The organism is Pantoea sp. AS-PWVM4 (assembly GCF_000468095.1).
GTDB classification, from domain to species: Bacteria; Pseudomonadota; Gammaproteobacteria; order Enterobacterales; family Enterobacteriaceae; genus Pantoea; species Pantoea phytobeneficialis.
The window spans coordinates 57,672-115,342 of sequence record NZ_ASZC01000009.1 but is presented as its reverse complement, the minus strand read 5'-3'; the positions used below and the strand labels follow the sequence as shown (position 1 = coordinate 115,342).

General features: G+C 55.0%; 56 protein-coding genes and 1 tRNA gene (2 of these 57 cut by a window edge). 25 read left to right on the top strand and 32 right to left on the bottom strand.

The features are described 5' to 3' along the window. Nucleotides 1–338 carry the 3' portion of a sulfite reductase subunit alpha gene (locus tag L579_RS10520; protein WP_021184233.1) on the top strand. It extends 1,420 nt beyond the left edge of the window, so 338 of the gene's 1,758 nt are visible here — the last part of the coding sequence; the start codon falls outside the window, past its left edge; its stop codon occupies nt 336–338. A gap of 38 nt (nt 339–376) precedes the next feature. On the opposite strand, the gene sspB is transcribed toward L579_RS10520, so the two are convergent. From sspB to zapE, 6 genes are all read right to left on the bottom strand, one after another. Next, nucleotides 377–862, bottom strand: a complete 486-nt coding sequence (sspB, locus tag L579_RS10515) for a ClpXP protease specificity-enhancing factor (RefSeq protein ID WP_013507647.1) — start codon at nt 860–862, stop codon at nt 377–379. 3 nt (nt 863–865) lie between these two features. After that, nucleotides 866–1,507, bottom strand: coding sequence for a stringent starvation protein SspA (sspA, locus tag L579_RS10510; protein ID WP_021184232.1), 642 nt, complete (start codon nt 1,505–1,507; stop codon nt 866–868). Nucleotides 1,508–1,675: 168 nt separating this feature from the next. Further along, nucleotides 1,676–1,810: a hypothetical protein gene (locus L579_RS24280; protein ID WP_021184231.1), complete on the bottom strand. Its 135-nt coding sequence runs from the start codon at nt 1,808–1,810 to the stop codon at nt 1,676–1,678. A gap of 24 nt (nt 1,811–1,834) precedes the next feature. Beyond that, complete coding sequence (gene rpsI, locus L579_RS10505) at nt 1,835–2,227, bottom strand: 30S ribosomal protein S9 (protein ID WP_013507645.1); 393 nt, start codon at nt 2,225–2,227, stop codon at nt 1,835–1,837. Between the two features lie 15 nt (nt 2,228–2,242). Further along, a complete protein-coding gene (rplM, locus tag L579_RS10500; protein WP_013507644.1) occupies nt 2,243–2,671 on the bottom strand; it encodes a 50S ribosomal protein L13 in 429 nt (142 codons plus the stop codon). 235 nt (nt 2,672–2,906) lie between these two features. Further along, on the bottom strand, nt 2,907–4,034 hold the full coding sequence (gene zapE, locus L579_RS10495; RefSeq protein ID WP_021184230.1) for a cell division protein ZapE: 1,128 nt from the start codon (nt 4,032–4,034) through the stop codon (nt 2,907–2,909). A 184-nt stretch (nt 4,035–4,218) separates the two neighbouring features. On the opposite strand from zapE, the gene zapG reads away from it, so the two are divergent. The 3 genes from zapG (at nt 4,219) to degS (ending at nt 7,248) form a co-directional block, all read left to right on the top strand. Beyond that, complete coding sequence (gene zapG, locus L579_RS10490; RefSeq protein WP_021184229.1) at nt 4,219–4,623, top strand: Z-ring associated protein ZapG; 405 nt, start codon at nt 4,219–4,221, stop codon at nt 4,621–4,623. A 106-nt stretch (nt 4,624–4,729) separates the two neighbouring features. After that, entirely contained in the window at nt 4,730–6,100 is a 1,371-nt protein-coding gene (degQ, locus tag L579_RS10485) for a serine endoprotease DegQ (RefSeq protein ID WP_036626367.1), read from the top strand. An 86-nt stretch (nt 6,101–6,186) separates the two neighbouring features. Continuing rightward, the gene (gene degS, locus L579_RS10480; protein ID WP_021184227.1) at nt 6,187–7,248 is read left to right on the top strand and encodes an outer membrane-stress sensor serine endopeptidase DegS; all 1,062 of its coding nucleotides are present in this window, start codon (nt 6,187–6,189) and stop codon (nt 7,246–7,248) included. Between the two features lie 86 nt (nt 7,249–7,334). On the opposite strand, the gene epmA is transcribed toward degS, so the two are convergent. From epmA to efp, 4 genes are all read right to left on the bottom strand, one after another. Beyond that, nucleotides 7,335–8,312, bottom strand: a complete 978-nt coding sequence (gene epmA, locus L579_RS10475) for an elongation factor P--(R)-beta-lysine ligase (protein ID WP_021184226.1) — start codon at nt 8,310–8,312, stop codon at nt 7,335–7,337. Nucleotides 8,313–8,511: 199 nt separating this feature from the next. Further along, complete coding sequence (locus L579_RS10470; protein WP_021184225.1) at nt 8,512–8,646, bottom strand: entericidin A/B family lipoprotein; 135 nt, start codon at nt 8,644–8,646, stop codon at nt 8,512–8,514. Between the two features lie 102 nt (nt 8,647–8,748). Continuing rightward, nucleotides 8,749–8,880 carry an entericidin A/B family lipoprotein gene (locus L579_RS10465; RefSeq protein ID WP_013507637.1) on the bottom strand — a complete coding sequence of 44 codons (132 nt, stop codon included), beginning with the start codon at nt 8,878–8,880 and terminating at the stop codon, nt 8,749–8,751. A 55-nt stretch (nt 8,881–8,935) separates the two neighbouring features. After that, nucleotides 8,936–9,502: an elongation factor P gene (gene efp, locus L579_RS10460; RefSeq protein WP_021184224.1), complete on the bottom strand. Its 567-nt coding sequence runs from the start codon at nt 9,500–9,502 to the stop codon at nt 8,936–8,938. A 41-nt stretch (nt 9,503–9,543) separates the two neighbouring features. Between efp and epmB the strand changes: the two genes are divergently transcribed. Next, nucleotides 9,544–10,572, top strand: a complete 1,029-nt coding sequence (epmB, locus tag L579_RS10455) for an EF-P beta-lysylation protein EpmB (RefSeq protein ID WP_021184223.1) — start codon at nt 9,544–9,546, stop codon at nt 10,570–10,572. Between the two features lie 100 nt (nt 10,573–10,672). On the opposite strand, the gene L579_RS10450 is transcribed toward epmB, so the two are convergent. The 4 genes from L579_RS10450 to L579_RS10435 all read right to left on the bottom strand — a co-directional run bounded on the left by L579_RS10450 (nt 10,673) and on the right by L579_RS10435 (nt 13,855). Then, nucleotides 10,673–11,020, bottom strand: a complete 348-nt coding sequence (locus L579_RS10450; RefSeq protein ID WP_021184222.1) for a DUF4156 domain-containing protein — start codon at nt 11,018–11,020, stop codon at nt 10,673–10,675. Between the two features lie 194 nt (nt 11,021–11,214). Then, nucleotides 11,215–12,864, bottom strand: a complete 1,650-nt coding sequence (gene groL / locus L579_RS10445) for a chaperonin GroEL (RefSeq protein WP_021184221.1) — start codon at nt 12,862–12,864, stop codon at nt 11,215–11,217. Between the two features lie 48 nt (nt 12,865–12,912). Next, nucleotides 12,913–13,206, bottom strand: coding sequence for a co-chaperone GroES (locus tag L579_RS10440; protein WP_021184220.1), 294 nt, complete (start codon nt 13,204–13,206; stop codon nt 12,913–12,915). A gap of 196 nt (nt 13,207–13,402) precedes the next feature. Further along, nucleotides 13,403–13,855: an FxsA family protein gene (locus L579_RS10435; RefSeq protein ID WP_021184219.1), complete on the bottom strand. Its 453-nt coding sequence runs from the start codon at nt 13,853–13,855 to the stop codon at nt 13,403–13,405. A gap of 385 nt (nt 13,856–14,240) precedes the next feature. Here L579_RS10435 and aspA point away from each other — a divergent pair, with 385 nt between their 5' ends. From aspA to L579_RS23295, 7 genes are all read left to right on the top strand, one after another. Then, nucleotides 14,241–15,677 carry an aspartate ammonia-lyase gene (aspA, locus tag L579_RS10430; RefSeq protein WP_021184217.1) on the top strand — a complete coding sequence of 479 codons (1,437 nt, stop codon included), beginning with the start codon at nt 14,241–14,243 and terminating at the stop codon, nt 15,675–15,677. A gap of 103 nt (nt 15,678–15,780) precedes the next feature. Beyond that, the gene (locus L579_RS10425; RefSeq protein WP_021184216.1) at nt 15,781–17,082 is read left to right on the top strand and encodes an anaerobic C4-dicarboxylate transporter; all 1,302 of its coding nucleotides are present in this window, start codon (nt 15,781–15,783) and stop codon (nt 17,080–17,082) included. A 74-nt stretch (nt 17,083–17,156) separates the two neighbouring features. Beyond that, nucleotides 17,157–17,480 (top strand): divalent cation tolerance protein CutA, encoded by a 324-nt coding sequence (gene cutA, locus L579_RS10420; RefSeq protein WP_021184215.1) that lies wholly within the window; start codon nt 17,157–17,159, stop codon nt 17,478–17,480. Next, complete coding sequence (locus tag L579_RS10415; protein ID WP_021184214.1) at nt 17,456–19,156, top strand: protein-disulfide reductase DsbD; 1,701 nt, start codon at nt 17,456–17,458, stop codon at nt 19,154–19,156. The genes cutA and L579_RS10415 overlap by 25 nt, the downstream gene beginning before the upstream one ends. A 65-nt stretch (nt 19,157–19,221) precedes the next feature. Continuing rightward, complete coding sequence (locus L579_RS10410) at nt 19,222–19,800, top strand: division control transcriptional repressor DicD (RefSeq protein WP_021184213.1); 579 nt, start codon at nt 19,222–19,224, stop codon at nt 19,798–19,800. 108 nt (nt 19,801–19,908) lie between these two features. Continuing rightward, nucleotides 19,909–19,984 (top strand) — tRNA-Phe (locus L579_RS10405). A 377-nt stretch (nt 19,985–20,361) separates the two neighbouring features. Then, nucleotides 20,362–20,535 carry a YlcI/YnfO family protein gene (locus tag L579_RS23295; protein WP_021184212.1) on the top strand — a complete coding sequence of 58 codons (174 nt, stop codon included), beginning with the start codon at nt 20,362–20,364 and terminating at the stop codon, nt 20,533–20,535. A 168-nt stretch (nt 20,536–20,703) separates the two neighbouring features. Here L579_RS23295 and cydC read toward each other — a convergent pair whose 3' ends face one another. The 6 genes from cydC to kup form a co-directional block, all read right to left on the bottom strand. Further along, nucleotides 20,704–22,347: a thiol reductant ABC exporter subunit CydC gene (cydC, locus tag L579_RS10400; protein WP_021184211.1), complete on the bottom strand. Its 1,644-nt coding sequence runs from the start codon at nt 22,345–22,347 to the stop codon at nt 20,704–20,706. Beyond that, the gene (gene cydD / locus L579_RS10395; RefSeq protein WP_021184210.1) at nt 22,344–24,104 is read right to left on the bottom strand and encodes a thiol reductant ABC exporter subunit CydD; all 1,761 of its coding nucleotides are present in this window, start codon (nt 24,102–24,104) and stop codon (nt 22,344–22,346) included. Before cydD ends, cydC begins: the two co-directional genes overlap by 4 nt. A gap of 7 nt (nt 24,105–24,111) precedes the next feature. Beyond that, entirely contained in the window at nt 24,112–25,158 is a 1,047-nt protein-coding gene (locus tag L579_RS10390) for a cytochrome d ubiquinol oxidase subunit II (RefSeq protein WP_021184209.1), read from the bottom strand. Nucleotides 25,159–25,174: 16 nt separating this feature from the next. After that, nucleotides 25,175–26,617: a cytochrome ubiquinol oxidase subunit I gene (locus L579_RS10385; RefSeq protein WP_021184208.1), complete on the bottom strand. Its 1,443-nt coding sequence runs from the start codon at nt 26,615–26,617 to the stop codon at nt 25,175–25,177. 1,398 nt (nt 26,618–28,015) lie between these two features. Further along, a complete protein-coding gene (locus L579_RS10380; protein WP_021184207.1) occupies nt 28,016–28,627 on the bottom strand; it encodes a DUF2913 family protein in 612 nt (203 codons plus the stop codon). A gap of 184 nt (nt 28,628–28,811) precedes the next feature. Then, nucleotides 28,812–30,677 carry a low affinity potassium transporter Kup gene (gene kup / locus L579_RS10375; RefSeq protein ID WP_021184206.1) on the bottom strand — a complete coding sequence of 622 codons (1,866 nt, stop codon included), beginning with the start codon at nt 30,675–30,677 and terminating at the stop codon, nt 28,812–28,814. A 212-nt stretch (nt 30,678–30,889) separates the two neighbouring features. Between kup and L579_RS10370 the strand changes: the two genes are divergently transcribed. After that, nucleotides 30,890–32,317: an alpha,alpha-trehalose-phosphate synthase (UDP-forming) gene (locus tag L579_RS10370; protein ID WP_021184205.1), complete on the top strand. Its 1,428-nt coding sequence runs from the start codon at nt 30,890–30,892 to the stop codon at nt 32,315–32,317. Nucleotides 32,318–32,402: 85 nt separating this feature from the next. Here L579_RS10370 and L579_RS10365 read toward each other — a convergent pair whose 3' ends face one another. The 9 genes from L579_RS10365 to L579_RS10325 form a co-directional block, all read right to left on the bottom strand. After that, entirely contained in the window at nt 32,403–33,680 is a 1,278-nt protein-coding gene (locus L579_RS10365) for a TonB-dependent receptor (RefSeq protein WP_021184204.1), read from the bottom strand. A gap of 101 nt (nt 33,681–33,781) precedes the next feature. After that, a complete protein-coding gene (locus L579_RS10360; RefSeq protein WP_021184203.1) occupies nt 33,782–35,173 on the bottom strand; it encodes an FAD-binding oxidoreductase in 1,392 nt (463 codons plus the stop codon). 23 nt (nt 35,174–35,196) lie between these two features. Beyond that, the gene (locus L579_RS10355) at nt 35,197–35,997 is read right to left on the bottom strand and encodes an ABC transporter permease (RefSeq protein WP_021184202.1); all 801 of its coding nucleotides are present in this window, start codon (nt 35,995–35,997) and stop codon (nt 35,197–35,199) included. Continuing rightward, nucleotides 35,997–36,830, bottom strand: a complete 834-nt coding sequence (locus tag L579_RS10350) for an ABC transporter ATP-binding protein (protein ID WP_021184201.1) — start codon at nt 36,828–36,830, stop codon at nt 35,997–35,999. Before L579_RS10350 ends, L579_RS10355 begins: the two co-directional genes overlap by 1 nt. Continuing rightward, nucleotides 36,827–37,798, bottom strand: a complete 972-nt coding sequence (locus tag L579_RS10345) for an ABC transporter substrate-binding protein (protein WP_021184200.1) — start codon at nt 37,796–37,798, stop codon at nt 36,827–36,829. The genes L579_RS10350 and L579_RS10345 overlap by 4 nt, the downstream gene beginning before the upstream one ends. Before the next feature lie 14 nt (nt 37,799–37,812). Beyond that, nucleotides 37,813–38,691, bottom strand: a complete 879-nt coding sequence (locus L579_RS10340) for a creatininase family protein (RefSeq protein ID WP_021184199.1) — start codon at nt 38,689–38,691, stop codon at nt 37,813–37,815. Between the two features lie 14 nt (nt 38,692–38,705). Then, a complete protein-coding gene (locus L579_RS10335) occupies nt 38,706–39,161 on the bottom strand; it encodes a RidA family protein (RefSeq protein ID WP_021184198.1) in 456 nt (151 codons plus the stop codon). After that, nucleotides 39,151–40,356 (bottom strand): amidohydrolase family protein, encoded by a 1,206-nt coding sequence (locus L579_RS10330; protein ID WP_036626362.1) that lies wholly within the window; start codon nt 40,354–40,356, stop codon nt 39,151–39,153. Before L579_RS10330 ends, L579_RS10335 begins: the two co-directional genes overlap by 11 nt. Then, nucleotides 40,353–41,309, bottom strand: coding sequence for a PDR/VanB family oxidoreductase (locus tag L579_RS10325; protein ID WP_021184196.1), 957 nt, complete (start codon nt 41,307–41,309; stop codon nt 40,353–40,355). The genes L579_RS10330 and L579_RS10325 overlap by 4 nt, the downstream gene beginning before the upstream one ends. 147 nt (nt 41,310–41,456) lie before the next feature. Here L579_RS10325 and L579_RS10320 point away from each other — a divergent pair, with 147 nt between their 5' ends. The 3 genes from L579_RS10320 (at nt 41,457) to L579_RS10310 (ending at nt 45,901) form a co-directional block, all read left to right on the top strand. Continuing rightward, the gene (locus L579_RS10320; RefSeq protein WP_021184195.1) at nt 41,457–42,407 is read left to right on the top strand and encodes a LysR family transcriptional regulator; all 951 of its coding nucleotides are present in this window, start codon (nt 41,457–41,459) and stop codon (nt 42,405–42,407) included. A 218-nt stretch (nt 42,408–42,625) separates the two neighbouring features. Next, nucleotides 42,626–44,491, top strand: coding sequence for a PTS beta-glucoside transporter subunit IIABC (bglF, locus tag L579_RS10315; protein ID WP_021184194.1), 1,866 nt, complete (start codon nt 42,626–42,628; stop codon nt 44,489–44,491). Between the two features lie 15 nt (nt 44,492–44,506). Next, on the top strand, nt 44,507–45,901 hold the full coding sequence (locus L579_RS10310; protein ID WP_021184193.1) for a glycoside hydrolase family 1 protein: 1,395 nt from the start codon (nt 44,507–44,509) through the stop codon (nt 45,899–45,901). Nucleotides 45,902–45,970: 69 nt separating this feature from the next. On the opposite strand, the gene licT is transcribed toward L579_RS10310, so the two are convergent. Then, nucleotides 45,971–46,834, bottom strand: a complete 864-nt coding sequence (gene licT, locus L579_RS10305) for a BglG family transcription antiterminator LicT (RefSeq protein WP_021184192.1) — start codon at nt 46,832–46,834, stop codon at nt 45,971–45,973. A 409-nt stretch (nt 46,835–47,243) separates the two neighbouring features. Between licT and L579_RS10300 the strand changes: the two genes are divergently transcribed. Both L579_RS10300 and L579_RS10295 read left to right on the top strand, forming a co-directional pair. Next, nucleotides 47,244–48,755 carry a sialate:H+ symport family MFS transporter gene (locus tag L579_RS10300; protein WP_021184191.1) on the top strand — a complete coding sequence of 504 codons (1,512 nt, stop codon included), beginning with the start codon at nt 47,244–47,246 and terminating at the stop codon, nt 48,753–48,755. An 11-nt stretch (nt 48,756–48,766) separates the two neighbouring features. Beyond that, entirely contained in the window at nt 48,767–49,462 is a 696-nt protein-coding gene (locus tag L579_RS10295; RefSeq protein ID WP_021184190.1) for an RraA family protein, read from the top strand. Between the two features lie 32 nt (nt 49,463–49,494). Here L579_RS10295 and L579_RS10290 read toward each other — a convergent pair whose 3' ends face one another. Further along, entirely contained in the window at nt 49,495–50,391 is an 897-nt protein-coding gene (locus L579_RS10290) for a DMT family transporter (RefSeq protein ID WP_021184189.1), read from the bottom strand. 247 nt (nt 50,392–50,638) lie between these two features. Between L579_RS10290 and L579_RS10285 the strand changes: the two genes are divergently transcribed. From L579_RS10285 to L579_RS10270, 4 genes are read left to right on the top strand one after another with little or no spacing between them, the layout of a single operon-like run. After that, on the top strand, nt 50,639–51,478 hold the full coding sequence (locus L579_RS10285) for a transporter substrate-binding domain-containing protein (RefSeq protein ID WP_021184188.1): 840 nt from the start codon (nt 50,639–50,641) through the stop codon (nt 51,476–51,478). Nucleotides 51,479–51,489: 11 nt separating this feature from the next. Continuing rightward, a complete protein-coding gene (gene pxpB / locus L579_RS10280; protein ID WP_369758290.1) occupies nt 51,490–52,191 on the top strand; it encodes a 5-oxoprolinase subunit PxpB in 702 nt (233 codons plus the stop codon). Then, a complete protein-coding gene (locus L579_RS10275) occupies nt 52,188–53,174 on the top strand; it encodes a 5-oxoprolinase subunit C family protein (RefSeq protein WP_021184186.1) in 987 nt (328 codons plus the stop codon). Before pxpB ends, L579_RS10275 begins: the two co-directional genes overlap by 4 nt. 21 nt (nt 53,175–53,195) lie before the next feature. After that, nucleotides 53,196–53,963, top strand: a complete 768-nt coding sequence (locus L579_RS10270) for a 5-oxoprolinase subunit PxpA (protein WP_021184185.1) — start codon at nt 53,196–53,198, stop codon at nt 53,961–53,963. Nucleotides 53,964–54,120: 157 nt separating this feature from the next. On the opposite strand, the gene L579_RS10265 is transcribed toward L579_RS10270, so the two are convergent. Continuing rightward, nucleotides 54,121–55,323, bottom strand: a complete 1,203-nt coding sequence (locus L579_RS10265) for a pyridoxal phosphate-dependent aminotransferase (RefSeq protein WP_021184184.1) — start codon at nt 55,321–55,323, stop codon at nt 54,121–54,123. Nucleotides 55,324–55,816: 493 nt separating this feature from the next. On the opposite strand from L579_RS10265, the gene nac reads away from it, so the two are divergent. The 3 genes from nac to L579_RS10245 all read left to right on the top strand — a co-directional run. After that, the gene (gene nac, locus L579_RS10255) at nt 55,817–56,740 is read left to right on the top strand and encodes a nitrogen assimilation transcriptional regulator NAC (protein ID WP_013507594.1); all 924 of its coding nucleotides are present in this window, start codon (nt 55,817–55,819) and stop codon (nt 56,738–56,740) included. A 109-nt stretch (nt 56,741–56,849) separates the two neighbouring features. Beyond that, a complete protein-coding gene (locus L579_RS10250; RefSeq protein ID WP_021184182.1) occupies nt 56,850–57,266 on the top strand; it encodes an acetyl-CoA carboxylase biotin carboxyl carrier protein in 417 nt (138 codons plus the stop codon). Nucleotides 57,267–57,396: 130 nt separating this feature from the next. Next, nucleotides 57,397–57,671: the 5' end (the start) of an SDR family oxidoreductase gene (locus tag L579_RS10245; protein ID WP_013507592.1), read on the top strand. It continues 478 nt past the right edge of the window; only the first 275 of its 753 coding nucleotides appear in the window; the start codon lies at nt 57,397–57,399; the stop codon falls past the right edge of the window.

Below are 57,671 nucleotides of genomic sequence, written 5' to 3'. Positions count from 1 at the left end.
GTGACCAGCATCAGGAACACGATTACATCTACCAGGATGAGCTGAACGAGTGGCAACAAAGCGGTCTGCTGACTCACCTTGATCTGGCGTTCTCGCGCGATCAGGAAGAGAAGATTTACGTGCAGAATCGTATGCTGGAGAAAGGTGCTGAGCTTTATGCCTGGTTGCAGGACGGTGCTTACTTCTACGTGTGTGGTGATGCATCACGCATGGCGAAAGATGTCGATGCGGCGCTGTATGAAGTGGTACGCCAGTTTGGCGGTCTGTCCAGCGAACGTGCGGCAGCTTATGTCGATCAGTTGAAGAAAGATAAACGCTATCTGCGTGACGTCTACTAAGACGCAGGCATAAAAAAACGGGCCATCTGGCCCGTTTTTTATTTCACCACACGCAGTGAAGGTCGACCACCACGCGGCGGCGGCTCATCATCTGGCGGAGTTTCATCGTCAGTCGAATCATCAGGACGATCGCCATCAATCACCGACATCATGGTTTCTTCCTGACCTTCCAGTTCATCCTGCGCAGCCAGTTCATAGGCCGGTTCTGGTTCGAACATGGTGCCAGCGCCGTTTTCACGGGCGTAGATAGCCAGAATCGCCGCCATCGGTACTGAGACCTGACGCGGCACGCCACCGAAGCGGGCGTTGAACTGGACATGATCGTTGCCCAGCTCCAGGTTACCTACCGCACGCGGAGCGATGTTCAGCACAATCTGACCATCACGCGCGTACTCCAGCGGCACCTGCACGCCAGGCAGATTAATGTCGACCACCAAATGCGGCGTTAACTGGTTATCAAGCAACCAGTCATAGAACGCACGCAGCAGGTAGGGACGACGGGCCGTTAGTTGCGACATTTCCATAGATTAGCCCCGGGCTTGAAGGCGCATTTCACGTTCTGCTTCGGTCAGTGAAGCGAGGAAAGAGTCACGTTCAAATACGCGGGTCATGTAGCCTTTCAGCTCTTTAGAACCTGCGCCAGCCAGCTCAACACCCATAGACGGCAAACGCCACAGCAGCGGCGCCAGATAGCAATCAACCAGGCTGAACTCTTCGCTCATAAAGAACGGCGTACGTGAGAACAGCGGTGCAATCGCCAGCAGCTCTTCACGCAGTTGTTTACGCGCGGCATCGGCTTCTGCACCGGTGCGGGTTTCAATGATACGCATCAGGCTGTACCAATCCTGCTCAATGCGGTGCATCATCAGGCGGCTTTCACCACGGGCAACCGGATAGACAGGCATCAGCGGCGGATGCGGGAAACGCTCATCAAGGTATTCCATGATGATGCGAGATTCATACAGCGTCAGTTCACGATCTACCAGCGTTGGTACTGTGCGGTACGGGTTGAGGTCAATCAGATCCTGCGGCAGGTTATCCGTTTCAACCTGCTCGATCTCCACGCTGACGCCCTTCTCAGCCAGTACAATACGTACCTGATGGCTGAAAATGTCAGTCGGACCAGAAAACAGCGTCATTACCGAACGTTTGTTGGCAGCGACAGCCATGAAAACCTCCAAGTTTGTTCACAAAAAAATACTGCGAATAGCCAACCACACGGCGACTCACCTGCTTATCAGATTCGCACACAGCCAGCGTTTGCGGCATTTTTCGCCCATCCTGGCGGAAAAAACATCCACAACGCTCCGGCTCGCGGGCGCAAAGTGACAGTCAGTTTACCAGATTTTAAGCAGCTTGTGGGGCGTGGAAAGTGATTTGCAGGCAAAATGCGGGCAAAGCTCGCGTTTTTGTGGCGGCAATTCCTGTCCGGAAAAAGCAAAAAACCCGCCGAAGCGGGTTTTTTGTGCCAACTGACACTGCCGAAGCAGCAACAATTAACGTTTGGAGAACTGCGGACGACGGCGTGCTTTACGCAGACCGACTTTCTTACGTTCAACCTGACGCGCATCACGGGTAACGAAGCCCGCTTTACGCAGTTCAGAACGCAGAGACTCGTCGTACTCCATCAGAGCGCGGGTGATACCGTGACGGATCGCACCTGCCTGACCAGAGATACCACCACCTTTAACGGTGATGTACAGGTCCAGTTTACCAACCAGATCAACCAGCTCCAGCGGCTGACGCACGACCATGCGTGCAGTCTCGCGACCGAAGTACTGCTCCAGAGAGCGCTGGTTAATTACGATGTTACCGCTACCCGGCTTGATAAAGACGCGAGCGGATGAGCTTTTGCGGCGACCAGTGCCGTAGTTTTGAGTTTCAGCCATTGCCTGTAATCCCGATTAAATGTCAAGAACTTGCGGTTGCTGCGCCGCATGGTTGTGCTCGTTGCCTGCGTAAACTTTCAGTTTACGGTACATAGCACGACCCAGCGGGCCTTTCGGCAGCATGCCTTTAACCGCGATTTCAATCACACGCTCAGGACGGCGGGCAATCATCTCTTCGAAGGTCGCCTGCTTGATACCACCGATGTGACCAGTGTGGTGATAGTAAATCTTGTCGTTACGCTTGTTGCCAGTTACAGCAACTTTTTCTGCGTTCAGAACGATGATGTAATCACCGGTATCAACGTGCGGAGTGTATTCCGCTTTGTGCTTACCACGCAGACGGCGCGCCAGTTCAGTCGCCAGGCGACCCAAGGTTTTGCCAGTTGCGTCAACAACATACCAGTCACGTTGGACGGTTTCTGGTTTAGCTGTAAAAGTTTTCATTGAAAAGCTTACCCAAATAAAGTTACACGTTGGTGAAATCCCAAACGCCAAGTTAACGATTGAGGCTCACACGACCATTTCGCCCAGCAAGCCCACCCCCTCAGGTAGAGTTACCGGATCACAAAGGTTCCTGGGAAGAAAAACCTTTGCCGTAACGTGGGGTCGCAAGATTATAGAGAAGTCGACCACAAAGATCGAACCTTTTTACGCCCCACGTCAGGTTTTTTGCGTTGCATCAGGGTAAATGCGGCAGGCGCAGGTATTCTTCGCTCTGCATCTCCTGCAAACGCGACAGGCAGCGTTGATATTCAAACTTCAAACGCGTGCCCTGATAAATCTCAAACAACGAGGTTTCAGCCGCCACCACCAGTTTCACATGACGTTCGTAGAACTCATCCACCAACGCGAGGAAGCGGCGTGCCTGGTCTTCCGTCTTGTAAATCATCACCGGCACATCATACAGCAAAACGCTGTGGAAGCGGCGCGACAGCTCGATATAGTCATGCTGGCTGCGTCCTTCGCCACAGAGCGTCAGGAAATCAATCGCCAACACGCCATCCTGTACCCCCAGCGTCGGCATCTGACGATGGTTAATCTCCAGCACTGGCGCGTCACTGCGCGGTTTACCCGACAGGGCACGGAACATGCGCTCCATTTCCGCATGCGTCTCGTCGTTGAGCGGGAAGCTCCACAAATGCGCCGACGTCAGGGTACGCAGACGATAATCGATTCCCGCATCAACGTTCATCACGTCACAATGACGCTTAATTTGCTCAATCGCCGGCAGAAAGCGCGCACGTTGCAAACCGTTGCGGTAGAGATCATCGGGTGGGATGTTCGAGGTAGCGACCAGCGCAATACCCCGTTCAAACAGCGCTTCCATCAAGGTGCCGAGCAGCATGGCGTCGGTGATATCGGAAACAAAAAATTCGTCAAAGCACAGAATGTCGGTTTCAGCCTTGAAGCGATCGGCAACAATCAACAGCGGGTCACTGTGCCCCTGCAATTGCGTCAATTCTTCATGGACACGCAGCATGAAACGGTGAAAGTGCAGGCGTAATTTGCGATCGCCAGGAATAGACTGAAAAAACAGGTCCATCACCCAGGTTTTGCCGCGTCCTACCCCGCCCCACATATACAGGCCGCGCACCGGCGCTTCTTTACTGCTTTTTTCTTTATTCATCAGCTTAGAAAGACGACCAAACAAGCCTTTACTGGCTGGCGGCGTGGTTTGCTGGCGCGCGACCAATCCTTGCTGAATGGCATCTAAGCGGGTAATCGCTTCCCGTTGTACGTCATCCGGGCGAAATTCACCCTGTGACAGCGCTTGCTCATAGCGCGCAAGCGGAGATGAGGTTTGCATGGTTCTCTCAGAGTCCCTGAAAAAGTCCGATTCACAAGTCGGTTGTCGAAAATTAGGCCGCTCTACACTAAGCGATGCCGCTCCAGAGTTCCACTTCCAATCGATTAACGGGTATAGTGGCTGTTATTGAAGTTGAAGCAGAAGCAATGCCCTACGAAGCAACGGAAATTACACGGGAGTCATTATGACCTGGGAATACGGGCTGATTGGTTTAGTGATTGGCATTATTGTCGGCGCAGTCGCAATGCGTTTTGGCAACAAGAAACTGCGCGAACAGCGCACCATGCAGTACGAACTGGAAAAATCCAAAGCAGAGCTGGCGGATTATCGTGAAGAGCTGACCAACCATTTTGCACGCAGTGCAGAATTGCTGGATAACATGGCGCGTGATTACCGCCAGCTGTATCAGCATATGGCGAAAGGTTCTAACGACCTGTTGCCAAATCTGCCGGGCGAGAAAAACCCGTTTGCTTACCAGCTAACGGAAGCCGAAGCGGATAACGATCAGGCACCGGTGCAGATCCCGCGTGATTACTCCGAAGGCGCATCCGGCCTGTTACGTGGCGGCGATCGCGCACCGCGTAATTAATCTTTTGGGGCACAGCAACGCTGTGCCCTTTTTGTTTGTCGAACCCTTACCCCAAACAACTGTCACACTTTTTTAATCCCCTTTTCGCAGCGAGAGCGTTGTAGCAATGAAAAAACAAGCACGACTGTTAAGCGCATTAGCCTTGAGCATTGGGATGAGTCTGGCCGCCACCCCGGCTGCACTGGCGACTCTCCCGGCGCAAATCCAGGGACAGCCACTGCCGAGCCTGGCACCGATGCTGGAAAAAGTGTTGCCTGCCGTGGTCAGCGTCCACGTAGAGGGCACCGAAACCGCGGCTCAGGGTCAGGATTTACCTGAACCGCTGAAACGCTTCTTTGGCCAGATGCCGGGACAAAATCAACCACAGCCTTTTGAAGGCCTGGGTTCGGGTGTCATTATCGACGCCGCGAAAGGCTATATCCTGACCAATAACCATGTCGTCAACGGCGCAGACAAAATCAGCGTTCAACTGAGCGACGGCAGCGAATATGACGCCAAACTGATCGGCCATGACGAGCAGACGGATATTGCGTTGATTCAGGTACAGGGCGCGAAAAACCTGACGCAGGTAAAAATCGCCGATTCCGACACCCTCAAAGTCGGTGATTTCGCGGTCGCCATTGGTAACCCGTTTGGCCTTGGTCAAACCGCCACCTCGGGCATTATTTCAGCGTTGGGCCGTAGCGGCCTGAATCTGGAAGGGTTGGAAAACTTTATTCAGACCGATGCCGCGATTAACCGGGGCAACTCCGGTGGTGCGTTGGTTAACCTGAATGGCGAGCTGATCGGTATCAACACCGCGATTCTGGCCTCCAGCGGCGGCAATATCGGTATCGGCTTTGCCATTCCCAGCAATATGGCGATGAACCTGGCTCAGCAGCTGATTCAGTTTGGCGAAGTCAAACGTGGACAGTTGGGCATTAAAGGCACGGAAATGACCGCCGACATGGCGAAAGCCTTCAATGTTGATGCACAACGCGGCGCATTCGTTTCTGAAGTGCTGCCAAAGTCAGCGGCGGAGAAAGCCGGGATCAAGGCGGGCGATATTATCACTTCCGTGAATGACAAACCGATTACCAGCTTTGCCGAATTGCGGGTAAAAATCGGCACCACGCCACCGGGTCAGCAAGTCAAATTGGGGCTGCTGCGTGACGGTAAGCCAATCAGCGTCAACGTCACGCTGGATCAGAGCGCGCAAACCACCGCCAGCGCTCAGCTTCTCTCCCCGGCCCTCCAGGGCGCCACCCTCAGTGATGGCACCACCAAGACCGGTGATAAAGGCGTGAAAGTCGACACCATCGAAAAAGGCACACCCGCGGAACAGGTTGGTCTGCAAAAAGATGATGTGATCGTTGGCGTGAACCGTAACCGGGTGGAAAGCCTGGCGGAAATGCGCAAAGTGCTGGAGACAAAACCGCCTGTGCTGGCGTTGAATGTAGTGCGCGGCGACGAAAGTATCTACCTGCTCTTGCGATAATCATCTCAACAGACGGACAAGCAGGTGTTTGTCCGTCTTTCTCATGTTATTCTGCCCTGCGATCTTATCCGGCTTAAACTAACACCATGTTTCTTAAACTTTTGCGTTCTGTGGTGATGGGCCTGATCGTTGCGGGCATTTTGCTGGCAGCGATCCCTACACTCCGCATGGGCACCAGTGCCCTGATTGAACATGACAGCAGCAATGATGAAGCACCCTTCAGCTTTAACCAGGGTGTGCGTCGTGCTGTGCCTGCGGTGGTCAACGTCTATAACCGTAGCGCGCATGGCAACAACAATCGCGGTATCACCACGCTGGGTTCCGGCGTGATCATGAACGGAAAAGGCTACATTCTTACCAACAAACACGTCATCAATAACGCTGACCAGATTATCGTCGCGTTACAGGATGGCCGTTTCTTTGAAGCGACGCTGGTCGGTTCCGATGCCATGACCGACCTGGCGGTGCTGAAAATCAGTGCCACCAATCTGCCGGTGATCCCGATTAACGCTAAACGCGTGCCCCACATTGGCGACGTGGTGATGGCTATCGGCAACCCTTACAACCTCGGACAGACCGTGACGCAGGGCATCATTAGCGCCACCGGCCGCGTCGGCCTCAGTTCTTCCGGCCGCCAGAACTTCCTGCAAACCGATGCCTCGATCAACCAGGGCAACTCAGGTGGCGCACTGATCAACTCGCTGGGCGAACTGATGGGGATCAACACCCTGACGTTTGATAAAAGCAACGATGGCGAGACGCCGGAAGGCATTGGTTTTGCCATTCCAACGGCGCTGGCGACTAAAATCATGGATAAACTGATTCGTGATGGTCGGGTGATCCGTGGATATATCGGCATTACCGGGCGTGAACTGCCGCCGTTACATGGTCAGGGCAGCAGCCTGGATCGCGTGCAGGGCATCATTGTCAGCGAAGTGACGCCGGGTGGTCCCGCCGATCGTGCCGGGATTCAGGCTAACGATGTCCTGCTTAGCGTCAATGGTAAACCGGCGGTTTCCGCACAGGAAACTATGGACCAGGTAGCGGAGATTCGCCCCGGATCCGTGATTGATGTGCAGGTGCTGCGCAACGAGCAGAAGATGAGTCTGCCGGTGACTATCGAGGAATTCCCGCAAAGCGGTAATTGATGGTTGTAGCGGTGCGATTTATCGCGCGTTTATTTCGGCGTTGCGCACGACATTACGCGATAAATCGCGCCGCTACGGATCGTCTACTAGCAGCGGTCGACCGGGAAAGCGATCACTTCGCTCAACGAGTTGGCTTTCAGCGCCAGCATAATCAAACGGTCCACGCCCAACGCCACGCCTGAACAGGCCGGCATCCCGTGCTTCAACGCATCCAGCAGGTTGGTATCGATCGGATGCTGTGGCAGTCCACGCGCCGCGCGACGGCGGTTATCCTGCTCAAAACGCTGACGTTGTTCACGGCTGTCGGTTAACTCACGGAAACCGTTCGCCAACTCGACCCCTTTGTAATACACCTCAAAACGCTCCGCGACGCGGTGATCTTCGGTACTGATCTCTGCCAGAGCCGCCTGGCTGGCCGGGAAGTGATAAACGAAGGTTGGCTTATCGATGCCAATCTTAGGTTCAACACCCAGCATAAACAGCAGTTGCAATAAGGTGTCGCGATCGTCTTCATCACGCGCCAGCTCGCCATCGCCCAACTTCTCCGCCGCTTCGCGCAGTTGCGCTTTATCAGCAGATAACGGGTCCAGCTCCAGATGACGAATAAATGCCTGCTGGTACGAAAGGGACTCCGCGCTATCGCACTCCAGCACTTGTTGCAGCAGATCATCAACCTCATTCATCAGCCGGTACATATCGTAATGGGGACGATACCACTCCAGCATGGTGAATTCAGGGTTGTGATGGCGTCCGGCTTCCTCATTGCGGAAGCTCCGGCCCAGCTGATAAATCGGACCGCTGCCCGCTGCCAGCAGGCGTTTCATATGGTATTCCGGGCTGGTCATCAGCCAGAGATCGCGACCTTCGCTAGCACCTGGGCCAACAAAACGCGTCTGGAAAGGCACCAGATGGATGTCAGTGATAGTCGCCTGGCTCATCGCCGGGGTATCGACCTCCAGCACGCCGCGATCGGCAAAGAAACGTCTGATTTCCGCCATGATAGCGGCACGTTTCAACAAATTGGCAATGGGTGCGCTCGGCTGCCAGCTTGCCGTTTCGCTCATGTTGATGACTCCTTATACAGATAAGGGGTGGAAGTCTACCCGTATTGGCGATGACAGACAACGCTGCCACGCTTACAGCCCCAATATCACCATAGGGTCAGGCGGTTTAACAGCAGCAACGACAGGAGAAGGGAATGTTTGGGATAAAGTCGGGATATGAGAAAAGCCGGTACGAAACGTGTTCCGCACCGGTCACACATTACTGCGTGCTGCGTTGAATCGCCTTGCCACCTGCTTCTACATCTTCCCCTACACCACGGGTGGTGTTGCAGGCAGAAAGCAGAGAGGAAAGCACCAGTACCGAGAAAATCGCGACAATACTTTTCTTTAACATAACAATATCCTTTTTGGTTGCAGTAAAAGTACAGCTTTTAAAGCATAGTCCCTAAACGCAACGCTGCGGTGTCGGGCACAGAAAAAGGAGATGTGTAGGCGCTTACTTGGCCGCTCGTGAAATTGCGCCACCCAAATGGGAGACATCTTCACCGAAGCCGTGGAAGGTGTTGCAGGCACTCAATGCCGAGGAGACCAGCAACGCAAAGGCGACGAATTTTGCCAGCTTTTTCATTATTCTGAACTCACTTAGAAAAAAGGCGCATCGAAGGATGCGCCTGATTTGACGATTATTTTACGCGAGAAACGTATTCGCCAGAGCGGGTATCCACTTTTACCACTTCGCCAATCTGCACGAACAACGGCACTTTAACTACGGCGCCAGTTGCCAGCGTAGCCGGCTTACCACCCGTACCTGCGGTATCACCCTTCAGGCCTGGATCGGTTTCGATAACTTCAGCTTCGATGAAGTTCGGCGGCTGAACAGCAATGGCTTTGTTGTTCCACAGGGTAACGATACAATCGGCGTTATCCTGCAACCACTTCTGCACGTCGTCCAGCACCTTAGCTTCAACCTGATACTGCTCGAAGCTTTCCGGGTGCATGAAGTAGAAGAAGTCACCGTCGTTGTATGAGTATTGCAGGGTCATATCAACCACGTCTGCGCCTTCGGCAGAGTCAGTTGATTTGAAGGTTTTCTCAACGCGAGAACCGGTCAGCAGACGACGCATTTTTACGCGTGCAAACGCCTGGCCTTTACCCGGCTTAACGAATTCACTTGATTCGATGGCATACGGTTCGCCTTCGAACATGATTTTAAGACCGGAACGAAAATCGTTGCTAAGATAAGTCGCCATAAAGGCCCTCTGTAAATATTGAACTGGTAATAGCCAAAAAAATGGCACACATTGTAACCCTAAATCCCCCTTCCAGAGAAGATTGGTTGCAGCAACTTGCTGATGTTGTCACCGATCCCGCTGAATTACTGCAACTTTTAGCTCTCGAGCACCATGCCGAATTGGCTGAAGGCACTGAAGCAAGGCGACTTTTTGCCCTGCGCGTGCCGCGAGCGTTCATTCAGCGCATGAAAATCGGTGATGCGCAGGACCCGCTACTGTTGCAAGTGTTAACCAGCCGTCAGGAATTCAATGATGCGCCCGGTTACAGCACCGACCCGCTGGATGAACAAAGCAGCGTGGTGCCGGGTTTACTGCATAAGTATAGAAACCGCGCGCTGTTGTTGGTAAAAGGCGGCTGTGCCGTCAATTGCCGCTACTGCTTCCGTCGTCACTTCCCTTATCAGGACAATCAGGGCAATAAGCGTAACTGGCAGGCCGCCATTGACTACATTGCCGATCACCCCGAACTGGACGAGATTATTTTCTCCGGTGGTGATCCGCTGATGGCGAAAGATCATGAGCTGGCATGGTTGATTGCAGCGCTGGAGAGAATCCCGCATCTGAAACGTCTACGCATTCACAGTCGTCTGCCAGTGGTGATTCCGGCCCGCATCACCGAGGGATTGTGCCAGCTACTGGCGAATACCCGTTTGCAGGTGCTGCTGGTGAGCCATATCAACCATGCGCAGGAGATCGATGAGGAATTGCGCTACGGTATGCAAATGCTGAAGCGAGCAGGTGTCACGCTGCTGAACCAGAGCGTGCTGCTGCGCGGCGTTAACGATAATGCGGAACAGCTGGCCGATCTCAGCAACGCGCTCTTTGATGCTGGCATTCTGCCTTATTACCTGCACGTACTGGATAAGGTGCAAGGCGCAGCGCACTTCTTTGTCCCGGACGATGAAGCGCGTGCGCTGGTGCGCGAATTGCTGACGATGGTGTCGGGATATATGGTGCCGAAGCTGGCACGAGAAATCGGCGGAGAACCGAGTAAAACACCACTCGATTTGCAGTTACGACAGGAATAGATAACAACCAACCATAGCGGCGCGATTTATCGCACAATCTCGTGCGCTTTGCCGGAAAAAACCTGCGCGATAAATCGCGCCGCTACGGGATACTATGCCGTTATGGGCACTTATAAACCTGGCCGGTCATTTTGCTGTCGAGCGGGGCAAACGCAGACAGCAGGTTCTGCGTCGGGCTGGTCGCGCCATAAATGGTGTTGCCGCCCATTTCTGCCGCACGGTTGCGCAGATCGTTGGCCGCGCCGCGCAGTGAACTGCCTTCACCGCCGGAACCACTCAACCAGTTACTCTGTGAACCGGTGACATTTCCCAGAAGCTGACATTCGCTGCCCGGTTGCTGATCGACGAAAGTTACGCGCTCGCCGCCAGCACTCAGTTGATTTGAGCTGCTGCAACCCGCCAGCAGTAAGCTACCGACTGCCAGTCCGAGCAAGAGGTTAATCCGCATTGTATTCCCCATTTATTATCATCAGTGTCGGGCGGCAGCGTAGCAGAAAAGCGCATATTTTTTCTGAACATTCATTGCCCTAACCCGCGAAGCCGAAGTATTGCGCCCTTACTTATACCCTTTCGCCAGCAAAAGAAAAACCCCTGACCGTTGCCGATCAGGGGTTCTCAGATGACTTAAGCAGTCAACGGCGATTACATCATGCCGCCCATACCGCCCATGCCACCCATGCCGCCAGCGCCAGCACCTAAGTCAGGTGCATCGCCTTTCGGCAGGTCAGTGACCATACATTCGGTGGTGATCATCAGGCCAGCCACAGAAGCCGCGTACTGCAAAGCAGAACGGGTTACTTTGGTCGGATCCAGGATACCGAAGTCGATCATGTTGCCGTATTCTTCAGTCTGCGCGTTGTAACCGTAGTTACCGTCGCCCGCTTTCACGTTGTTGGCAACCACAGACGGTTCTTCACCGGCGTTAGATACGATCTGACGCAGCGGTGCTTCCATTGCGCGCAGCGCAACTTTGATACCGACGTTCTGATCTTCGTTCTGGCCTTTCAGCTCAGTCAGTTTCGCAGCAACACGCACCAGCGCCACGCCACCACCAGCAACCACGCCTTCTTCTACCGCAGCACGGGTTGCGTGCAGGGCATCTTCAACGCGGGCTTTCTTCTCTTTCATTTCAACTTCAGTTGCTGCGCCAACTTTCAGTACGGCCACGCCGCCTGCCAGTTTCGCTACGCGCTCCTGCAGTTTTTCTTTGTCGTAGTCAGAGGTCGCTTCTTCGATCTGCTGACGAATCTGGGTCACACGACCAGAGATAGCACCTTCGTCGCCCACACCGTCGATGATGGTGGTGGTGTCTTTGTTGATTACGACGCGTTTTGCCTGGCCCAGGTCTTCCAGAGCTGCTTTTTCCAGCTCCATACCGATCTCTTCAGAGATAACGGTACCGCCAGTCAGGATAGCGATATCCTGAAGCATCGCTTTACGACGGTCGCCGAAGCCCGGTGCTTTAACCGCAGCCACTTTCACGATACCGCGCATGGTGTTAACCACCAGCGTCGCCAGCGCTTCGCCTTCCACGTCTTCTGCGATGATCAGCAGCGGTTTGCCAGCTTTAGCAACGGCTTCCAGCACCGGCAGCATTTCGCGGATGTTAGAGATTTTCTTGTCAGCCAGCAGGATGAACGGGCTTTCCAGCTCAACAGCACCGGTTTCCGGCTTGTTGATGAAGTACGGAGAGAGGTAACCGCGGTCAAACTGCATACCTTCAACTACGTCCAGCTCGTCTTGCAGACCGGTACCTTCTTCAACGGTGATAACGCCTTCTTTACCCACTTTTTCCATCGCCTGAGCGATCAGGGTACCGACGCTTTCATCGGAGTTGGCAGAAATGGTACCAACCTGAGCAATAGCTTTAGAGTCAGAGCACGGAACTGACAGCGCTTTCAGCTGTTCAACAGCGGCGACAACGGCTTTGTCGATACCGCGCTTCAGGTCCATCGGGTTCATGCCAGCCGCAACAGCTTTCAGACCTTCGTTAACGATAGCCTGTGCCAGTACGGTTGCGGTGGTGGTGCCGTCGCCTGCTGCGTCGTTCGCTTTAGAGGCCACTTCTTTCACCATCTGCGCACCCATGTTTTCGAACTTGTCTTCCAGCTCGATTTCACGCGCTACAGAAACACCATCTTTAGTGATGGTCGGTGCACCAAAAGATTTATCCAGAACCACGTTACGGCCTTTCGGGCCCAGGGTAACTTTTACTGCATCTGCCAGTACGTTCACGCCACGCAACATTTTTACGCGTGCGTCATTACCGAATTTTACGTCTTTAGCTGCCATTTCAAATATCCCTTAAATTCGTTTCGTTCAGTGAATTACGCGTAAAAATTACGCTTCGACAATCGCCAGAATGTCGTTTTCAGAGATGATCAGAACTTCTTCGTTGTCGATCTTCTCAGTTTTTGCGCCGTAACCTTCGTTGAAAATCACCACGTCGCCCACTTTAACGTCCAGTGGCAGGATGTTGCCGTTTTCCAGGATACGGCCTTTACCTACTGCAACCACTTCGCCGCGAGTAGATTTGCCTGCCGCAGAACCGGTCAGAACGATGCCGCCAGCTGATTTTGCTTCAACTTCTTTACGCTTGACGATCACGCGATCATGTAACGGACGAATTGACATGTGATAGCTCTCCTTTAGAAAGTCCAATCATTCAGTTTTAGGGGTTGAACGCCGGGCTTCATGGCTTCCGGCCTCGTGGTGGAAGAGATTAGGGCTAATAAGAAGGCTTTCAAGGGGGAAAACAGAAAAAATTTTCGTTTTTGTAACAGACGACGAAAAACCCAGCAAAAAGGCGGCTCACGCCGCCTTGAGAAAATCACTGGTCTTTGTCGTGACCGATACGATCGTTATTTTTGCGCTCGTATTCGCCATCAACGGTAAAGCCACTGTCCGGACCTGCTCCCGGCCCACGCCAGACGCGCAGATGCGGCATCAGCTTCAGCGTCAGGTGCTTTTGCACCGGTGGCAGCAACAACAACAGTCCAAGAAAATCGGTAAAAAAGCCGGGAAGCAGCAGCAAAAAACCGGAGATGATCAGCGAAACGCTTTTGATCATCTCTGCCGCCGGGCTTTCATTACGCGCCATTTTCTCCTGCATCAGCATGAAGTTTCTTACGCCCTGATTTTTCACCAGCGAGACACCAATACATGAGGTGAAAATCACCAGCAGCATGGTGAGCAGAACGCCCAGCACATGCGCGACCTTGATGAAAAGCGTGATTTCAATCCAGGCCAGAACAAAAAAAATCACAAACGGTAACCAGCGCACCGATATCTCCTGTGAGTTGTGGCTGCCTCGCTTCAGGCCAGACAGCAGAATGGGATGGTCAAAGGGACCGTAATGAAAGAGATGGTCATTCCGGGGAGTGATTTCAACCGATCCTGCCAAATTTTTCCGGCTGACTTAAAATTGTGAGAAACATCACATATCGTTATTAGCGTAGCGCCAGCAAAAGCCCGTAAAGTGATCTGTGCACAGGCTTTTCTGTAATGACAGAATATGATCGTGCTCGCCAGACCGAAGATGGATAAAATGTCGGCGCTGGTATTCCACGACAATATAATTGCATCACCTGCATGTGACTCGCCGCCCTCCTCTGATCGCCTCAGAGTGCGTCCGGCAGCCACTCAGCAGCCATAATAAGAAGGTAATCATGGCGAACAACATTCGTATCGAAGAAGACCTGTTAGGCATGCGTGAAGTTCCGGCCGACGCCTACTATGGTGTTCACACTCTGCGTGCGATTGAGAACTTCTATATTAGTAATAGCAAAATCAGCGACATACCTGAATTCGTTCGCGGTATGGTGATGGTGAAGAAAGCAGCCGCCCTGGCAAACAAAGAGCTGCAAACAATTCCCCGCAATATTGCTAACACCATTATTCAGGCCTGTGATGAGGTACTGAACAACGGTAAGTGCATGGATCAATTCCCGGTTGACGTCTATCAGGGCGGCGCGGGTACCTCGGTCAACATGAACACCAACGAAGTGCTGGCTAACATCGGTCTGGAGCTGATGGGTCACCACAAAGGTGAATATCAATACCTCAACCCGAACGACCATGTGAACAAGTGTCAGTCCACCAATGACGCTTATCCCACCGGCTTCCGTATCGCCGTTTATACCTCGATTCTCAAACTGATCGACGCCATCAATCAACTGGGTGAAGGCTTCCAGCGCAAAGCAGTGGAATTCGAGAACATCCTGAAGATGGGCCGCACCCAGTTGCAGGATGCGGTACCAATGACACTTGGTCAGGAATTCCACGCCTTCAACGTGTTGTTGAACGAGGAGACGCGTAGCATTCTGCGCACCGCAGAACTGCTGCTGGAAGTGAACCTCGGTGCGACCGCGATTGGTACGCGTCTCAACACGCCGGACGGCTACCAACATCTGGCGGTACAACGTCTGGCTGAAGTCAGCAACCTGCCGGTGGTCCCGGCCGAAGACCTGATTGAAGCCACTTCCGACTGCGGTGCCTACGTGATGGTGCATTCATCGCTGAAACGCCTGGCGGTGAAACTGTCGAAAATCTGTAACGACCTGCGCCTGCTCTCCTCAGGTCCACGCGCAGGTCTGAACGAGATCAACCTGCCGGAATTGCAGGCAGGTTCTTCCATCATGCCCGCCAAAGTTAACCCGGTGGTGCCGGAAGTGGTGAACCAGGTGTGCTTCAAGGTCATCGGCAACGACACTACGGTGACGATGGCCGCCGAAGCCGGGCAGTTGCAGCTCAACGTGATGGAGCCGGTAATCGGCCAGGCGCTGTTTGAATCCATCAGCATCCTGACTAACGCCTGCTACAACCTGCTGGAGAAATGCGTCAACGGCATCACCGCCAACAAAGCGGTGTGTGAAGCCTACGTGTTCAACTCGATCGGTATCGTCACCTATCTCAACCCGTACATTGGTCACCACAACGGTGACATCGTCGGTAAGATTTGTGCCGAAACCGGCAAGAGCGTACGTGAAGTGGTGTTGGAGCGTGGCCTGCTGACCGAAGCCGAGCTGGACGACATCTTCTCCATTCAGAACCTGATGTTCCCGGCCTACAAAGCCAAACGCTACACCGACGAAAACGAACAATAACCCGTTCTGGATCACGTTGTCGCAAGCACGCCCGTATAGAATGCGGGCGTGTTTTTTTTTGGCGACTACAACTAAGGAATGTCGCGTTTCAGGGAGTGAAAAGATGGTCGTGGTTGAATTAATGATCGTGTTGCTGGCGATCTGGTTGGGTGCCCGTCTGGGCGGCATCGGCATTGGTTTTGCCGGTGGGCTGGGTGTGCTGGTCCTGACGCTATTTTGCGGCATGAAACCGGGCGCGATTCCTTTTGATGTGATTGAAATCATCATGGCGGTGATCGCCGCCATTGCGGCCATGCAAGTGGCGGGCGGTATGGATTATCTCGTCAGTCTCGCTGAACGCTTGCTGCGCCGCCATCCACGTTACGTCACCTTCCTCGCCCCCCTGATCACTTATGTAATGACATTGCTGGCCGGTACTGGCCATACCGCTTTTTCCACTCTGCCGGTGATCGCCGAAGTCGCCAAAGAACAAGGTGTGCGGCCTTCACGCCCGCTCTCCATCGCCGTCGTGGCGTCGCAAATTGCCATCACCGCCTCACCGATCTCCGCTGCGGTGGTGTTTTTTGCCTCGCTGCTGGAACCGCGCGGCGTCAGTTATCTGGCCCTGCTCGGCGTGGCATTACCCTCGACGATGCTGGCGATCTTCTGTGCCGCCATCGTGACCAATTTCCTTGGTAAAGAACTGAAAGACGATGAAATCTACCAGGCGCGGCTGGCAAAAGGCGAAGTGACACTGCGCGGTGCGCAGGTATTTGACCTCAAACCCGGGGCGAAACGCTCGGTGGCGCTGTTCCTCGTCGGCATTGCGGCGGTGGTGTTGTATGCCACCGCGATCAGCGATAGCGTCGGTTTGATCGCCAACCCGGTGTTGCCACGCAACGAAGCCATCGTGGTGTTTATGCTCACCATCGCGACGCTTATCTGCCTGACCTGCAAAATCGATACCGGTGAAATTCTCAGCGCCAGTACCTTCAAGTCCGGCATGAGCGCCTGTATCTGCGTCATGGGTGTGGCCTGGTTAGGGGATACCTTTGTTAAAGCGCATCTTGGCGCGATCCAGACGCTGGCCGGGGATATGCTGCAAAGCTACCCGTGGTTGCTGGCGCTGGTGCTGTTCTTTGCTGCCACCCTGCTCTATTCACAAGCCGCGACCACCAAAGCGCTAATGCCCGCGGCGCTATTGCTGGGCGTATCACCCCATGCGGCAATTGCCTCATTCGCTGCGGTTTCCGCCCTGTTTGTACTGCCTACCTACCCGACGTTGTTGGCGGCGGTAGAGATGGACGACACTGGCTCAACACGCATCGGTAAGTATGTGTTTAATCATTCGTTTATGGTACCCGGCGTGCTGGCGATTGTGCTGTCGGTGCTGTTTGGTTTCCTGCTGGGTGGCCTGATCCTGTAGCCTGGTTACAACCTGTAAACCCTGCGTTTATCTGGTCGTGTTATCATCACCCCTTTCGTCAGCGGAGCCTTCTGATGCACACCCATTCAGCAGTTATTGTGTTGTGCACTGCCCCGGACCAGACTTGTGCCGAGCAACTGGCCGCCAGTGCGCTGGCCGCGAAACTGGCCGCCTGCGTTACGCTACTGCCCGGTGCCACATCGTTTTATGTCTGGGAAGGAAAACTGGAGCAGTCCAGTGAAGTCCAGATGTTACTGAAAAGCGATACACAACATCAGCAGGCGCTAATGGATCTGCTTAAAGCGGCGCATCCTTATGATGTGCCGGAACTACTGGCGTTGCCGGTACAACATGGAGACAGTGAATACTTGTCATGGCTGCACGCATCTCTCGCCTGATCGGCCTCTGCCTGGCGCTGTTTATCAGCCTGTCGGCTCAGGCATCAATCTTTTCGCCCAATAACAACAGCCGCTTCGTACCGGTTGACCAGGCTTTCGGCTTCGATTTTAGCCAGCAAGGCAATCAATTAACGTTGAGCTGGAAAGTGAAATCCGGCTATTACCTTTATCGCCAGAAAATCCAGGTTACGCCGCAAAAAGCGCAAATAGCGCCGCTGGCATTGCCGCCAGGACAAGCGCACGAGGATGAGTTCTACGGTAAAAGTGAAATCTATCCGCAGGATTTACAACTGCCGGTCATCATCCATCAGGCCGATCAAGGGGCCACTCTGACGGTAACCTATCAGGGCTGTGCCGCCGCGGGCTTTTGTTATCCACCCGAAACCCGCGCCGTCCCACTTAACGCCGTCGCCACTAATAACGCCGCGCCCGCGGTAAGCGCTCAACCGGACAACCGCAGCACCCCGCTTCCGTTCTCGCCGTTGTGGGCGTTGCTGATTGGCATTGGTGTTGCCTTTACCCCCTGTGTACTGCCGATGTATCCGCTGATCTCCAGCATTATCCTTGGCGGCCCGCGACGCTTTTCCCTCGGTCGTCTGTTCGCGCTGGCGATGGTCTACGTACAGGGTATGGCGCTGACCTACACCTTGCTTGGCGTGGTGGTTGCGGCTGCGGGGTTACGCTTTCAGGCGGCGTTGCAGCATCCCTATGTATTGATTGGCCTCTCGGTGCTGTTCATCGCTCTGGCGCTGTCGATGTTTGGCCTGTTCACCCTGCAACTGCCCGCCAGTCTGCAAACACGTCTGACGCTGTGGAGTAACCGCCATCAGGGAGGATCGTTGCCAGGCGTATTTGCGATGGGTGCGCTGGCGGGTTTGATCTGCTCCCCCTGCACCACCGCGCCGCTCAGCGCGATCCTGTTGTATATCGCCCAGAGCGGCAATCTGCTGGTCGGTGCGGGTACCCTGTGGCTGTACGCTTTTGGTATGGGTTTGCCACTGATTGCCGTGACGCTGTTCGGCAACAAACTGCTGCCGAAAAGCGGCCCGTGGATGCATAGCGTCAAAGAGGGTTTTGGTTTTGTGATCCTCGCACTGCCGGTTTTCCTGTTGGAACGCGTAATAGGCGATCTTTGGGGCATGCGCCTGTGGAGCCTGCTCGGCGTGGCGTTCTTTGCCTGGGCGTTTCGCCTTAGCCTGGGGCTACAGGGCAAAGGACGTGTGGTACAGGTGGTGATGTTGGTGGCTGCGGTGGTAGCGGCGCGTCCATTGCAGGACTGGGCGTTTGGTGTCGATAACCCGGTGCAAACCGTCGCCCATCTGCCCTTCCAACCCATTGCCAGCAGCCAGCAGCTCGATACGGCGCTGCAACAGGCACAGGGGCGCATGACTATGGTCGACCTGTACGCCGACTGGTGCGTCGCCTGCAAAGAGTTTGAGAAGTACACCTTCAGCGACGCACAGGTGCGCAGCGCCCTGAGCCAGGTGCAACTGTTGCAGGCGAACGTCACCGCCAACAACGCTCAGGATAACGCCCTGTTGCAGCATTTACAGGTACTGGGCCTGCCGACCATTCTGTTCTTCGACGCGCAAGGTAAAGAGATTCCTGACTCGCGCGTGACCGGTTTCCTTAACGCCGACGAATTCCGCGCGCATTTGCACAATCTGCCGCGTTAAACGACACTGGAGCAAGACACACCCCGTCCGATTGCCGGACGGGCCGCATACCAGAGGAGAGTCACTTGCAACGTGAACAGATACTCGAGCATGCGTTGAATGTGCTTGAACAACGCGGCCTCGCCGCCACCACGTCCCTGCAACAACTGGCTGGAGACAGCGAACTGGCACCCCAACAGCTGGAACGCTTCTGGCCGGACCGCGATGCCCTGCTGTATGACGCCCTGCGCTATCACGGCCAGCAGATTGATAGCTGGCGGCGCCAGATTCAACTCAACGAACGTCTGAGCGGCGCAGAGAAGCTGCTGGCGCGCTATGAGGTACTGGCGGAACATGTCAGCAAAGGTCGCTTCCCCGGTTGCCTGTTTATTGCCGCCTGTAGCTTCTATCCGCAGCCGGATCAACCCGTCCATCAACTGGCAGAACAGCAAAAACGCGCCTCCTGGCAATTTACCCACGATATTCTGGTTAATCTTGAGCTGGATAACCCGACAATGGTGGCAGATCAGATGGAATTGATTCTGGAGGGTTGCCTGAGCAAGCTGCTGGTGAAGCGCAACGTGCAGGATGTTGCGATGGCGCGCCGTCTGGCAGAAGATGTGCTTAGCATCGCGCTGTGCCGTAAAAATGGAGCGCTCGCGTAGTCATTTTGGCGGTTCTGCATGAAAAGCAGGCAATCAATCACGTTTCCCGCGGTTTTTTCGCGAAAGCCGTTGACGACCGTGAGCCATTAGGGTTTAATGCGCCCCGTTGCCCGAATAGCTCAGTCGGTAGAGCAGGGGATTGAAAATCCCCGTGTCCCTGGTTCGATTCCGGGTTCGGGCACCAAAATTCAGAGAACCCAGCCAATGGCTGGGTTTTTGCTTTTTGGCTTCCGGTCGTTTTTACATTAACTAACGCTTTGTAAATGAAATGCCCTTCCTTTCAGTACCCATATTCTGAAAATTTTTATAGCATTATTATCGCTTCCGTAATATTCATGACTCAACATCTCGCTGGGAATAATCCCAATATCCGCGCATTGAAATAACTACGGAGTCACCCATTTTCTGGTAATCTGGTATTTCACATCAGGAAAATTATACGGTTCAGAAAAGTATCAAAGTTCACCTGCTGATCGCTTTTCTACAGAAACCGCCTGAGAGAAATATTATTCTACCTTTCAGCCACCTTTATAGATTTTGATAATTTTACAGGGGACAAATATGGACAAAATGACAAATTCCAAAACCCGTCGCAAACACATCCGCTTCTCTCATACGCTGCTCGACCAGATTGAAGAAAGCATGAACAGTGAAAACAGCCAGAACTTCTCGGCCTGGGTCGTGGATGCCTGTCGTCTTAAAGTGCGGGAAATTCAAAAGAATTTTAAAAGATAAAATTATTCTTTAAATATCTCGGGTATTTCACCCACCATGCAACTGACAAAAGAAACAATAAGACATAACGTATTGGCGAGAGATAAAAGAAATTTTCTGCGATATTCGCATGGATAAAAAAAGGTCTGTTATGGAAAATAACCTTCTCATAACAGACCTTCTATTTTATTAACCTTCCAGCACCAGCCGACTGTCTGCCAGAATTAATGGCTGAATTTGGTGTGTCACCAATAACGTCGTTTTTCCTTTCACCAATTCTTTTAGCGCATTCAGTACCATGTCGGTATTGGTGGCATCTAATCCTTCTGTCGGTTCATCTAATAAGATGACGGGAGCATGCGACAGAAAGGCTCTGGCGATGGCGATCCTGCGTGCCTGACCACCGGAAAGCCGGGTACCGAGTTCCCCGACCAACGTATCCAACCCCGCAGGAAAAGCACGAACTTCCTCTGCCAGTGACGCCTGAGTGAGAGCCTGCCATAAGGCTGCATCATCCGCATCAGGGGATACCAGCCGCAGGTTGTCCCGGATGGAGGCATTAAACAGATACGTTTTTTGTCCAACCACCGAGATAATCTGGCGCAGTACCTCATCCGATAAGCTTTTTACCGCATGACCACCAATCAACACCTCGCCTTTATCACAATCCCAAAAACCCTGTATCAGGTTAAGAATCGTGGTTTTACCTGCCCCACTGGGCCCCAGCAACGCCAGGCACTGACCTTGCGCAACCCGAAAGCTGAGTGAGTCCAACACAACGGGTTGTTCTGGTGCATAACGCATGGTGACCGCGGAAAAGGTCAGATCGAAGGTTGCAGGCATTTCACTGCGCTTGGGCAAGACCACGGCCGGGGTAAGTTCCGCCATGGAAAAAATCCGCCGCGCCGCTTCGCGAGTGACGCCCAGCGCGGCAAATGCCGTGGGCAATGCCGCCACCGCTTCCGTGCTGGCAAGTACCGCAAATAACAACATGACGATGTCATTGCCGGCGATACCGCCGGCATGTCCCGCACCGACCAGCAGGATAAAGGCACAAAACATACCCAACTGGCCTGCCAGGGCCGACAATGCGCTACCTGACGCCCCGGTCCACGCCTGCTGACGTTGCGCAGCAATCAACTTTTGTGACAGCAGGGACAAATGTCCGGCCTGTCGGGCAACAGCCCCCGCCACTTGTAACTCGCCAAGGCCGCGAATCAGATCGGTCGACGCAGCCTGAATCGCCGCACGTAATCCCGCGACCGCATGACCACTTGCCCGAGTGCGGGACGCTACCGCCAGCGGCACAATCACCCCCGCGAGCAACAGCATCACGCCATCAATAACGGCGACACCCGGAGAGAACCAAAAAAGCACGCCCAGGATGGCGACCGATGAGATCAGCCCGGCAATCGCCGGAGCCAGAATTCTCAGGTAAAAATTGTCGAGGCTATCAATATCGGCTCTCAGACGCGCCAGCACATCACCGTCACGGAAACCCTGTAAACGGGCGGGAGCCAGCGGCTCAAGACGTTGATAAAACCAGACACGCAGCACTGACAGCAGCCGTAACGTTGCATCGTGCGTCACCAGGCGCTCAAGGTAGCGAGCGAAGGTACGCAACACCGCCAGGCCACGAATAGCGGCAGCCGGTGTGAAGAACTCCAGCGTCAGTGCCCCGACACCGGCCAGCGCCATCGACGCGATAAACCAACCCGACAGCGCCAGCAGCGTGACGTTAGACAGGATGACGACGACAGACAGACCGATACCGAGCGCCATCCGCCACCGCCAGGGACGCGCCAGCCTTAAGAGATGACGTAAGTCGTTCATGCGGTTGCTCCTTTCTGAAGCCGTTCAAGCTCGGCAAACACACCGCCACTTTGCAGCAGATCCCGGGGCTTGCCTGACTCGATCACCCTGCCCTGCGCCAGCACCAAAACCTTGTCGGCCATCGCCGCCACGTCGGTATCGTGAGTAATCACTAACCGAGCTGAATCGGGCAGCGCCTCGGCCAACGCGACCATCATCTGCCGCGCCGTGTGGCTGTCCAGCGCCGCCGTCGGCTCATCGAGGATGAGCACCGGTGGCGCGGTCAGCACGGCTCGCGCCATCGCCACGCGCTGGATTTGACCACCAGAAAGGCCCTGGCCGCCATCGCCAACCTGGGTGGCGTAGCTGGTGGGTAACGCGTCGATAAAGGGCGCAGCCTGAGCCAGTCGCGCAGCCGCATACAGTTCGTTGTTCCCGGCTTCGGGATGTGCGAGGCAAATATTATCGGCTATCGAACCGGCAAACAGCGTAGGCCGCTGTGGCAGCCAGCCGATTTGCTTTTGCCAGGTGGGTAAATCCAACCCGGAGAGATCCTGTCCATCAATCAGAATCCGCCCATTTGCCGGGGTAATAAAGCGCAACAGCAGCCTGGCAAGGGTGGTTTTGCCTGCACCACTCGAGCCAACAATAGCCAGCGTTTCACCCCGGCGCAGCGTAAAGGAGATGTCCTCAATGCCGCCGCCTTCCTGATGCTGATAACTCACCCCTTCAACACGAATCTCCTGCGGCGCACCAACCGGTGTCACCGTGTTGGGTGCCGTTGCAGGCGGCTCGGTATTCAGGATAGCTAACAGCCCTTCGGTCGCGCCCAGCGCATCCATACGGGCGTGATAATGTGCCCCCAGATCGCGCAGAGGACGAAAGAACTCAGGGGCAAGCAGCAGCGCGAACAAACCTGGCAGGAAGGCCAGTTCACCGTAATACAGACGGAAGCCGACATAGACCGCCACCATCGCGGTACTGATGGTGGCAAAAAATTCCAGCACCAGCGAGGACAGAAACGCCACGCGCAGCACCTTCATCGTCGTCTGACGGTAGTTTTCGGAAATCACCGCAATGATCTGCGCCTGTCTGCGGGCCGCATTGGATTGGCGCAGGGTTGTCAGGCCAGAAATCACATCGAAGAAATGCGCACTCATCAGGCTGAGCTTATGCCACTGCCGGAGGTTCATTTTTTCGGCACCCTTGCCGACCAGGATCATAAATAACGGAACCAGGGGGGCCGTTATCAACATAATCAGCCCGGAAACCCAATCGGCGGGGAACAGCGCCACCAGGATCGCCAGAGGCACGATACCGATGATGATTTTTTGCGGAAGAAAGGCGGAGAAATAGGTTTCGATCGCTTCGACACCTTCACCCAGCGAACTGGCGATGCTGCCGGTGCGCTGTTGCTGGCTCCATGTTGGACCCAGTGCCGCGATACGTTCCAGTAACGTTCCCCGCAACGTCTGTCGAATGCGCGCGGCGCTCTCGAAAGCGAAGCCCTGGCGCAGCATGTCCAGACCTGCACGCAGGATCATCACAACAGGCAATAGCCAAAGTTCGGGGAACAGTTCGGTCAATCCTTTGCCGCCGATGACAACCCGGTCGATCAACCATGCCAGCAGCCAGCACTGGACAATCATCATGATGGCATTCAGCGTTGCCATGGTGACGGACAGGGAGAAAAGCGCGCCTGCCTGGCGACGCTGGCTGGAGAGCCAACGTTCCGCCAGGCGAGCGGCTGCGCCACTAAGGGGAGGACGAGCCGACATGATGCGTTTAGTGTCCGTAACCAACCAGTTTGGAGATGCGTCCCCGGAAGACCCAAATCTGGTACCAGTTATACATAATCATGACTGGTACAAACCCACCCATTGTCAGGGTGAAGGTGATCAGGGAAACCTGCGGGCTGGCACCGGCCCAGATGGTCCAGGTATTCGGTACGATCCACGGGAACATGGTAATCAACATACCAAAGCCCAGAATCAGCGCCGCACCGTTGAACCACATAATCGCCGCAAAATCTTTGTCTTTCAGGGTGTCACGACGCACCTGCTCAATGCAGAACAGCGCGATAAGACCAAACAGGCCCCAAATCCAGAAGTGCGGGCCAAACCACTTCGCACGCGCCCAGTCAAAAATCGCCGCGCTCCACACCCAGGTGATCACTACCGCAGCAATCGCTAACCAGAAAATGGTAGCAGTCCAGCGGGCAGCATCCTGACGAATAGGCTCTGACTTTTCAAAACGCGCACGCACAAACAGCACACCGGAGAAGGTCATGGCAACGCAGGAGGAAATGCCGGTCCAGATGGAGAAAGGCGAAATAAAGTTAAACGCCCCGCCCGCATAATGCGGCACGCCCTGCGCCGGGGTATCCAGCGCAAATCCCTGCAATACGGCACCGACACACATGCCGCCAAAGAAGGTCACGGTCAGACTGGCGACACCAAACACCCCGTCTGAGAAGCGCTGCCAGAACGGCGACGCCAGGTGACGGAACTCCAGTGCCACCGCACGGGACATAATGCCCCATAACACCAGCGCCATCGGCACCATCAGGTAGCTAAAAGCCGAACCGTAAACGAACGGGAAAGTACCAAACATGATCCCCCCGGCCACAATCAGCCAGGTTTCGTTGGCATCCCAGGTGCCGGCCATCGCCGCCATAATTGCGCCGCGTTCGTCATGATCTCTTACGAAGAGCGAGAAAATCCCCGCCCCAAGGTCTGCGCCATCCAGCGCAATGTATAACAACACGCTGACGCCAAAAGCCAGCCACCAGGCAATCGTCAGAAATTGCTGGGTATGAGTAAGCATATCCATGGGTTTCTTCTCCGCGTCAGACCGGTCTTACGTATTCAGGATGGTCAGCATGACCGCCTGGCGGCAGGTCGAGCTGGCCGATATGCTCATGGCCTTCACCCGGCAGCTTGCTGGTCAAATCAGGACCCTGACGAACAACTTTTGCCAGGAACCAGATCGTACCGGCAACCACCGCTGACTCGAAGATGGCAAAGCCAACCAGCCAGAAGATTGCCAGGCCAAGCGTCATCGCGCTCATACCGTCCTCAGTACGCATCAGTCCGTTAACAATCCACGGCTGACGACCAATTTCACGCGTCCACCAACCTGCGATTACCGCGATATAAGGCAGCACCACCATCACAACCGCGATAAACAGGAACAACGTATTACGTGGGGCCAGTTCCACCGTCATACGACGGCGCGCCATCAGCCAGATACCCCACAGACTGACCAGCAGGATTGCACCACCCGCTCCGGCCATCGCGCGGAACGCATAGAAAGGCAGCACCACAGGCGGCTGTTCGTCTTTCGGGAAGCTGTTCAGGCCTTTCACCGGGCCATTCCAGGTTTTGGTTTCAATCAGGCTGAGTGCATGCGGGATGGAAATCGACCAGGCCAGCCCATTTCCTTCGGCATTCGGCCAACCGATGATATGCCAGGCGCTGTTGACGTTACCTGCTGCATCATAGGTGTCGTAGTGCCCTTCCATCGCTGCCAGTGCCGCAGGTTTGTTTTCGAGAGTATTCTCGCCCAGCACATCACCCATATAGATTTGTGCAGCAGAAACCACGGCCAGCAACACCAGCGCATATTTCAGCGGTCGCAGGAAAAGCTCCACATTGCGGCGTTTCAGTACGAACCAGGCACAGGTCGCGACCACGAAGCAGAGCGACAGCTCGAAGCTGGCCAGCAACATGTGAGGAAACGCGCTTTTGACATTCGGATTGAGGAGCGCGGCTACCCAATCGGTCACATGAAAGATGCCATTCTTGTATTCGACACCGGTTGGCGTCTGCATCCAGGAGTTAGCGACCAGAATCCACATCGCTGAAAGCGTTGAGGAGAGGGCGACGTTGAAAGTCGCGAAAAGATGCATCCCACGGCTGATCTTGCCCCAGCCAAAAATCATCAGTCCGATAAAACCGGCTTCATACATAAAGGCGGTGATGGTCTCATATCCCAACACCTGGCCAAAGAATGGCCCGGCAGCTTGAGAAAAGCGGCCATACAGGATACCAAAAGCCATTTCCATCGTAACACCCGTTGCCACACCGGCTCCGAAGTTGACGATGAACAGCTTTTCGAAAAAACGACACAAGCGGTACCACTTTTCATCATTTTTTCTGACCCACATCAGTTCAGAAATGAACAGCAGCGCAGCCAGACCAATGGTCAGTGGTGGGTAAATGATATGTACTGATGAGATTAACGCGAAGTCGATTCGCGTAATCAGCGATGTGAGATCGTTACTTAACATGACTATCTTCTTTTCTATTAAGTGACCAGATTAGCCAGCGACAACCGAACGCTCTTCCCCTTACATGGCAGGTGAAGTGGTAAGAGTCAGAACGGGGAGTGTAGAAAAAGGTGTCGCACCATCGGATTAGTCTACACGCCAAAACATCCTGGTTAGCACATATCCCTGCTAAACACATTAGAAACAGGATAATATCCGCCAGCATGTACATGGCATGTTGAGCCTGGCCAGTTGGCCATGCTTACAACCAGGCAATTGCCGACGAAGCTTAAAAATAAGCGCAACAGTACTCGACGGTAAGCTAATTACCGTTAAGACCTGAAATTTGCTTATTTGAGATGATCCAGGTTTCGAGACGCTTATATTTTCGATAAAGCACAATATAGGAGCTGTGTAGTCCGAATGAGGGTCAGTATATTCCCCCCCACCCGCATATTGTCAAGAAAAATGTGGGTAAATCGTTTTTCTGTTGCAAGAGATCTTATATTCATTCACAAGAAACAAAAAATGAACCAATCAACCAACCAACTGTAACCAAAAGAAAATCAAACATTGAAACAGTTGACTATTCTAAGTCAAATTGCGGCTGATTCGGCAATAAAAAATACGCAAATAATCACAAAATAATAATTTAAATCAACAAGTTAACGCGATTGTGATTTTTCAGCGTTAACCAAAAAATGACTAATAAGGATGTTTATAAAAATTCGAACCGCTTCGGGATAATAATAATTTCCAATGTGTACGATAACGTTTAATCAATATAAAGGAACATAAAATTCACAAAAAAAACGATATCCGCATTATCATAATGGTCATATCAATAACCTTTCAGTCGATAATTAACAACAAAAATAACCAATGAGTAACATTTATAATTTACCAACCGATCCTTTATTTTCTGACGATAAAATATCCGGCCTGTCGTGGGTGAGTTGTCATGAAAAAGGGTTCATGCTTCACATGAACCCTTTTTTTACCCCAGCGCACGATTAGCTCATCCATTACGGTTGAGGTTGGTGACAGTCAACCCGGTGAACTAAGGCCACCATAGCAGCGCCTGGGCCACATAGATGAGACAAGCCAGCACGATTTTCGAACATAAACTGCGATGGGTAAAATGTTTCAAAATCACGCATAAAATAACGAACAGCATTCGTAGCATTTCGCGCAGATGTAACAGGTGAAAGATTGCCATAACATTTCCACGAATGACCAAAGCAGTCATGACTATACCTTAGTTTAGTTTGCGTGGAATGAATATCCGGCCAGGATTGATGAACTGTCTAGGTTGGTCTTTTAGGAGGTTACGGAAAGCAATCGTATTTACACCCATTCGTAGCGGCGCGATTTATCGCGTTAATGCGGTATCAATCATATGAAAATATAATTAGCGAATTATTGATTCAATGGCCTATGCACCACTAACCGATAAAGAGAAGGTATCTGGTGATCAGCACAGTTTTCTGTGCACCATCCGTAACGATTAAGGATATTTTCCAGTCGTGCCGTGTTTCCTGTCAGCCGCACCATTAAAGGCGCAATTTGCTTGCCGTCTTCATTAAATGAGACATCCAGCGAGCTACGTGACAAATAAATCGCATCCATCACCGGATTAGCGCTGAACCTATTACGCCCGGACCATTCCCGATCATTGAGATGATGAAAGGTAAAATCCATCTGCTTAGCCGTTTCAATGGCATAGGTCAGTCTGAACAGGTCATTTTGCTCCAGTAATACGCCATTGCAGGTACGCCAGAGATATTCAAGCTTATCGCGCAATTCAGACCTTGCGCCAAGAGTTCGCCCCTGTTTCAGTAACCAGTGAATATCCGGCGCGACCTCACGGGGGAAACGATGTTGTTTCAGTGCCGTGGAGAGCCAGCGAATCAGAAAAATATTTTCCTGCGATACCGAACCTACTAATCCATCCAGTCTGGCAACATGCAGAGCCACCAATGCACACCATGCTAAATGTCCGGTTTTCTCTGTCAACGGTTCAGTTCTCACAGCAACATCTCCATGTCATTAACTGCCACTCCAGCGGATTCAAGTGAAATACAATTTTGGCAGAATGTAAACCTCACACATTCACCTTTCTGAAGTGTCCTGCCTTTATTAAAGGCATTATTAAAGAATAATCTGAGATTTCATTTAAAAAACCTTTCTGCCAGAACGTCTTTGTCTCTTCATATCAAAACTCCCTCTGCCCGCCTAACTCAATCACCCTGTTGGCAGGGATCATAAATTGTTCATGAGCACGCAACGCATTGCGCTGGAAGAAATGGAAAATCGCCCCCTTCGCCCGTGCCAACCCGCGACGCTTTTTCATCACCAGCGTGTCGTGGGAAGTAAAGAACGAGGCTTCCTGTAGCGAGCAACCAAAGCCTTCCAGGCCGCACAAATGCAAAATCTCCTGCATTGAGGGCACCTCATGCCAGCCATAGGAAGCCGTCACCTGCCAAAATGAGGGGGAAAGTTGCTGCATGCTGATGCGCTTCTGGTTATGCACCCTGGGCGTGTCGATGGTGCGGATATGTAAAAGTACGGTGCGTTGATGCAACACGCGGTTATGTTTGAGGTTATGCAGCAGCGCCTGCGGGATTTCATACTCCTTGCGCGCGAGAAAGATCGCGGTGCCACCGACCCTCATCGGCGGTGCGGCCTCCAGCGAACTGATCATCGCCTTCAGTCCCACCGGGTCATCTGCCAGTCGGCGAATCAGCAGTGAGCGCTCACTACTCCAGATCAGCATCAACACCAGCATCGTCATCGCCAGCAGAACCGGCACCCAACCGCCGGAGAGCAGTTTCATCAAATTAGCGCTAAACAGCGGGACATCAATGGTCAACATACACACAAGGAACACCACCGCCAGGGGCAACGGCCAGCGCCAATTTTTGAACGCCACCACGCTTGCCAGACAGGCCGTCAGCACCATAGTGCCGGTCACCACGATGCCATACGCCGACGACAGCGCAGAAGATTGGCGGAAAGAGATAATAATGACGGTCACGGCGGCAAACAGCAGCCAGTTAACCACCGGAATATAGATTTGCCCGGACTCGGTCGATGAGGTGTAGACAATACGTACCGGCGGCAGAAATCCCTGGCGAATCGCCTGATGCGTCAGGGTATAGACGCCAGAGATCACCGACTGCGCCGCAATCACGGTCGATAGCGTGGCAAGGACAATCAGCGGAATCTGCGCCCAGCCTGGTGCCAGCAGGTAAAAAGGATTGCGCACAGCATCCGCATCCGTCAGCACCAGCGCTCCCTGACCAAAGTAGTTCAGCACCAACGCTGGCATCGCAATAATCAGCCATGCCAACCGAATCGGCGCTTTCCCCAGATGTCCCATATCCGCATACAACGCTTCGGCCCCGGTCACGGCCAACACCACCATACCTAACGCCGCGAACGACAGCGCTTTGTGGCTGTTAAGAAACTCCAGCGCGTACCAGGGGTTCAGCGCTTGCAGCACACCCGGATGCATCACAATCCCACGGATACCCAGCGCAGCGAGGGTGAGAAACCACACCAGCATCACCGGGCCAAACACCAGACTGACCCGCTCGGTGCCATGTTTTTGAATAATAAACAGTAAGGTCAGGATGACCACCGACAGCGGCACAATCACATGGTCCAGTGCGGGTGCCACCACTTCGATCCCTTCAATCGCCGACAACACCGAAATGGCCGGTGTGATCACGCCATCACCATAAAAGAATGCGCCACCAATCAACCCGGCCAACACGATAAAATGCCCGGCACGACCGGTAACATGCTGACGAGCCAGAGACATCAACGTCAGAATCCCACCCTCTCCGTCGTGATCGGCACGCATCACAAAGCAGACGTATTTCACGGTGACGATCAGCGTCAGCGCCCAAAAAATCAGCGAGAGAAACCCCATCACGGCAGTAGAGGTCATGCCGCCGTTGGGTAATATCGAAAGGCATTCGCGCAGCGTATACAACGGGCTGGTGCCGATATCACCAAACACGATACCGGCCGCTGCCAGCATACCTGCCGGGAGAGACTGCTTAGTTGAAGCCATAAGAGAGGCATCCTTTCACGGGGGGTTACGGACAGCAAAGCGAATGAGCATATTATAGCTGCTGCCCCTGCCGCTGATGCGGAGAGTAACGCGCACAACCTCCCGTTTTTGCCTGATTTTTATATCCGCCCGCCATCTTTTTACGCCTTTTTTATATGCCGATGGCTTAAATCAAATGGAACGATTTTCATCGTGATCAAAGGGAAAATGCTATGTCAGGCTTAATTCTGGTTTCGCACAATCTGTCCCGGGCTTCGACGTTATCCGCCCTGTATGAAAGCATTCTGTCGCGCAACGGTGGGCTTTGGGTAAGCTGGGATGGCAAAACTCAGGCCCTCGCAGCAGATATGCCACGTCCCCTGACCTTCCGCCAGGGGCATAAATTTGACACCCTCACCTTTCCGCTCACCCGAGGTGAACGGGAACAGGGTTACCAAAACTATGTTCACCAGGGTCTGTGGCCGATGTTCCATCAACGCCCGGATCTGGCGCGCTTCAGTCAGGATGACCTGAGTCAATATCGGAAATTCAATGAGGCGTACGCCCGAGCGATTGCCGAATACGCGATGCCCGACGATGTCATCTGGATCCAGGACTATCACCTGATACCCAGCGTCAGGCTGATGCGTGACGCCGGTTTGACCAACCGTATCGGCCTGTTCTTCCATCAACCGTTTCCCGCCGGTCAGGGATTTACCGCCATCCCGGACTGGCAATGGCTGGCTGAGTCGTTGCTGTGTTGCGATCTGATTGGTTTTCAGACCAGCCAGGACATGAACAACTTTCTGCTGTGGGTGGAGAGCGCATTTCGTTGCGAACGTCTCGGTGGCACGCTGTTTCGCATTCACGGTCACCTGCTCAGAACCGGTGTCTATCCGGTCGGGATCGATCTGGAAGATGCGCACTGCCTGTTAGCCAGCAACAGTTGCAGTTATATGGAAGAACAGTGTCGCGCCACGCTGCCGCAAAACACGATCCTCAGCGGAGGGCACCTCGACGATAGCGCCGGTCTGCCTTACCGCATCAGCGCTGTTGAGGTCCTGCTACGCAACCATCCGGATTACGTCGGCAACATGATGTTGTTACAACTGGCCTCGCCATTGGCCGGTTATGCGCCACGCACCGCCGGGTTAAGCCATGACCTCGAGAGCATCTGTGGCGAGATGAACGGCGTACATGGCACGCGGGAGTGGTGCCCCGTCAGTTATCTGACCAAATCATACAGCCGTGAGGAGCAGGCAGGCATTTATCGCGCATCCCGCGTCGCGCTGGTGACGCCACTGATGGCAGGTATGAGCCTGATGGCAAAGATGTATGTTGCGGTGCAGGATCCGGCCAACCCTGGCGTGCTGATCCTGTCGCAGTTTGCCGGGGCGTCGGAACATATGGATGGCGCGTTGATCGTCAATCCTTATGACCCGGATGCCATCGCCGACGCCATCCATACCGCGTTGCGAATTCCGCTCAGTGAACGTCAGAATCGCCATGCACGGTTGATGAAAGGCATCCACCGTCAGGATTGCCACGGGTGGGCAGCCGGTTTTTTGGCTGATCTACATGAGTCAGAAAGTGATGAAGCAGCTGTAATGGCGGGCAGTTTGGTGGTGACAGCCAAAATGGTGGGGAGGTTGAGATATTAGTTTCAGGTAACAACCCTGACGTAACGGCGCGATTTATCGCGCCGTTACGAAGATAAAACGGGAGGCCGCAAAGCCCCCCGAGGATTTAAAAATCGTATTGCAGGCTCAAACGGTTCTGCCAGAAGTGAGAATCATACAGCGGGGATGTCTGCACCCCGGCGAAATCGGTCAGGCTCAGGCCCTTCAGCACGCCACTGAAACTCCAGGTGAAATACACCAGATATTCCGACTGGTTGATGCTGGCCGACGCCGGTGACGGTTTCAGATCCATAAATGAATACTGCGTCCCGAGCGACAGGTTTTCATTCATTACATAGTTCAGGTTGGTCATATAGGCGTTGCCGCTGCCGAGATCCTGGGTACTGGTAAAGAACGGCTGCGCAAAGTAAGGACCGGACGAGGTGTTGTGCGCGTATGGGGTAACCAGCGAGCCGTTGTTCCAGCTATTGCCGCTGGCGGCAATGTGGTCATAACCCAGTTTCCAGCTCAGGGCTGGGGTAAAGGTCAGCGCCAGTTGAGCACCGTAAGAGGTACTGTTGACTTCACCGGCGAGCGCTTTGCCAAGGCTGGTGCCACGAATAAACTGCACGCCCAGGTCCGGCTGGAACAGCGTATCCTGCCATTGCAAATGACTCTCGCCATACACCAGACGGGTGTAATCGGCGTACTCCTGATACCACAACTGGCCGGTGAGTTTTTTACCGTCCCACTGCGTGCCGCGACCACCGCCCAACGCCCACATGCCGTTGGTGCGTTCATCAACATCGGTATACGCCGTGGTATTAAGGAACTGATCGTCACCCCACGGTTTATAACGCCAGACTTTAGTGGCATGCAGATAATTGGTGCTGTCGCCGTAATTCGCATCAACGCCACGGAACAGAATTGGCGTAATACGCCAGTCGTAATCACCGACAAAAGGAATATTGATTCGTTGATCACCGGCCGTTATTTTAAAATCATCCTGCTGCCAGCTTAAATAAGCCTCACCGACGTTGGTTTGATTATCGCCAATATCGCTGATGGTATTTGCTTCATCCGGATGATCGATACCACGCAGGAAAATACCGCTGACGCCAGCACGAAAACCATAAAACGGCGCGGTTTCATACTTGATGCTGCCACCGTAGCTCACGGTATCCTGATTAAACCCTTTGGAGAAATAGGCGTTATGCGTCGAATAATACAGCGTACGCAAACTACCGCTCACGGTGCCACAGGTGAAGATATCGGTAAAACTATTTACGCCACTCGCACCGTACTGACAATCGCTGATATTGCTCTGTGTTGCCGCCAGTGCAGCCGGAGCAAGCGGGAAAAACAGCGCAGCAAGACACGCACCACTCAGTGTTTTTAATTGCATAGTCCCAAGCCTCGTCACTTTTTAAAAGAGCAAAGCATGGCCACCCGCACAATAAATGTGCGGTGGTGGCTCGCTTTACGGTAAAAAAGTTTTATTATTGATTAATTATTTACACCGGTTATTTTCACATCCGGCAATGTATCGCGCACTTCCCAGCCACGTAATTTGCCGGGATTAAGTAAATTATACGGATCGCAGGCGCGTTTCATAGCAACAACATCCGCCCGCACCATGCCCTGTTTACCATCTTCAATATGAATAACGTGCGGGTTATTTATTTTCACACCGTTATCACGGTAAATTTGCATAATACCATTCAGGCGATCTTCATCGCTAAAACGCACCAGCGGCAAGCCGCTACAGGTTAAGGTGCCGTTCATATCGCGCAGAAATTCAATATGCGACATCACTTCATCTGATAATTGCGCTTCCATCGCCAACGCCTGCTGATGGTAATTTTCCGCTGCATAGGCGGTTTGCAGATAGGTCAGGGTTTTATCCACTTTCAGCGCCTGAAGCGTGGTGTGGTTCCAGCAATATTCAATCAGCGAATGGCCGTGGTTCTCACCCTCGGCAAAATGCAACGCGCTGCGGCCACCATGCTGCGTCAGCAATGATGGCAGCAGACGGTCGCTCTCCACGCCGACCACCGAAATCACGCCGTGTTGTCCCGCCACCTCCGCGTCAGCGAGATCGGTGAAGTAATCCAGTACCGGCGCAGCCATCACCGCCACCTGACGCTTCACCAGCCCCGGCGATTTTGCCAGGGCATCAGCAAAGGCCATCGCCGCCGGAAAACTGGTAAAGGTGTCGAGACGTTCGATCCAGTCATGACGCGGAGCCAGCGCCAGCTCGATTTCCAGCACGATGCCGTTACTGCCGTAAGCGTGGTGCAGCAGCAAGGCATCCGGTGCCTGAAGCGTCAGGATGCGCGGCGTCTCTTCCATGGTCATCAGCTTCACCGACAACACATTGCCAGGTGCTGCCAGCGGGCCATAGTTGATGGAACCCACGCCACCAAAACCGCCGCCAAACAGACCGCCAAGAGTCGCCAGCTTCCAGGTGGACGGCATACAACGCAGCTCCCAACCGAGCGGCCGGGTATGGGCTTCCAGATCACCGAGGCGAATCCCGGCCTGCGCACAGACCGTGCCCTGCCCCATGCTCACCACGGCGTTGAGTTTGGTCATATCGACCATCAACCCACCGTTAAGCGGAATCAGCTGACCGTAGTTGCCGGTGCCACCACCCCGCAGATTCAGCGGGATGCGGCGGGCAGTACAGGCCGCCACCACCGCCGCCAGCTCCTGCTCATCACGCGGGCGCACCGCCAGCTCGGCGAACTTCTCTTCCAGTTGCGGTTTCAGCACCGGGCTGAACCAGTGAAAATCGCGCGACAGGCGTTTGACCTTCGGCGCTTCTTTAATCCAGTCAAGTTCAGGCAACGCCGCAACCAGCGCCGCCAGTGCAGACTGACGATCGGAATCAGACATCTTTCTTTCCTGTAGTTGAGGTATCAGGTCGGGCTAAGTTCGCTCTCATGCCAGGCCGCCAATACGCGGCGCGTCAGCCACGACATCAGGGCAAACAGCAGGAAACCCGCCAGAGAAATCAGCAGCAGCGCGGCAAACATCAGCGGAATATTGAGCTGATAACCGGCCTGCAAAATCTGGTATGCCAGCCCGGTATCGGTGCCACCGGTGCCAGCAACAAACTCCGCCACCACCGCGCCAATCAGCGACAAGCCGCTGGAGATACGCAGCGCGCCAAAGAAGTACGGCAACGCCGAGGGAATGCGCAGGCGCAGCAGAATCTGCAAACGCGACGCATGGTTCAGTTTGAAATAACTCAGCAACCCCGGCGAGACGCTACGCAGTCCCTGGGTGGTGTTGGAGATAATGGGAAATACCGCCATCAGCGTGGCACACACCACCAGCGACATGGTGGTGTCTTTCACCCAGATGATGATCAGCGGCGCAATCGCCACAATCGGCGTTACCTGTAAAAACACGATGTAAGGAAACAACGCGCTTTCGATAAAGCGGTTCTGCACCAGCAAAAACGCCACGATGGAGCCAATCACAATCGCCACCACAAAGGAGATCACGGTGATCTTCAGGGTGTAAAGCAAGGACATAAACAGCGTCGGGAAGTTCTGCATCAGGCTCTGCGCCACTACCACCGGCGACGGCACCAGAAAGGCGGGCACCTTCAGCGTGGTGACCAGAAACTGCCACAGCAACAACAGTACGATGGCGAACAGCGCCGGGAACAGCCACTGCTGAAACTTACGCTGCGCGGCTAAGGGCTTCTTCATTATTTGCTCTCCTGACTGGCGGCAAACAGACCGCGCTGCAACTGCTGTGCATACTGCGTAAACTGCTGGCTGACACGGAACTCATCATCGCGCGGGAACGGCGCATCAATGCTGATATCATCCACCACGCGCCCGGGTCTGGCGGCCATCATGATCACCCGCTGCGACAGGAACACCGCTTCCTGAATCGAGTGAGTGACAAACACCACCGTCAGCTTCTGCTCCTGCCACAGTTGCAGCAGGTCGCTGTCCAGCTTGTTACGGGTGATCTCATCCAGTGCACCGAAGGGTTCATCCATCAGCAACACCTTGGGCCGCGTCACCAGACCACGCGCAATCGACACACGCATCTGCATACCGCCGGACAACTCGCGCGGCAGCACATGACCAAACTGCCCCAGACCGACCAGTTCAAGGATCTCCCGCACGCGAGTGTCGGCTTCGGCACGCGGCACGCCGGCTAAGTCGAGCGGCAGGCGCACATTCTTGTGCACGCTGCTCCACGGCATCAGCGTCGCCTCCTGAAACACGAACGATAACGGCAGATCGCGCTGTTTTTCCCGGCGATCGCGCCGAAACAGCATCAACTTGCCATCGCTCGGCTCAATCAGCCCGGCGATCATTTTCAGCAAGGTACTTTTGCCACAGCCAGACGGACCGAGCAGCGAGACAAATTCGCCCTGGCGAATCGTCAGGTCTACCGGCAGCAAGGCACGCGTACCGTTCGGGTAAATTTTCTCAGCGGAGAGCACTTCAATCGCCGGAGCGGCCGCATGTAGCGGCACCGCTTGCGCATCATTGCTCATCAGGGTCAGTCGGCTGGCGGCATTCATGGCATAACCTTCACGTCTTGAATGAATTTCAGGGTGTAGCTGCCGTCAAACGGTACTTTCGCCGGGTCGATCAGCTTGTTGTCCACCAGCAGTTGCCAGGTCTGCTTCAGGCGCGGTACGGTCATGATGCCGATACCCCCGGTCTGCGCATCGCCGCCGGTCAGCATCTGATACTTCTTCATCTGCGCGATGCTGAAGGCAATCTGATCGTCGGTCATCTGCGGGTTTTCTTTCTTAATCAGCACATTGCCCGCAGCCGGATTCTCCAGGTAGTTTTTCCAGCCCTGCATTGAGGCTTTGACGAAGGCTGCAACCGCCTGCGGACGTTTTTCGATGGTCGATTTCATACAAACGATGCTGTTGCCATACGGCGGGTAGCCCCAGTCGCTGATGGGGTAAACATTGGCCTGTGCACCGGCCTTCTGCACCGCGAACGGTTCGGAGGTCACGTAGCCCTGCTGCACCAGCGTTTTATCCGCGAGGAATGGCTGCACGCTAAAGGTATAAGGACGTACACGCGCGTTTTTCAGGTTGAGTGCGCTCTGCGCCCACGGCCAGTACGAGGTATAAGCTTCTGCGGCTAACAGGAAAGTTTTACCCTGCAAATCAGCCTGACTTTTCACATCCGGGTGGGTAATAAACACAATCGCCGAGTGCTGGAAGGTGGTGGCAACCGGCACCGCTTCCACGCCCTGCTGCCAGGACTCCAGCGCCTGCATGTTATCGCTGATGATGCAGTCAGCCTGACCAGCAGCCATCAGCTGCATGGTGTGCACCTGCGGGCCGCCCATTTTAATGGTGACATCCAGCCCGGCATCGCGGTACAGATTTTGCGCCTGAGCCTGATAAAAACCGCCATGCTCGGCCTGAGCATACCAGTTGGTCATAAAGGTAAATTTCTCGGCGGCCATACCTGGTGCCGACAGTGCCACAGCAAGCGCGGCGACAATGCTCAATGTTTTTTTCATAGCCGATCCCCGAATTAGCGCGGTTGTAATAATGATGCTGCGTCGTTTTGGTCTAAAACTTTGCCCTGCCACTGCCCTTTGCCCCAAGCCGGTTCGGCACGGGTTACCCAGGTCATTTGGTGCACTTCGGTGATCACCTGCGCCCAACTGATAGCCAGCGACTCAAGGATCGCCGCGCCCTGCTCTGGAGTGGAAGGCAACGGATCGCCAATCACGCCGCTGGGGCCGAAATCATACGAAGCCCAGGCCGCCATCGGGCGGGTGCTGGAGAGTGTCGGGCACGGGAACGCCGGTGGATAGTTGGCGACGGCTTTCTCCATCTGCACCGTATCGGGTGCCAGCGCCAGCATCAGGGCGGTTTCGGCATGACCGGCGTGCATCGCCATCTGACGCTCTTTCTCGTCCATAAAACTTTCGGCGCAGTTCGGTACTTTGAAAGTGTCCTGCATGATGATGATCATGTCGCCGTGGCGCAGACGCAGTTCACGCATCGCCATCTGCAATGGCTGCGGTTGACCGCCATGACCGTTTACCATCAGGAACTTACGGAAACCGGCGCGGTACAGCGATTCGCCAATCTCCAGAATGGTATGCAGCAGCGTCTCACCGGTCAGCGTCAGGGTGCCGGGGAAATGCAGATGCTCATCCGATTTACCATAGGTGATGGGCGGAATGGCGTAGGCGGGGATTTCTGCCGGTAAACGCGCCAGTGCATGACCGACTACCCCGGAGGAGATCACGCTGTCCACCGCGCACGGCAGATGCGGGCCATGCTGCTCAATCGCCCCGGTCGGCAGTACGATCACCGTGTTGGCTTTGTCTTCCAGCGTGGCGATATCGGTCCAGCTCAGATACGGCAAAAAGCGGTTTGCCGGAATATAACCATGTAACATCTCGCTTCCTCGTGTTATTGCGGCAACCACGCCGTCGCTTCAACTTCAATTAAGACATCCGGACTGGGCAGCATTTCGCTAACCTGTACCACGGTAGAAACCGGTGGCGTATCGGGGTAAAACAACTTGCGCACCCGACTGTAGTGAGGAAAGTGGTCCAGATTGCGGAAGTACTGCACCAGTTTGATCACATCGCTCATCTGGCCGCCTGCGCTCTCGATGGTGGTGCGGATGCTCTCCAGCACGTACCAGCTCTGCGCCAGAATTGGCCCTTCTTTGATATCGGTGGAAAACTCGCCGGTACGCCCCAACAGTTGCTGCGCCTCGGCGGGGATATCGTCGTAACCACGCACAATCAGCGCGGTTTGCGGATTCACCGGGATGATGCCGGAGAGAAAGATAAAATCGCCCGCGCGTCGCCACGCGGCATACTTCGCCAGCGGTTTACCCGCCCCAGCTTCAAGCGTCATTGGTGGACTCTCCATAACAGATCCCCTGTTTCAACCGATAGCGGTGACGGCTGCGCAGTGGCCAGCTTGCCGCTTCGGCAGCAGGGAAAATGACAAAATCGTTAGCCAGCAGAGTTGCACCGTCATGTAACGCCGCACGCTGGCAAATCAGGGCCGATGCTTCATCAAAAGCCGCGCCCAGTTGCGCACTCAGTAACCCGCTAAACAGCGTATCGAGTGGGTCGTAGCTGCCGACCGGACAGAACGCGTCCTGCACGTTATCCGCTCCCAGCAACACCGGCATACCACGCGTTTGCGCCTCTTTAATCAGGGTTAAACCGCGCTGGCGCGGGGTGCGTCCCGGCACCGCGTCCTGTAACAACAGGTTGGTCAGCGGCAGCGCAATCAGGGTGACGCGGTGTTGCGCCAGCACATCAAGGATCGCCTCGCCGTCCTCCTGCTGCGCCAGCGCACAACCGTGGCTACAGGTAATACGTCCGCTGAACGGATGGTGTTGCAAATAACGCGCCAGCCAGCGCAACCCTTGTGCGTCGTGGCTCAGTTCTTCGTCGATATGCAGATCAATATCCAGCCGCCAGCGTTCTGCCGCCTGCAACAGATGGGTAAATGCCTGCGCATCCCAGTTGCTGCTGTGAATAAAACCGCCAAGCAGCGCACCGCTGGCAGCGACCTGGGCGGCAATATGTTCCGCCTGGTCGGCATCGGCAAAAAAGGTCAGCGGGGCCAGCGCCACGCGTTCGAGGGTGCACAGCGGATGCTGCAATTCGCCCACAATCTGCCACGCCAGTGGCGCATCGGCTGAGAACCAGTCGATATGGGTACGCAGCAGGCCCACGCCAGCCTCCACCGCCCAGTTCAGCGCCTGACGGGCGCGTTGGCGCAGATCGTCCGCGCTCCAGCGCGCCCGGTCCTGATGCATCGCAGCAATCGCCGCCAGCAGGCCCGGTTGCAACGCCGGGCTGCGCTGCACGGTGAAGGTTTTATCGAGATGGGCGTGAGGTTCAATCAACGGCGGCAGCACCAGCGCGCCGTTCAGCGCCAGATAGCCGCTAACGTCACGATCTGGCTCGATATGGGTGCCATCTTCGCGAAAATGTAGCGTCGCCAGCACTGGATGATCGCCATGCATCGGCCAGTCCTGCGGGAGCAGCCAGCGGGGTAAACGCGCGCCTGTCGCGCCTGGATACGCGTTCACAGGTCAAGTACCAGTAACGGGGAACGGGCGCGTGAGCAGCACAGCACGATGCAGTCATTCGCCGCGCGCTCTTTCTTACTCAACACTTCATCGCGATGATCCGGCTCACCGCTCAGCACGCCGGTAATACAGGCTCCGCACATGCCCTGCTCGCAGGAGAGTTCGATGTCGATCCCTGCACGCTCCAGCACTTCAGCAATGCTTTCATCGGCATTGATGGTGTGGCGCGCACCGCTGGAGGCGATTTCTACCGTGAACACGTCGCCAGCAATCGATTGCGTGGTGACATCAGGTTTAAATTTTTCGCTATGCAGTTGATCGTCACCCCAGCCATGTTGCTGCGCCAGTTGATGCAGATGCTCCATAAAACCCGCCGGTCCACAGCTCACCAGCACGCTGTTGTGCGCTACTTTGAGGTCTTCTGGTACTCGCTGGCGCAGGCTATCGCCCTCGCTGCTGTAATGCAGCACCACCCGCGAGCCAAGCTGGTCCAGACGCGCACTAAACGGCAGCTCATCGTGACGTTTAAGAAACAGATGCAGCGTGAACTCGGCATTCTGCGCCGCCAGGTGCTCAGCCATCACCAGCAACGGTGTCAGCCCGATACCCGCCGCAAACAGCAATGTACGCGGCGCTTCCGGCAGCGGAAAATGGTTGCGTGGTGCGGAGATGGTTAAACGCGTCCCCGTCTGCACCTGATGGTGTAGCCAGCGAGAGCCGCCGCCCGATGCCTGATCGAGACGGACGCAAACTTGATAGTGTGCCTCCCCGGCGGCCGAGCACAGCGAATACTGCCGCTTGCCACAGTCGGGAATGGTCACATCAATATGGGCACCGGGGGTAAACACCGGTAGTGGGTGGCCGCTGGCAGACGCCAGGGTCAGTAATACATTGCCAGCACCGTTGAACTGCTTTGCGATGACGGTGACAGCCAGATTCTCTGCCTGCTTCATAATAATCCTGCATACGACGGACACGTCATCAGCCGGGAGGCCGCGCGTAGTCTTGTTTTTATCGTGATTGCGATTATTATTTTGCCTGTGTGTAAGCGTCCATCTGTTTAATTCGCACGATGCGTTGCAAAAAAGAGAGCACCCGCTATGTTCGCCTTCTCCCGGTTTCTGATCTACTTCACCGAGGTGGCCCGCCAGGGTTCACTGCGCAAGGCTTCCGAGACGCTGCATGTCTCGGCATCCTCCATCGATCGACAGATTTTGCGGGTGGAACAGCAGCTGGATATGCCGCTGTTTGAACGTCATCCATCAGGATTACGTATGACCGCAGCCGGGGAAATTTTGCTGAACGCCGCCAGGAACTGGCAGCGTGAGTTTGGTCGCGTCTGTACCCAGCTCGATGATCTGCGCGGCCTGCGTCACGGTCATGTGCATATCGCCACCATTGATGCCATCAACCGCGGCTTTTTCTCGGCCATTCTGCAACGCATTCGCACCGAGTATCCCGGTATCTCCTTTACGCTCACCACCATGAGCAACATCCATATCGCTAACGCGCTGACCAATGGCGACGCCGATTTTGGCATCATGCTCAATCCACAAAGCTCGCGCGAGCTGCTGGTGAAGTCGTTTGCGGATTTACGCCTGGGTATTGTGGTCAGCAGCCAACACCCGCTGGCCAAGCTGGAAACTATCCGCTTCAGCCATTGTGAATCCTGGCCGTTTATCGTTCCCGCCGCCCCCCTGATGCTGGCAGAGCCGCTTGAGGCCCTGATCAACAGCTCCGGCATCACCCTGAATGAGGTAGGCCGCACCAACAATATCCATATGCTGCGTTCGCTGGTTCGCGATGACGTGGGCATCAGCCTGATGTGTTGGCTGGATATTGTGGATGAATACCGCCGTGGTGAACTGAAATTTATCCCGCTGATAGATGGCATGCTGAAGCCGTTTACCCTGTCGCTGTGCGTCGCCCCGCAGCGTCAGCTATCGATTGCCGCCTCAATGATGCTGCGTGAACTGGAGTCGTTTTTCGCCCTGATGCAGAACGAAGAAGCCCTGGCGGGGCAAACCACTGCCCCTCCGCCCGCCCCGTAACAGCGGGATTTTTGACTCGGCTCACACTTTCTCCCTTTCCCCTCTTGCCAGCCTGCCGTTGATTGCTGAAGATGGGCGCGATTCAGGATTGTTACTGCAAATCAGGCAAAACCTAAATCGCACCGCATTCAGTTTTCGAGCGCGGTGTGATTTAGGTTTTTTTTTGCCTCCAATCCGGGACAACCCGAGAACAACAGCGATTATCAGCGGGAGTAGGTATGCCATATCAGGAACTGGCCGACGAAATTGTCGAAGGTGTCGGCGGTAAAGCCAACATCATCAGCGTGATCCACTGCGCCACACGCTTACGCTTTAAACTCAAGCAGCCGGGTAAAGCCCAGACCGCGGCGTTGAAGAATAATCCCGGCATCATCATGGTGGTGGAGAGCGGCGGCCAGTATCAGGTGGTGATTGGCAACCACGTTGGCGAGGTATATCAGCAGGTAGCCAGTCGTCACGGGTTGGAAAACGACAACAGCGACCGTGCCGATGCCCCCAAACAAACGCTGTTCGCCCGCTTTATCGATCTGGTTTCCGGCATCTTCACCCCGTTTATCGGCGTGATGATCGCCTCCGGTATTATCAAAGGACTGCTGGCGCTGGCGCTGGTGCTGGGCGTCATGCATCAGGAGAGCGGCAGCTACAAGCTGCTGTTTGTCTCCAGCGATGGCCTGTTTTATTTCCTGCCGATCCTGCTTGGCTACAGCGCCAGCAAAAAATTTGGCGGCAACCCGTTTGTCGGCATGGCTATCGCCGCTGCGCTGGTCCATCCGCTGATCCTCACCGCGCTGGAACAGCAGCAGCAGGGAGAGAATCTACGCTTTTTCGGTATCCCGCTGGAGATCATCAACTACAGCTCATCCGTGATCCCGATTATCTTTGCCTCCTGGGTTGCCAGCCTGGTTGAACGGGTGGTACATCCGCGTTCCCCTGGCGCGGTGCGTAACTTCACCACCCCGCTGCTGTGCCTGATTATCACCGTGCCCCTGACCTTCCTCGCCATCGGTCCGGCTGCCACCTGGCTGAGCCGCATGCTGGCGGAGGGGTATCTGTGGATTTACAGCCTCAGCCCGACCATCGCCGGTGCGGTGATGGGGGCCATCTGGCAGGTGTGCGTGATCTTCGGTCTGCACTGGGGGCTGGTACCGATCATGCTGAATAACCTCACTAACTTCGGCCACGACACCCTGCTGCCGCTGCTGATGCCAGCAGTGCTCGGCCAGGCTGGCGCCACCCTCGGCGTGATGCTGCGTACCCATGAAGCCAAAGTGAAGGCGATGGCCGGTTCTGCCTTTAGCGCCAGCATCTTCGGCATCACCGAACCGGCGGTGTACGGCATCACCTTGCCCAACCGTCGTCCCTTTATCTTTGGCTGCATCGGTGGCGCACTGGGTGCCGCAATACTTGGTTTCTGGCATACCACCATTTATTCGTTTGGTTTCCCCAGCATCTTCACCTTTATTCAGGTGGTGCCGCCCAGCGGCATCGACGCCAGCGTCTACGCCTCTTTTGCCGGTGCCATCGTGGCATTGCTGTTCGCCACCGTCGCCACCTGGCTGTTTGGCCTGCCCACTCCCGCCCCGGTAGTGGAAACCGCCCCGACTGCGGCAGGCGACGCCTCGCCGGTACGCAAGCAAACCGTGTTTAGCCCGATCTCGGGCAAGGTAATGGCGCTGGATTCGATCAAAGATGAAACCTTCGCCAGCGGCCTGCTGGGCAAAGGTGTGGCAATTGTGCCGGATAATGGCCGCGTGGTGTCGCCGATTGATGGTGTGGTGTCATCATTTTTCCGCACCCACCACGCCATTGGATTGACCGCAGACGACGGTGCGGAAGTCTTGATTCATGTCGGTCTCGACACCGTCAAACTGGACGGCAAATTTTTCACGCCACACGTCGCCGTCGATGATGTGGTGAAAGTGGGCGATCTGCTGCTGGAGTTCGACCTGAGCGCCATTCAGGCGGCCGGATACGATCTCACCACCCCGGTGGTGGTCAGCAACAGCGATGAATTTATTGATGTTTTATCCCTGCAACCGTCAACGGTAACGGCCTGTGCGCCGTTGCTCAGTGCGGTGAAATAATTGAGGAGTTACAAGATGACCTTACGTTTCCCGGATGGATTTTTATGGGGCGGTGCCGTAGCCGCCAACCAGGTAGAAGGCGCGTATCAGACCGGTGGCAAAGGGTTATCCACCTCCGATCTGCAACCGAAAGGCATTTTTGGCGATCGCGTTGAACGCCACGCCGGTGATTTCGGTATCAAAGACACCGCGATTGATTTCTACCACCGCTTCCCGGAAGACATCAAACTGTTCGCCGAAATGGGCTTCACCGTGCTGCGTACTTCAATTGCATGGACGCGCATCTTCCCACAGGGCGACGAAGCCGAGCCAAACGAAGAAGGGCTGGCCTTTTACGATCGCCTGTTCGACGAGATGGCGAAATACAACATTCAGCCGCTGGTCACGCTGTCGCATTATGAAATGCCGTACGGGCTGATCAAAAAATACGGCGGCTGGGGCAGCCGCACCACTATCGACTGCTTCGAGCGTTACGCACGCGCGGTATTCACCCGTTTCCAGCACAAGGTGAAACTGTGGCTGACGTTCAATGAAATCAATATGTCGCTGCACGCGCCCTTTACCGGCGTCGGTCTGCCGGAAGAGAGTGACCAGCAGGCGATTTATCAGGCCATCCATCATCAACTGGTCGCCAGTGGCCGTGCGGTCAAAGCCTGCCATGAAATCGTTAAAGACGGCAAAATCGGTAACATGCTGCTCGGCGCGCTGCTCTACCCGCTCAGCTGCCGCCCGGCGGATGTGATGGAAACCATGCAGCAGAACCGTGAATGGCTGTTCTTCGGTGATGTGCAGGTACGTGGCTACTATCCGGCCTATATGAAACGCTTCTTTGCCGACCGTCAGATCCAGATCAACATTACCGATCAGGACAAACGCGACCTGCAAAACACCATCGATTACATCTCCTTCAGCTACTACATGACCGGTTGCGTCACCACCAATGAAGAAGAGAATCAGAAAGCGCGCGGCAACATTCTGTCGATGGTGCCAAACCCGCATCTCGCCAGTTCCGACTGGGGATGGCAGATTGACCCGGAAGGGCTGCGTATCCTGATGAACCTGCTGTACGACCGCTACCAGAAACCCCTGTTTATCGTGGAGAACGGTCTTGGCGCGAAAGACAAGGTCGAAGCCGATGGCAGCATCAACGACGACTACCGCATTCAGTATCTCAATGACCATCTGGTGCAGGTGCGTGAAGCGATTGAGGACGGCGTGGAAGTGATGGGCTACACCTGCTGGGGACCGATCGATCTGGTCAGCGCTTCAAAAGCAGAGTTCTCCAAACGCTACGGCTTTATCTACGTCGATCGCGATGATAACGGCAACGGTACGCTGGTGCGCTCACGTAAGAAAAGTTTCTTCTGGTATCAGGAAGTGATTGGCAGCCACGGTGCTTCACTGAAGTAAAGCACCTCGTAGCGGCGCGATTTATCGCGCCTGTTTTAAAAGACGCGTGATAAATCGCGCCGCTACGGATCAGGCTTCATCGTCCCCGATTTGCAACGCCCGTGTCTCTTTACGCACCCGCTCGATATGGATGGTGAGAAACATCCGCTCCTCATTCGACAAGGCATAGTGGTATTTCTGCTGAATATGCTGATCAACCTTGATGGTGCACTGGTACGCTTCCGGATACTTGTCGCGCACCACATCATGGAGCGATTCATCCTCGCTGCACACGCCGCGTTTACCCAGCATACGTTGCGCAAAAAATTTCAGATGGTTAACAAAGCGGTTATAACTCAGGCTTTCAACGCGATAATCGAGTTGCAGGCGATACTTCACAATCTGCAAAATATCCTGCATAAATCGCGTGATATGCGCGACATCCGACATATCGTTATCAAGCTGGGCATTCACCAGATGCATGGCGATAAAACCGGCCTCATCCTCTGGCAGACGTTCACCGAGGCGTTTCTCAATGATCGCCAGTGCCTCCAGCCCCAGCGCGTACTCGTTGGGATAGAGCGTTTTGATCTCCCAGATCAACACATTGCGGATCGGCAAATTTTGCCGATGTCGTTCAATCGCGAAGTTGCAGTGATCGCATAGCGCGATCGACAGACTTTCATGCAATTTCGATCCCAGTTGCTCCCTGGCACGCGCGATGATCAATTCGGTGGTGGTGATCACCTCGATCGGGATCTCCGACAGCAGCTCGCTCAGGCGATTGGTCAGCGTATGGTTTTGCAACGCAAACACTTTTTCGATCAACTGCGCATCCAACGGATCGCCAATGCGCTTGTTGAACGCTAACCCGCGTCCCATCACCACCTGTTCCTGGCCCTGCTCGCCCAGCACGATGGCCACATTATTATTAAGTATTTTCGCAATCTTCATTTGGCACCCTGAAAACGAAAAAACCTGACCTCCCGCGAAGCGAGCTGTCAGGTTTTGCCTGTGTGGAGGAACACAGTAACAATCCGCTCCATCATAAATGCCTGGCATCACACGGCAAGCTGAAATCGGGATAAATGTGACCCGGCTCCGTTTCTTTTCACTGATGATAGCAGAGGACCATACAATAAATTTATTCCCCCATAATAAAATCCAATAAATTTATTTATCATTGAGTTAAATCAACCCTGATTTTTATTTCGTGATCACTCCACCGTTAGCCGTAACACAACATCCGTAACACGCTATTTATCCGGTAGGCTTCATCAAACAGAAAAATAAACACCCTGAACCGGACGTGCCCGCACGCCCCTTATTTCCCTTACCCTATAAATAACATCAGGAGTCAGCCATGCCTGAAGAAACGACGCTATTACCCTGGTATAAACGGCTGAATCGCCAGCAATGGAAGGCATTCTGGGCCGCATGGATGGGTTATATGCTGGACGGTTTTGACTTCGTCATTATTACCTTAGTCCTGACCGAAATAATGGCGGAATTTAATGTCACCACGGCGGAAGCGGCGGCATTAATTTCTGCCGCATTTATTTTGCGTTGGTTTGGTGGATTGGCACTCGGTGCTATGGGCGATAAATATGGCCGTAAAAGTGCGATGATCACCAGCATTATATTATTTGCCGGTGGCACGTTCGCCTGCGGTATCGCACCCAATTATACCTGGATGTTTATTGCCCGCGTGTTGGTCGGAATCGGCATGGCCGGTGAATATGGCACCAGTTCAGCCTATGCCATCGAAACCTGGCCGAAAGATATGCGCAATAAAGCCAGCGCCTTCCTCAATTCCGGCTTTTCTGCGGGGGCTATTTTGTCGGTGCTGGCGTATAGCTGGGTGGTTCCGCTGTGGGGTTGGCGCTCGCTGTTTTACCTCGGCATTATCCCGGTGTTTTATGCCCTGTGGCTGCGCCGCGCCATTCCGGAAGCCGAAGAGTGGGCTGCGGCCAAAGCCAAAGCTGCCAAACCGGCAGAAACCATGATCGACACGCTGTTTCGTGGGCCAAACCGCTTACGTAACACCCTCAACCTGCTGCTGGGATTGGCCGCCGCCGTGTCGCTTTACTTCTGCTTCGACCACCAGACCTCCGGGGTGGTGACCGGCGTGCTGGCGGTGATCATCGCGGCAATCTTTATCCGTTTTCTGGTGCAGAGCGGCGGCGAGCGCTGGCCCACCAGCCTGATGCTCACCGTCACTATCGTCTGCGTGTTTCTTTACGGCTGGCCGATCCACGCGCTGCTGCCTACTTACCTGAAAACCGAGTTGCACTACTCGCCAGAAGTGGTCGCGCTGGTGTTCTCCTTTAGCCGCTTCGGCATGGGCCTTGGCTGCTGCGTGGCGGGGATCGCCGCCGATCGCATCGGTACGCGCAAAACCTATGTACTGAGCCTGCTGATCGCCCAGATGATCATCATCCCGGTATTTATGCTCAACGGCTCCAGCGTCTGGTTACTGTGCCTGCTGATCTTCCTGCAACAACTGTTCAGCCAGGGCGTCGGCGGCCTGCTGGCGAAGATGATCAGCGGCTACTTCGATACCGAACAGCGCGCAGCCAACCTCAGCTTTATCTACAACATCGGCTCACTCGGCGGTGCACTCGCGCCGGTGCTGGGCGCGCTCATCGCGCAGCATGCCTCTCTGGGTAGCGCGCTTGGCGGCCTGTCGTTTGGCCTGACCTTCGTGGTGATGTTGTTGATTGGCTTTGATATGCCGTCGCGCGTGCAGCGCTGGTTAAAACCGCAGGCGCTGCGTCACTACGACACCGTCGATGGCACCCCACTTGCTGGCGCGTTCACCCGTGAAGAACGTGCCGCCCAGCATCTTACCCCGCTTAACTCAGGCAAACCCTGAAAGGAGATAACATGACCGCAGGAAACCGCATTTATTTACGTCGCCCGGCTGATGCTGAACCGCTGCTGGAAACCTTCCGCACCCTGCCAGCTGCCGTGGTCGCGGATTGTATGAGCCGCCTGCCCGCCCTGTCAGCGGAGATCAGCCTGAAAACGGCCCCACAACAACCGATTATGTGTGGTCTGGCAGTGACGGTGAAAGCCCGTTCAGGCGACAACCTGATGCTGCACAAAGCGCTGGATATCGCCGGGCGCAACGATGTGATTATTCTGTCGAACGAAGGCGATCGCAGCCAGTCGCTGATGGGTGAAGTCATGGCGACCTATGCGAAGCAGCGCGGCATGGAAGGGATTGTGCTGGATGGCCCGGTGCGCGACATCGACGGATTATCACGCATGGATTTCCCGATCTACGCAGCCGGAGTCACGCCGGGTGGCCCCTTTAAAGACGGACCGGGTGAGATCAACGTGCCGATCGCCTGCGGCAAAATCCATGTCTCTCCGGGCGATATCATCCTCGGTGATGCCGATGGCGTGATTGTGATCCCACGCCAGGATGCCGCACGTATCCTGGAAGATGCGCTGGCGTATTTACAGGTGGATGAGCGCAACTTTGAGCTGGCGAAAACCGGCTCACTGGAACGTGGCTGGCTGGATGAGACGTTACGCAGTAAGAAGGTGGAGATTATTGACGATATTTATCGTTAACAGGAATCGCGCCGCCAGGATGCGGCGCGTTTTTACACCAGCGCCAACTTCCGCTGCCGTTGCTCACGCCACACGGCAAAAATCCCGGCCAGCGCCACAATCGATGCGCCAAACAGCGTGGTGGGACCAGGCAGGCTATTAAGGAACAGGTAACCTACCACCATCGACCATACCAGGGTGGTGTAATCAAACGGGGCCAGCAGCGAAGCATCCGCGTAACGCAGGCTGAGCGTGACCAGAATCTGTGCCAGACCGCCAAACAGCCCGCAACCAACCAGCAGCAGCAGTTGCGTGCCACTGGGTATGGTCCAGCCAAACACGATAGTGGCAAGGCCGATCACCGTGGTCATCAGTGAAAAATAGAACACAATCGCGCCGGGTTTTTCGATGCCATTCAGAAAACGAATTTGCACGTTGGAGGTGGCGGTGCAGACCGCAGCCACCAGCGCGCACAACACGCCGATACCCGCGCTGGCATGAGCGGCACTGGCGGAGAACAGCGTCAGTTTGGACGACAGCATGATCAAAATGCCGGACAGGCCGACCATCACCGCCAGCCAGCGCGATGCCCTGACCCGCTCTTTCAGCAGCACCGCCGCCATGATCACGGTAAACAGCGGCGCGGCGTAGCTCAGTGCAGTGGCATCCGCCAGCGAGATATACACCAACGCCAGATAATTAAAGTACATGCCACCGGTGCCGGAAAAGCCCCGAATCAGATGACCGAACAGATTGCGGGTTTTCAGGTTTTCCAGCACGTTCCCCTGAATTTTCAACCATATCAGCAGTGGAAACAGCGCGACAAAACTGCGGAAAAAAATCACTTCCCCGGTGGGTATGGTGCCGTTCAACCCTTTGACACACGCCAACATCAGCGTTGAACACAACGCCGCCATTATCTTCAGAACTACGCCTAATCTGGCATTCATTGCTTTGACCCTATTCTCTCTCTACCACTCGCAACCGGCTTGATTGCCGAGAGGACAACGCGCATACCTTATGGAGAGACAGAGGGCCGCGATAACACTATTTTGCTCTGCCTGAATAGCAATAACTTATCGTCCACCGTCATAGCATTTCGCTATCGCGCGACAGGGTTTCCCTCTTATTCGCCGCAAAACAAAGCCGATATAGTCCAGGAAACGCGAATATTGACGGATTACCGAGGGGAATCACATGACCATGAAAAGACGTACCACCATCGGGCTGGCGCTGCTGCCGCTGCTGGCTATCTCTTCCGCCCATGCTGACCTGATGGCAAACATTAAGTCGAGCGGCGAACTTAAGTGCGCAGTCTATTCCGACGTGCCACCCTTCTCCTCGCCGGATCCGCAAACTCGCCAGTTGGCTGGCATGGACGTTGACCTGTGCAACGCGCTGGCAAAACAGATGGGGGTCAAAGTCACTCTGGTGCCGACTTCCGTGGAAGCGCGTATCGCAGTGATCGCCACTGGCCGCGCCGATGTCCTGATCGCTAACCTTGCCTACACCAAAACCCGTGGCAACCAGATCCAGTTCAGCGATCCGTACTATGTCGCCAAAGAGATGCTGCTGGTGAAAGCGCCGCTGGCCGACAAGCCGCTGAGTTACTTTAAAGGTAAGCGCATCAGCGCCACCAAAGGCACCACCTCAGAACAATCCATCCACCTGAAAGGCGCACGAGCCGTGACCTTCCAGGACACCGCCTCGGCTTTCCTCGCGGTGGAACAGAACAAAGCATTGGGCTTTGTTACCAACACCATGACCGGTATCAAGATGATCACCCAGGCGAAAAAAGACGGTATCGATCTGGCGATGATCAAAGAACCGATGGCGCTGGAACCGATTGGTGTCGGCATGAAACGTGACGAGCCAGCGTTGTTAGCCAGCGTCAACAGCGGCCTGAAAGCGATGGACGATGACGGCACCATCGACAAAATCTGGGACACCTGGATTGGGCCAAAGACCGAATACAAAATGGTGCGTGAGGAGCGCGTTCAGCCGCTCTCCAGTCTGAAATTTGAACCGCTGGAATAACCATGCCCGTGATGTCGCCATCTGATATCAAGCCCGCCAGCGCATCCGCGCTGGCTTGCTCCTCTACCATTACCCTCTCCACCATTGGCGCACGCGCCTGGCTGGTGGAAGCACCGGGCGGTTTTGATTTGCCCTCACAACGTCGCGTCTGGTCGCTGGCACGATTGCTCGCCAGTGGCGAAGACGTTGAATCACTGATCCCTGGGGTCACCAATCTGCTGGTGCTGTTTCGCCAGATTCCCCCCGACGAGACTGCGGTGCGCGCCCGACTGCATGCCGCCTGGGAACAGGCGCAGGCCATCCATCCGCAGGGCAAACTGATTGAGATTCCGGTGGATTACGGTGGCGAACACGCGATCGATCTCGATGCCGTTTGCCGACATACCGGTTTCAGCGCGCGCGAAGTGGTACGTCGTCATCATCAAAGCGAATACACGGTATTCGCCCTCGGCAGCGCGCCGGGCTTTGGGTATCTGCATGGACTGGACCCGCAGCTGGCAACGCCACGCAAAAAAGTACCGTCGCTCAGCATGCTGAAAGGCACCGTCACCATTGGCGGCGCGCAGGCAGGCGTCTCGGCGCTGACCGGCCCGAATGGCTGGAACGCGATTGGCTATGCCGAACTGGAGGTGTTTGATCCCCTGGCGGACTCACCGGCGTTGATGGCCCCTGGCGATCGCATTCGCTTTCTGCCGCAGAGGATTGAACTGTGATTGAGATTGAACAAAGCGGTGCGCTCAATACGGTGCAGGATTTAGGCCGTTTCAACTATCGCCATATGGGCGTGTCGGTGAGCGGCGTGATGGACCCACTGGCGTTGCGGGCAGGCAACCTGCTGCTCGGTAACGAGGAAAATGCCGCCGCGATTGAAGTGCAACTGTTTCCATTTCGCGTGCGCTTTTTGCAGGATACCAGCATCGCCGTGACCGGCGCTGACTGTCGCGCCACGCTGGATGGCAGCCCTCTGCCGCCCTGGTGGGGTTGCGGTGTTCGCGCCGGTCAGGTGCTCGAGCTGCGCTACCCACGCAGCGGCGCCCGTGGTTATCTGTGCATTGCCGGTGGTATCGATGTGCCCGTGGTACTGGATTCGCGCAGTACCGCGCTGCGCGGTGCCTTCGGTGGTCATCATGGCCGGGCATTGCAGCGTGGCGACCAGTTACCCCTTGGCCCGACAACTGGCCCGACATTACCACAGGCGGGTATCGGTATCGAACCTCCGGAAAGCGCGCTGGGTACCTGGTTCCCGCGTAATAACGCCGGCGAGATCCAGCTACGCGCCATTCCCTCCGGCGAGTACGCATTGTTTGCTGAAGACGCCACGCGTTTCTGGCAGCAATCCTGGCAAGTTTCCAACCAAAGCAACCGCACCGGTTACCGGCTGGCAGGAGATCCGATCTTCCCGTCACACACGGTGGAGATGCGATCCTATGGCCTGATCCCCGGAATCGTACAGGTGCCTCCGGCCGGTGAGCCGATCATCCAGTTAAGCGATGCCAACACCGCCGGTGGTTATCCCAAGATCGCCGGGGTGATCGAGCAGGATCTGTGGCGACTCGGTCAGGTACTGCCCGGCCAGTCCATTCAGTTGGTAAAAAGTGATGCGCGTGAAGCCATCACCATCGAACAAGAAGTGACGCGCTGGCTCACCCGGCTGCGTCTGAGCTGCCTGCCGCTGCGCAAGGCCGTGGGCGTTTAACCCTGGCAAGGAACCAAAACGATGAAGATTGATGTCAATTCCGATATGGGAGAAGGCTTCGGCGTTTATCAACTGTGTGATGACGCCGCACTGATGCAGGTGGTGTCATCCGCCAATATTGCCTGCGGTTTTCATGCCGGTGATCCCACGATCATGACCAACATGGTCCGTCTGGCGAAGCAGCATGGCGTGGGGATTGGTGCACATCCGGGCCTGCCGGATCGCCAGGGGTTTGGCCGCCGTGAACTGCCTTTTTCCGCTGACGAAATTTGCCAGCAGGTGGCGTATCAGCTGGGTGCATTGATGGCGATTGCCCGTGCCGAAGGCACTCAGGTTGCCCATTTCAGCTTCCACGCAGCGATGGGCAATATCGTTAACCGTGACGCCGCGCTGGCGCAGCAAGTGATGGAGCTGGTGGCGCGTATTGATAGCTCGCTGATTATCTTCGCCCAGCCGGATACCATTATTGAACGCGCTGCGCAGGCCGCCGGTCTGAAAACCCTCACGCTGTTCCTCGCCGACCGCGCTTACGATGCCCAGGGGCGTCTGGTGCCGCGTGGTATCGCCGGTTCGGTGATTAAAGAAGAAAGCGCGCTGCGCGCCCGTGTGCGCCAGTTTCTGCAACGCGGCACTGTCACCACTCTTGAAGGTGAAGAGATCGCGGTACGCGCCCGCTCAATTCTGGTCCACAGCGATACACCCGGTTCACTGGCGCTCGCCACCATCGTGCGCAGCGAGATCGAAGCCAGTGGTCATCAGGTGGCTCCGGCGACTGAAGTGCTGGCCTGATACCCTCACCCCGCCCCTCTCCCGCAAGCGGGAGAGGGAGAAGGGAGAGAGTGCTATATGTACCCCCTCCCGCAAGCGGGAGAAGGATGCAAGATTTGCTCGGTCGGTCCCCTCTCCCGCTTGCGGGAGAGGGTTAGGGTGAGGGTTAAGGCAATCCTTACCGGCAACCGGCACAAAACGCCGCAATACGATCACAACCCGTCTGCAAACGTTCCATGCTGGTGGCGTAAGACAGACGGATAAACGGACTCATGCCGTAAGCCGCCCCCTGCACCGTCACCACATGTTGCTCCTCAATCAATGCCAGTACGAAATCGGCATCGTTGTTGATCTGACGGCCACCCGCGCTGACTTTACCGATATAACCCGCGATATTGACGAACAGATAAAACGCGCCTTGTGGCTTATGGCAGCGCAGACCATCAATTGAGGTCAGGCGTTCCAGCACGTAATCGCGACGTTCGCGGTAGATACGTGCACGTTCCTGCAACAGATCCTGTGGGCCTTCCAGCACCGCAACTGCGGCGGCCTGAGTCAGGGTGGTCACGCCACCACTGTTCTGGGTATTAACGTTGCTCATCGCCTTGATCAACGGAGCCGGGCCGCCGCAAAAGCCGAGACGCCAGCCGGTCATTGAGTACGCTTTTGACACGCCATTCACCGTCAGCACCCGTTCATACAGACGCGGTTCAACCTGCGCCAGGGTATAAAAACGCACGTCGTCATAAATCAGATGTTCGTAGATATCATCCGTCATGATCCACACCTGCGGGTGACGCAACAGCACTTCTCCCAACGCCTGCAACTCTGCTTTGCTCGCCACTGAACCGGTCGGGTTACTGGGATAGTTGAGCAGCAGCCATTTGGTTTTATCGGTGATCGCCGCTTCCAGCTGCGCCGGAAGCGGTTTAAAACCATTCTCCTGGGCGCACGGCAGCGGCACCGGGATACCACCGGCAAATTTCACGATATCGGCATAGCTGATCCATGACGGCGTCGGGATCACCACTTCGTCGCCCGGATTGATGGTCGCCAGAATGGCGTTGAAGATGATCTGCTTGGCACCGCCAGCCGTAAGGATCTGGCTGACGTCATAATCCAGCTGGTTATCACGTTTAAATTTCAGCTGGATCGCTTTACGCAGGGCTGGCGTGCCATCGGTGGGTGGATAACGGGTATCCCCCGCGCGCGCCGCCGCATAAGCCGCCTCAATGGCGTGATCCGGCGTTGGAAAATCGGGTTCTCCGGTGGAAAGTGCCACCACATCAATTCCCTGCGCCGCGAGATCGCGTGCTTTTTGGGTCATGGCGACGGAGGCGGAAACAGTCACATTCTTTAGTCGATCGGCTATCTCGGGCATGGGGAACACTTCCCTCTCTCAGTGTCAGCAGAAACGGCGCGGCACGCCAAAACGCGCGCGGCCAGCAAAGTTCTCTGAGCATAGGTTTTCGCCCACAACCACCGCTAATAGTGCTTTGTTGTGGTGATATAACACAAAACGATGACAGGACCGGCTGCACACTTTTGCAGCAAAGTCAGCGCATTGCCCGGAAATGCGCGGCGGGTCACGCAGCGCGCGCGCCAGATATGTTAAAAAACTGTTACTTTCAAGCCGCTGCGCGCGCCATCGTGGCGCATTGCTCCCGTCAGCCATCGGTAACGCTAATGGGAAAATGCACCAAAATTGTGCAAAACATCCTGTCTGAACATTTGTTGAGCAGGCAGTAAGTCAACTCAGCAAAAGCCTTAGGAGGCATGTGCGCCGTACCCTCCTGCCTGAGTTCAATCACTAAACCTTATTCTGGCATCAACTTTGCTTGATGCTGATATGCGTTCCGTTGGAGGGAGTGACCATGAATCTTCGCCGTCTTAAATACTTCGTCAAGATTGTCGATGTCGGCAGTCTGACGCAGGCCGCCGATATTTTGCATATCGCCCAGCCCGCCCTGAGCCAGCAGCTGGCAACGCTGGAAGGGGAAGTGAACCAACAATTGCTGATCCGCACCAAGCGCGGCGTCACCCCTACCGAAGCGGGTAAAACGCTCTATTCTCACGCCCAGTCCATTTTGCGCCAGTGCGAACAGGCGCAAAGTGCGATTGATCGTGTCGGGGCGTCGCTCAGCGGCAGCGTCTCAGTCGGCCTTGCGCCCGGCACGGCAGCGCAAAATCTCGCCCTGCCGCTGATGATGGAAGTGCAGCAGCAGCATCCCGGTATCGTGCTTTATTTCAACGAGAACTTCGGCACCACGTTGAGCGAGCTGATCATGAACGGTCGCATGGACATGGCGGTGATCTATGACCATCGCAATATCCACGGCCTGCGTTTTATGCCGCTGATGAAGGAAGATCTGTGCTTCGTCTGTCCGTTCAGCCTGGCGAAACCGATGAAAGAGATCCGTCTGGCAGAAGTGGCGCAGTACGATCTGTTCCTGCCGCGCATCTATAACATCATGCGTAAGGTGCTGGACGATGCCTTTGTGCAGAATAACCTGCAATATCGTGTTAAGTGCGAGATCGAATCACAAACCACGCTTAACGCCGCACTGACTGCCGGTCTGGGTGCCACCATCATGCCCGAATCCGCCGCGCGGGCGATGTTGAAAACCTCAGACTCGTGGATGGCGAAGATTGTCGAGCCAGATGTACAAGCCTCGTTGTCGTTCTGCATGTCCGATCATCTGCCGCTGTCGCAACCGGCAGAAGCCGTGAAATCGATTCTGTTGTCGCTGATGTCACGGCGCAACGTGGAAAACCATCCCCTGACGCTGGTGGGATAAGCCTCGCTTATTACCGCAAAGCGAAACCCTCTTACTGCCCGTCTGACGAACGCGCTAGATTGACTGCGTTAGCTGCCCGCTCCGGCGGGCTTTCTTTGACGGGAACCCTATGGAAAAAACTGCAATACCGCTGCCGACGCTGCGTGCCGTCGCGCGCAAAATGCAAACCGCCGGGCTGAGCCACCTCACGTTGGGCGGCAAGGCGTGGTCGGTAAAAATGACCTTTGCCGCTGTGCCCCCCTCTGCGCCTCAACCGGTTCCCGCACCGCCGATCGCGCTGCGCCCAGTCGGCGCCCCCATGCCCGGTACGCTGCGGTTACGCCATCCGCTAAGTCAGCAGGATTTTGTCCAGCCCGGACAGGTCGTCAAACCCGATGATGTGCTCGCATTGGTGCAGGTTGGCCCGCTCTATTTACCGGTCATCAGCCCGGTAAACGGCACGGTACAAAACGTGGTAATCAACGACGGCTCACCGGTAGAATACGAAGAAGAAATACTGATAATTCATGATCATAACCAGGAATAAGCGCGGTTATAAGGGTCGCTTATTGCCTCAAAATTTTTATGTCTTATCCCCATTGAACATAACTGCATAAAGTCAGAAAAAGATCAGAAACGCGCCGCTGCCCCAGGCCCGGCGATGACAGGAGAGGCAAATGCCATTTTCAGATTACAAAACCGCACTGGTCACTGGCGCATCCGCCGGGATGGGTGAAGCCATTGTTGAGCGTCTGTGCCAGGAAGGCATTACCGTTCATGCCGTGGCACGCCGCAAAGAACAACTGGCGGCGCTGGCCGAACGTACCGGCTGTATCCCACACGCGGTGGATGTCAGCGATCTCAGCGCACTGACCGCCCTGTGCCAGGACCTGCAAATCGACATTCTGGTGAACAACGCCGGGCTGTCGCATCCGGGTTCCATCCTCGACGC

Bases quoted from the DNA above. Each gene is read 5' to 3' on its own strand.
- sspB (WP_013507647.1), bottom strand. From the start codon at position 862: ATGGAAATGTCGCAACTAACGGCCCGTCGTCCCTACCTGCTGCGTGCG.
- sspA (WP_021184232.1), bottom strand. From the start codon at position 1,507: ATGGCTGTCGCTGCCAACAAACGTTCGGTAATGACGCTGTTTTCTGGT.
- rpsI (WP_013507645.1), bottom strand. From the start codon at position 2,227: ATGGCTGAAACTCAAAACTACGGCACTGGTCGCCGCAAAAGCTCATCC.
- rplM (WP_013507644.1), bottom strand. From the start codon at position 2,671: ATGAAAACTTTTACAGCTAAACCAGAAACCGTCCAACGTGACTGGTAT.
- zapE (WP_021184230.1), bottom strand. From the start codon at position 4,034: ATGCAAACCTCATCTCCGCTTGCGCGCTATGAGCAAGCGCTGTCACAG.
- zapG (WP_021184229.1), top strand. From the start codon at position 4,219: ATGACCTGGGAATACGGGCTGATTGGTTTAGTGATTGGCATTATTGTC.
- degQ (WP_036626367.1), top strand. From the start codon at position 4,730: ATGAAAAAACAAGCACGACTGTTAAGCGCATTAGCCTTGAGCATTGGG.
- degS (WP_021184227.1), top strand. From the start codon at position 6,187: ATGTTTCTTAAACTTTTGCGTTCTGTGGTGATGGGCCTGATCGTTGCG.
- epmA (WP_021184226.1), bottom strand. From the start codon at position 8,312: ATGAGCGAAACGGCAAGCTGGCAGCCGAGCGCACCCATTGCCAATTTG.
- L579_RS10470 (WP_021184225.1), bottom strand. From the start codon at position 8,646: ATGTTAAAGAAAAGTATTGTCGCGATTTTCTCGGTACTGGTGCTTTCC.
- L579_RS10465 (WP_013507637.1), bottom strand. From the start codon at position 8,880: ATGAAAAAGCTGGCAAAATTCGTCGCCTTTGCGTTGCTGGTCTCCTCG.
- efp (WP_021184224.1), bottom strand. From the start codon at position 9,502: ATGGCGACTTATCTTAGCAACGATTTTCGTTCCGGTCTTAAAATCATG.
- epmB (WP_021184223.1), top strand. From the start codon at position 9,544: ATGGCACACATTGTAACCCTAAATCCCCCTTCCAGAGAAGATTGGTTG.
- L579_RS10450 (WP_021184222.1), bottom strand. From the start codon at position 11,020: ATGCGGATTAACCTCTTGCTCGGACTGGCAGTCGGTAGCTTACTGCTG.
- groL (WP_021184221.1), bottom strand. From the start codon at position 12,864: ATGGCAGCTAAAGACGTAAAATTCGGTAATGACGCACGCGTAAAAATG.
- L579_RS10440 (WP_021184220.1), bottom strand. From the start codon at position 13,206: ATGTCAATTCGTCCGTTACATGATCGCGTGATCGTCAAGCGTAAAGAA.
- aspA (WP_021184217.1), top strand. From the start codon at position 14,241: ATGGCGAACAACATTCGTATCGAAGAAGACCTGTTAGGCATGCGTGAA.
- L579_RS10425 (WP_021184216.1), top strand. From the start codon at position 15,781: ATGGTCGTGGTTGAATTAATGATCGTGTTGCTGGCGATCTGGTTGGGT.
- cutA (WP_021184215.1), top strand. From the start codon at position 17,157: ATGCACACCCATTCAGCAGTTATTGTGTTGTGCACTGCCCCGGACCAG.
- L579_RS10415 (WP_021184214.1), top strand. From the start codon at position 17,456: ATGGCTGCACGCATCTCTCGCCTGATCGGCCTCTGCCTGGCGCTGTTT.
- L579_RS23295 (WP_021184212.1), top strand. From the start codon at position 20,362: ATGGACAAAATGACAAATTCCAAAACCCGTCGCAAACACATCCGCTTC.
- cydC (WP_021184211.1), bottom strand. From the start codon at position 22,347: ATGAACGACTTACGTCATCTCTTAAGGCTGGCGCGTCCCTGGCGGTGG.
- cydD (WP_021184210.1), bottom strand. From the start codon at position 24,104: ATGTCGGCTCGTCCTCCCCTTAGTGGCGCAGCCGCTCGCCTGGCGGAA.
- L579_RS10390 (WP_021184209.1), bottom strand. From the start codon at position 25,158: ATGGATATGCTTACTCATACCCAGCAATTTCTGACGATTGCCTGGTGG.
- L579_RS10385 (WP_021184208.1), bottom strand. From the start codon at position 26,617: ATGTTAAGTAACGATCTCACATCGCTGATTACGCGAATCGACTTCGCG.
- kup (WP_021184206.1), bottom strand. From the start codon at position 30,677: ATGGCTTCAACTAAGCAGTCTCTCCCGGCAGGTATGCTGGCAGCGGCC.
- L579_RS10370 (WP_021184205.1), top strand. From the start codon at position 30,890: ATGTCAGGCTTAATTCTGGTTTCGCACAATCTGTCCCGGGCTTCGACG.
- L579_RS10365 (WP_021184204.1), bottom strand. From the start codon at position 33,680: ATGCAATTAAAAACACTGAGTGGTGCGTGTCTTGCTGCGCTGTTTTTC.
- L579_RS10360 (WP_021184203.1), bottom strand. From the start codon at position 35,173: ATGTCTGATTCCGATCGTCAGTCTGCACTGGCGGCGCTGGTTGCGGCG.
- L579_RS10355 (WP_021184202.1), bottom strand. From the start codon at position 35,997: ATGAAGAAGCCCTTAGCCGCGCAGCGTAAGTTTCAGCAGTGGCTGTTC.
- L579_RS10350 (WP_021184201.1), bottom strand. From the start codon at position 36,830: ATGAATGCCGCCAGCCGACTGACCCTGATGAGCAATGATGCGCAAGCG.
- L579_RS10345 (WP_021184200.1), bottom strand. From the start codon at position 37,798: ATGAAAAAAACATTGAGCATTGTCGCCGCGCTTGCTGTGGCACTGTCG.
- L579_RS10340 (WP_021184199.1), bottom strand. From the start codon at position 38,691: ATGTTACATGGTTATATTCCGGCAAACCGCTTTTTGCCGTATCTGAGC.
- L579_RS10335 (WP_021184198.1), bottom strand. From the start codon at position 39,161: ATGACGCTTGAAGCTGGGGCGGGTAAACCGCTGGCGAAGTATGCCGCG.
- L579_RS10325 (WP_021184196.1), bottom strand. From the start codon at position 41,309: ATGAAGCAGGCAGAGAATCTGGCTGTCACCGTCATCGCAAAGCAGTTC.
- L579_RS10320 (WP_021184195.1), top strand. From the start codon at position 41,457: ATGTTCGCCTTCTCCCGGTTTCTGATCTACTTCACCGAGGTGGCCCGC.
- bglF (WP_021184194.1), top strand. From the start codon at position 42,626: ATGCCATATCAGGAACTGGCCGACGAAATTGTCGAAGGTGTCGGCGGT.
- L579_RS10310 (WP_021184193.1), top strand. From the start codon at position 44,507: ATGACCTTACGTTTCCCGGATGGATTTTTATGGGGCGGTGCCGTAGCC.
- licT (WP_021184192.1), bottom strand. From the start codon at position 46,834: ATGAAGATTGCGAAAATACTTAATAATAATGTGGCCATCGTGCTGGGC.
- L579_RS10300 (WP_021184191.1), top strand. From the start codon at position 47,244: ATGCCTGAAGAAACGACGCTATTACCCTGGTATAAACGGCTGAATCGC.
- L579_RS10295 (WP_021184190.1), top strand. From the start codon at position 48,767: ATGACCGCAGGAAACCGCATTTATTTACGTCGCCCGGCTGATGCTGAA.
- L579_RS10290 (WP_021184189.1), bottom strand. From the start codon at position 50,391: ATGAATGCCAGATTAGGCGTAGTTCTGAAGATAATGGCGGCGTTGTGT.
- L579_RS10285 (WP_021184188.1), top strand. From the start codon at position 50,639: ATGACCATGAAAAGACGTACCACCATCGGGCTGGCGCTGCTGCCGCTG.
- pxpB (WP_369758290.1), top strand. From the start codon at position 51,490: ATGTCGCCATCTGATATCAAGCCCGCCAGCGCATCCGCGCTGGCTTGC.
- L579_RS10270 (WP_021184185.1), top strand. From the start codon at position 53,196: ATGAAGATTGATGTCAATTCCGATATGGGAGAAGGCTTCGGCGTTTAT.
- L579_RS10265 (WP_021184184.1), bottom strand. From the start codon at position 55,323: ATGCCCGAGATAGCCGATCGACTAAAGAATGTGACTGTTTCCGCCTCC.
- nac (WP_013507594.1), top strand. From the start codon at position 55,817: ATGAATCTTCGCCGTCTTAAATACTTCGTCAAGATTGTCGATGTCGGC.
- L579_RS10250 (WP_021184182.1), top strand. From the start codon at position 56,850: ATGGAAAAAACTGCAATACCGCTGCCGACGCTGCGTGCCGTCGCGCGC.